Source organism: Clostridium sp. C8-1-8 (genome assembly GCF_009928445.1).
Classification (GTDB): domain Bacteria; phylum Bacillota; class Clostridia; order Clostridiales; family Clostridiaceae; genus Clostridium_AR.
In genome coordinates this window covers 1-57671 of sequence record NZ_JAABNO010000032.1, presented here as the reverse complement: position 1 = coordinate 57671, position 57671 = coordinate 1, and the positions used below count along the sequence as shown (strand labels likewise).

Sequence of the window (57671 nt, the reverse complement as noted above, 5' to 3'; positions counted from 1 at the left end):
ATAGAACTATTAGCTAATAATAGCGATTCACCGGTGTTTTTAAATAATGATATATTTGTTTTTAAAAATGGAGTTGAAAAATTTAAAAAACTAAAAGAAGAATTACTAAAAGCTAAGCATCATATACATCTTGAGTACTATATAGTAAAAAGTGATACTATCGGTAACGAAATAAAAGAAATACTAATAAGAAAATCTCTGGAAGGCGTTCGAGTTAGATTTATTATCGACAGAGTAGGTGCGGCTAAGATGAAAAGGAGTTACATTAGAGAGCTTAGATCAGCTGGAATTGATGTAGTTCTATATTCTTATTTTCTATCCCCTATACTAAAACTTATAAATACGCAAATAAATTATAGAAACCATAGAAAAATTGCTATAATAGATGGAAAGGTAGGCTTTTTAGGCGGAATAAACATAGGAGATGAATACCTTGGTAGAAGCAAGCTAGGTTACTGGAGAGATACTCACATCATGGTTAAAGGCGATTTTGTTATGGGCCTTCAGGCAGTATTTTTAGATGACTTTATGACTATCCAGCAAGCAAACAATTATTACAGCTTTTATGATCAAGAGTTCGATCAGTACTTTCCTACAACAACTATTGAAACCCCTATAGCAATGCAATTAGTAAAGAGTGGTCCAGACTCTACATTTCCAGCCATAATGCAAGGAATGCTTAAAATGATAACTATGGCTACTGATAGTATTTATATAACAACTCCTTATTTTGTTCCTACTGAAAGTATAATGGATGCATTAAGAATATCCGCCCTCGGTGGAGTAGATATAAAAATAATCTTTCCTGAGAGAGCAGATCACATAACCGTTAACAAAGCTTCAAGAACTTATCTAGGCGAACTAATGAGATGTGGTGTTAAGGTTTATTTTTATAACAAAGACTCCTTTGTTCATGCCAAGTCTATGGTTATAGACGGAAAAATCTGCACGTTAGGCACAGCAAATATGGATATAAGAAGCTTTGATTTGAATTATGAAATCAATACAGTTATATATAACTCAGACATATCTAAAAAACTAGAGGATTTATTCTTAGAAGATCTTAAAAATTGTAGGGAGTTTACATTAGAAGAATACGAAAACTCAGATAAGCTTAATAAAGTGATAGAAGGTGTGGCAAGAATATTTTCTTCACTTCTTTAAAAATTATACTTTTCTACACAGTTAAAAAATCGCTAAAGTTAACTTTAGCGATTTTTTGCGTATCTCCATTTCCCAATGCAGATACGGAAAACTTTGCAGACTAATAAGTTTTATTTTTATAATGTATATCATAAAAAACTATACTGCAGAATTGCTATATTTGAGTTTAAATATATTCCTGCAATAAAGCACTACACTTCCAAATAATGCTCCAGCTGTATCAATCAAAACATCTCTAAACTTAGCTGTTCTTCCTGGCACAAAAATTTGATGAAACTCATCAGTACAAGCGTACCCAAAGGTTAACATTACACCATAAATAATCGCCAGCTTTTTACTTGTATAATTCTTTAACAAATTATATGCAAAGCCAAATAGAATCAAATACTCTGTAAAATGCGCAGTCTTTCTTACTATAAATGTAGCTAAATCACCTAATAAACTATCTAGATTTAGTCCAAGTGCATTAAAAACATATATAACTAATTCACTTTGTTTGTCAGATTCAGTGCCATTCTTTGCAGAAAAAGCAAAAATAACAACCATCCAAAGTATTAATAAAGTCCAACTTATCCTTAATTTAGCTGTTCCTCTCTTCATTAGCTCCTCCATCATTTATAATTTCTATAAAAACATTATATATTGGTTAATTTCTTATTACAACTTATGTGAACTATTATACATACAATGTTTATAAATAATATAAAAACTAATTAATAAAAAAAGTATTTCAGCCAAGAATGGTATATCTCTATATTGCCACTTCCAATTAACAGTTCTAGATAGCAATTGCTCATAACTCCACAAATAGCTGTTTGATCTTGTCTCAACACTGTAATAGGGATAAGACATCACATTATTAAGCTTTAATTCATCTTTTACATACTTTGGATAATAATAAAAGGTCATTAATGAGTTAATTGAATATTTGTTTACTATAGTATTATCTTTTAACAAAAGTACCTTTGAGAGAAATGATTTTTCAGTTATATTTTTTCCCTTGAATATTATATTTACTTCCAACAATACGTCACCATCTATATTCCCAGCTGTATCAATGATATCTTTGGAACTTACATATTCTTTCCTCTTATCAATTATATTTATATCTATTCTAGAAAATTGATCTATACTTTTACTTACAATTGGTTCAAGTTCTTCATTAATGTACTTAGCCGCATCTGCATATGCATTTACTTGACTTGGATTCTCCTTGTATTCATCATTAATTATCTTAAATTCCGGAGCATCATCAATAGTTATATGAAACTTCTTGAACCTATTTAAGCTAGAATATATAATAATGTTATATTTGCCATAATTATATTCAACATCGCCAATTTCAAGTCTCTCACTTGGATAGCTTAACTTTAGATATTCTTTTGCTACTTCTTTAATCTTCTGCTGCTCAAAAAAGTTCGATTTCTCACTATAGCTATACAAACAAACACTAATAATAAAATATAGTAAAGCTGTAATAACTAATATTAAATAAAATCTTTTGTTATTCATATTTAACTCCTTATTAATTAGTCAAATAATAAAATTCCACCTAATAAGGAATATATTACAAATAACATCTAAAGGTTACATATTTATATTCTTATAATTATCTATCTACTAAATCCTTCATTTTAGGATATGTTTATAAAATTCCTAACTGAAATATTAAGTCATACATGCTCTACAATCACCATAAGCCGCTATTATGGAACAACTATAACTTAAAGAACCCTAAAAGTTAAGTGATTATGAAGGAGATTCTGTATGATCTAGCTAAAGCATAGGATGACTGAACTCTTAATTTCAAAACAATACTTTAACAGAGCCTTATTCTAGATTAGTTTTTCGTATAACCTTTTATATTTATAAGAAGATACCTTCCAGCTATTATCCTTACTCATTATTCTAATGCATAGCTTTTTCCATAAAACTTTGTCTCTATTAAATATATCTACTGCTCTTTTTATTACGTTATAAAATTCTAATGCGTCATACCCTTTAAATGTAAAACCATCACCTTCACCAGTATATTCACTATAATCAATAACTGTATCTTTAAGCCCACCTGTAGATCTTACAATAGGAACCGTACCATATCTCATAGCAATTAGCTGACTTAACCCACAAGGTTCAAATTTTGACGGCATCAAAAACATATCTGATGCAGAATATATCTTTTTAGACAAAGCCTCATTAAATTCTATTATAGCTTTAAACTTGTTATTATATTTCTTTGAAAAGTATCTTAAGTCTTGTTCGTAGTGATCCTCTCCAGTTCCAATTATTATAAGCTGAATATCCAACTCCATAAGTTGTCCCACAATACCTTCTAATAGTCCTACTCCTTTTTGATCTGTAAGTCTTGTTATCATAGATATAACCGGAATATCCTTATCAATATTAAGACCAAGGTCTTCTTGAACTTTTAGTTTATTCTTATACTTATTATCTAAGTTATATGAATCATAATTAAAGTATATATCCCTGTCAGTGGCTGGGTCGAAAACCTCATAATCTATACCATTTTGTATACCGCTCAATAATTGTTTTCTTTTCTCTAAAATATTATTAAGTCCATATCCTAATTCAGGTTCCCTTATTTCTTCTGAGTAAGTCTTACTAACAGTGGTTATCCTATCAGCAGTAAGTATGGCCCACTTCATAAAAGATATTCCTTCATAATATTTTAATGTTGAATCAGTAAAGTACTTGCTTTCATCCAATCCCAACATCCATAGTATATCTTTCCCGTAAACTCCTTGATATAAAATGTTATGAATTGTAAATATAGTCCTAATATTATCGTAAATTGTATTTCCTAGGTAATAAGTACTTTTTAGAGGTATTACTAAAGCTGAATGCCAGTCATTACAATGCAATATATCAGGCTTAAAATCACCCATATATTTGATACCTTCTAAGACTGCTTTTGAAAAGAATATAAACCTTTCATGATCATCATGGTAACCATAGGCATTAGTCCTATAAAAATAAAAGGGGTTATCAATAAAATAATATTGTACACCTTCTGATTTTATAGTAAACAGATTACAATCAACTGTCTTCCAGCCTATATAAGTTGTGAAATTAGCTACCTTCTTCATTTTTCTTTTTATTTTTTTAGGGAATCTATACTTAGGCATTATTACTCTTATATCCACACCCATTTCAATTAGGTTTTTTGGGAGAGCATAAGAAACGTCTCCCAATCCCCCAACCTTCATGAAAGGATATGATTCTGCAGTTACAAACAAAACTTCCATCTATCTACTCCTTATGCATTTATATATGCATATATTCCTCTTTAATTACATTGCTTTATGCGCAGGCGTATTTGTTAAAATAAATTATATATTAATAGTATAATTCTAAATAATTTCAATTAAAATACAATAAATCAAATTATTATCTAAAGGCTTTGTTACCCAAGAAATTACATAAAGCTTTTTAGATTAAAAATAGCTTAGATCGAAACTTGTGATCCAAGCTACTTTTATATTTTATATATATTTAATCTTTATAATATACTTTGTTTCTCTAATACCAATGGAAAGCTTTCAGGGCCTCTAAGATCTTGTCCCTTTGGTATATAAGCCCCTTTATCCGCAATGATATTCGTAAGTCTAGCATTAGGTCCTATTATACAATTTTGAAGTATAATACAATCTTTCACATAGGCTCCTTTATTGATATTCACTCTTCTTGAAATTATACAATTCTCAATGTGTCCTTCTATATAGCAACCATTAGCTATGATTGAGTTTGTTACTTGACTCTCCTTAGTATATTTTGTAGGGCTTTCATCCTTTGATTTTGTATATATAGGACCATTATCATAGAATAATTCAGTATTTACTCTCACATTCAGCAAGTCCATGTTAGCTTTATAATACGATTGAAGTGAATTAACGCAGCTTAAGTACCCAGTAAATTCATATGAATATACCTTTAATTTATCTAAACTCTTATATATACTCTTCTTTAACTTTGTGTTTCTTCCAGTTCGTATACTATCGTATATTAGCTCTATAAATAAATCTTTTCTTAAAAGAAACATTTCCATACATATATTAGCCTCTTTTGCACAGCCTATATTCTCTCCAACACTTTCAATTCTTCCATATTCATTAATATTCAATACATCACAGTCAATAAAACTCTTATCTGCAGTATTAACCTTTTTATATACAACTGTTATATCATTATTACTCTTCTCATGAAAATGCATAATTTCCCTAAAATTAATATTACATATCATATAGGATGGTGCCAATATGACATACTCTTGCTTGGAATACTTAAAAAATTCAAGATTGTCTGCAAAATTATGAACATCATCATAAATAGGATCATCATCTCCGAAATTGAATACCCTTAGACCATTTCTCTTTCTATGCAAATCCCATGGTCTACCATTACTTATATGATCTATTAATGATCTAGACTTATTTTTGGTAAATATACCTATATTCTCAATACCTGAATTAGTCATATTAGATAATATAAAATCAATTATTCTATATCTTCCTGCAAAAGGTATAGAAGCCAAAGGCCTTGTTCTGGTAAGCTCTGTTATTCTGCTATCATTTTCGTCTAAGTTAATTATACCTAAATAATTTTTCAAATTGTGCGCCTCCTCTATGCTACCCTTCTATAATAGTTCCGCTTTTTAAGTCTTCTTTTGCCGGTATTACTGTTATTGACTTGCCATTACCTATCTTACATTCTTTTCTTATTGCTACTCCGCCACCTACAATAGCTTTATTAACAAGAACATTTTCTCCGATTTTAGTATTTGGCATTATTACAGAATCCTTTATTACGGAATTTTTACCTACTACAACCCCTGGAAATAATACTGAGTTTTGCACTTCTCCATGAATTATGCATCCCTCAACAATTAAAGAAGATTTTACCGAAGCAGTTTGTCCTATATATTGAGCTGGTCTTCCTGGGTTTACGGAATAAATTCTCCACTCATCATCATAAAGATTAAGCTCATTATTATCTTTTAATAAATCCATATTAGCTTCCCAAAGGCTATCTATAGTACCAACATCCTTCCAATAGCCTTTAAATGGATATGCCACTAACCTTTTACCTTCACTAAGCATATTAGGAATTATATTTTTACCAAAATCATTAACTGAACTTTTATCAGCTTCGTCCTCTCTTAAAAACTTTTTAAGAGCTTTCCAGTTAAAAATATATATTCCCATAGATGCCTTTGTACTTTTAGGGTTAGCTGGCTTTTCTTCAAATTCATATATAGACAAATCCTCTCTAGTATTCATAATCCCAAATCTAGATGCTTCGCTTAATGAAACGTCAATAACAGCAATTGTTGCATCTGCCTCTTTCTGCTTATGAAAATCAAGCATCTTCTCATAATCCATTTTATATATGTGATCACCAGATAAGATCAACACATACTCTGGTTCATAACCATCTATAAAGGGTATATTCTGGTATATAGCGTTAGCAGTTCCTTTATACCAGTTCCCGCCTCTTTCTTCCTGATAAGGTGGAAGTATCGCTACTCCTCCATCTCTTCTATCTAGATCCCAAGGGCTGCCTATTCCTATATGCGAATTAAGTTCAAGAGGTTGATACTGTGTTAATACCCCAACTGTGTATATACCTGAATTTGCACAATTGCTTAAAGCAAAATCTATTATTCTATATTTTCCTCCAAATGGAACTGCTGGCTTTGCTAGTTTCTTAGTCAATACCCCTAATCTCGACCCTTGTCCACCAGCAAGTATTAAAGCTATAATCTCCTTTTTTACCATTTTAACCTCTCCCTTCGTTTTTCATGACCCGATACTACGCTTAAACTTTTGCCATATTCTGTAATTACTTATTTATTATACCAATTCCTCTTTACCCCTTCAATGTCGTTAGTCCTATATTTCAAGATGTAAACGTGTCCTAAATAAATTTTTATTTATACTCATATATAAAGCCTACACTATATATAAAATATCTATTACAAACATAAATGCCTGCTGCATTTAATACAGGCATTTATGAATAAATAACTTCTACTCTGACATAAACTTAGTTATATACGCAAGAGATTCTTCTAACAGCTCTTGGCTTCCCTGAAGTCCTTGTATCTTATCTTCTAGATTTGATGCTCTTTGGTCTAACCTATATATCATATCCTTAATATCATTTAATAATTTACCGTTATAAGAAACTTGATTTCCGTCAGTGTCTATATATACTTTCTCTGGAGGGTTTCCGCACTTAGTGCATTTAGCATATATACCTTCTTTTTCTGTATCCTTAAATATCTTAAAAGTATCGTTGTCACAGTAAGAACAGTTAGAAATCATGGTAAAGTCATAATAACTTATATCAAAACTATATATAGCTCCACATTCCTTGCATATTATATTTAAGTTGTTATCCTCTGCATTTATATAAAAACTATTCCCATTGCACCCTTCTTTCTCACATACAACAGTTCTAATCATAATAATCACCTCCCATAAAAATTAATATGCTCTTATATATAAAAAAATTCATATACTGAATAATAAATATTTTTTATTTACCTCAGAACATATGTTCTATATAATTGAAATATGGATATAATATGAATATATAAAAAATTACCGAATAAAGTTTTATATTCTTTAGGGAGATATGTATATGACAAAAAGAAGACTAATATTTCATATTGATGTAAATTCTGCTTACTTATCTTGGGATGCATGTTATAGGCTTCAACATGGTGAAAAACTAGACCTTAGAGAAGTTCCATCTGCAGTAGGAGGAAATCCTAAAAATAGACATGGTATAATACTTGCAAAGTCTATACCCGCTAAGAAATATAATATAACTACTGGAGAAACCTTATACTCTGCATTAAAGAAATGCCCCGATCTAGTAGTAGTTCCTCCAAGATACGACTTATATATGAGATGTAGTAATGCAATGGTAGATATACTAAAAGAGTATAGCTCTTCTGTTCAAAGATTTTCTGTAGATGAGTGCTTTGTTGACTTGACTTATAGCAACTCAAATATAAGTGATATTGAATTGGCGAAACAAATAAAAACTAGAATCAGAGATACTCTAGGCTTTACTGTCAACATCGGAATCTCTACCAATAAACTTTTAGCTAAAATGGCATCAGACTTCGAAAAACCAGATAAGGTTCATACTCTTTATCCAGAAGAAATACAAGTAAAGATGTGGCCATTACCAGTAGAAGACTTATTTATGGTAGGTCGCTCCACCGCTCCAAAGCTTAGAGCGCTAAACATAAATTCCATAGGAGATCTTGCAAACTATAATCTAGAAATACTAAGATATGAGTTTAAAAGTTTTGGTCAGACTCTTTGGAATTATGCTAATGGCATAGAAAACTCTTCTGTACTTTCTGAGAGTCATACAACAATGAAAAGTTTAGGAAACAGTACAACAATACCTTATGATATAAAGTGTAAAGAAGAGGCTTATAAGATAATACTTTCGTTGGTAGAAACTGTATCTCTAAGACTTAGAAATTCAGAAAATCTATGTTCTGTAGTATCTTTAAATATAAAAAATACTAGCTTTATGAGTTATTCTAAACAAATAAAGTTATTTACCCCTGTAGATTCTACAATGAAGATATTTGATACCTGCCGCCAGCTTCTAGATAGACTTTGGATTGGTGAACCAATAAGACACATAGGCGTTCATGTATCTGATCTAAGTTCCAATAGCGCGTACCAAATTTCCTTCTTTGATGAAGAACAAGTGGAAAAATCTAAAAATTTAGATAAAGCCATAGATGAAATTAGAGAGAAGTTTGGTGACTATTCTATAGTTAGAGGTGTCTTTATAAACTCCGGAGTTAAACCATTAAGCGGCGGTGTAGGTGAAGATGAGTATACCTTTATGTCTAGTATTTTATAGCTTCACAAACAGCGAAAAAGTCGCTGAAGCGACCTTCAGTGACTTTTGCTAAACTAATTATTATCTTCAAATAAAGCTTTAAATCAAAATAACTTTACCAATAGTTTAACCTCCATCGGTTTAAGCTCTATTGATATAGAACCATTAGCAGAGTAATTTGTATCTGTCTTATAATTACTAATTAAACTTTTGAAGTGACCTCTTATCTCTCCAAACTCTACCTTTATTGTCCTATCTATGTTTCTATTTATAGCAACTAAGATACAGCTGTTCTTATAGATTCTTTCAAAACATATTACATCATCATTAGTATGAAAGAACTTAAGTTCACCTCGTTTTAGTACAAGGCTATTTGATCTAATACTAGCGAGCCTTTTATACCAGCTCAATATTTCCTTATTTTCTCTTCCCCAAGGATAAGCCCTTCTATTATCGGGATCTCGTCCCCCTTTAAGACCTACTTCATCTCCATAATATATTACAGGCACTCCTGGAAAAGTCATTTGAAATGCTGCTGCTAGTTTAACCATGCTTGTAGCAATACTACCATTATTGTATCTATTGTTAAATACAGTATATATTCTTTCAGTATCATGGGTACCTAATATATTCATTGAAGCATAAAAGTTTTCCTTAGGATAATTCTCATATAAACTCATAAATCTTTTAACAAGCCATTGAGAACCTATATCTCTATTAAAAAAAGAAACTATATTATCTCTAAAAGGATATCCCATAACCGAATCGAGCTCTCTTCCATATAGGTACTCCCTTTTCTGACCATAGCTTACTTTATTGGATGCATCTTCCCATACTTCACCTATAAGTACACCATCTTCCTTGGTCTCCCTTATTTTTTTCTTAATAGCCTTTATAAACTCATCTGGAAGTTCATCAGCTACATCAAGCCTCCATCCTGATGCACCCAACTTCATCCACTTTACTATTACAGAATCATCCTTATTCACTATATAATCCATATATGAAGGGTTCAACTCATCTACATTGGGCATATTATCGAAACCCCACCAGCTATCGTATTCATCCGGGTAGTTCCTAAATCTATACCATTGGTAATATACAGATTGTCTAGATTGATAAGCTCCTATGGTTTCATAGTTTCCTTGCTTATTGAAATATATACTATCAGAACCTGTATGACTAAAAACACCATCTAATATTAGTCTTATCCCCAAACTTTTTGCTTCACCACAAAGTTCCTTAAATATATTGTCATCACCAAACATAGGATCGATATTCTTATAATTAGAAGTGTCATATTTATGAGAGCTAGGGGATTCAAATATAGGATTTAGATAAACAGTAGTAACTCCCAATGATTTTATATAGCTTAGTTTTTTTACTATTCCTTTTAAGTTCCCTCCAAAAAAATCCCATCTTAGTATCTTACCACTATTATCTCTTATATACATCGGCTCATCATACCAATTACCATATATAAACGAATTCTTCTTAGGATTACTTACTACCCCGTCATCATTACCATTAAAAAATCTATCAACAAATATTTGATAAATAATTCCTTCTTTATACCAACTAGGAACGGAACTATCTTCATAAACCGTTATCTGATATAATCTAGGATTTTCATAGTATACCTGTCCTATACCACCTAAGCCCTCGCTATTGTTGCCATAATATAAGGTTTGGTTACCTCTTTTAAGTACAAAATAATAGTTTATTATTCCTATTGTTTTAGCAGTAAATTTAGTTTTAAAGAAGCAGGTGTTATACTGACCTTCCTTATGAAACATCTCCATATTTATATTTTGTCTCTGTCCATCAAAATAAATGAGCTCAATAAACGCCTCTTGACATCCTTGTGTTTCAATTAATACGCTAATTTCAGTACCTATTTTAACTGCTCCAAATGGATTTCTATAGTAAGTATTTTGAGAATCATGCAATATATAAAAATTATCCATGCCACTATCCTTCCTAAAGTACAGCTGATAAACTAATCTTTTAATCTTTGAGGTGAAGTGGTACATCTTTAAAAGACTCCTCTTATAATCAGAGGAGTTTTTCAAGCTTATAAGATAAAAGCATTGAAGTCCTTTTAAAAATGCTGAAATCAACTACCAATACAACCTACAAATTCTTATATAGATATCCAGATCCCCATATTCCTGTAGCATACTCCTGTATAGTTCTATCAGAAGAAAATACGCCTGAATGAGCTATATTTACTGCAGCCATACTTTGCCATTTATTTTTATCTCTATAAATACTATCTACTTTATCCTGAGCTTTTACGTATGAGTCAAAGTCTTTTAGAACAAAAAATTCATCATTATAGGTTAACAGATGTTCAAAAACTGTTTTAAATCTATCTTTGTCAGAAGAATAATAACCATTTATTATATCTTGAGTGACTCTTCTTAGTCTTGGATCACTATTACAGGTCTCACATGCAGAATATCCGCCTTTTGAGTAATAATCTAAGACTTCTCTTTCAGTCAATCCAAATATTATTATATTATCATCTCCAACCTCATCTCTTATCTCTACATTTGCTCCATCCAAAGTAGCAACTGTTATAGCACCATTCATCATAAACTTCATGTTAGAAGTTCCCGATGCTTCTTTTGTGGTTGTAGATATCTGTTCACTTACATCTGTAGCTGGTATTATATCTTCAGCTTGTGATACTCTGTAGTTCTCCATATAAACCACTTTAATTTTATCTTTTACTCTTTTATCATTATTTACTTTTTCGCCTACTGCATTTATAAGCTCTATAGTTTTCTTAGCAAGATAATATCCTGGTGCTGCCTTTCCCGCAAAGATGAAGGTTCTAGGCACTATATCCAAATCTGGATTATCTAACAATCTATTATAAAGATCCATTATTCTTAGACAATTAAGCGTTTGTCTCTTGTACGCATGTAATCTCTTTACCTGAACATCAAATATAGAATTAGGATCTACTTTTATTCCATTAGAATCATATATGATCTTTGCTAATGCTTTTTTATTATTATTCTTTATATCAAAAAGCTTCTCAAGAACTGGTGTATCTTTTGAGAACTTTTCAAAGTTCTCAAGGTCTGTAGGATGTTTTATCCAACCTTCTCCTATAGTATCTATAAGCAAAGCTGTAAGTTCTGGGTTTGACTTAATTAACCATCTTCTATGGGTTATACCATTGGTTTTATTGTTAAACTTTCTTGGGAACAGATAATAGAACTCCTTCATCTCTTGTTTCTTCAATATTTCTGTGTGTAGCTTAGCTACACCATTTACACTATGACTTCCTACTATGGCTAAGTTTGCCATTCTAACATAGTTATCTCCTATTATAGACATCTTAGATATCTTATCCCATTGTCCAATATACTTATTCCATAATTCTTCACAAAATCTTCTATTTATTTCCTCAACAATCAGATATATTCTTGGCAGAAGCTTTTTGAACATATCAACGGGCCATTTTTCTAATGCTTCAGCAAGTATTGTGTGATTGGTATAAGAAATAGTATTAGTAGTTATTCTCCAAGCATCTTCCCAAGACATCCCCTCTTCATCCATAAGAATCCTCATTAGCTCAGGAATAGCTAAAGTTGGATGAGTGTCATTAATATGAATAGCAAGTAGATCATCAAGATTCAAAAGATTATGCCCATTATCCTTAAAGTATCTTATTATGCTTTGTATACCTGCAGATACAAAGAAGTACTGCTGCTTAAGTCTTAGAATCTTTCCTTCATAAAATGTATCATCAGGATAAAGTACATGAGATATAGCTTCTACAGAATTTTTATATTCTATTGCCTTTAAAAAGTCACCTCTGCTAAAAGATGAAAAATCAAATTCATTCGATACTGGCTCAGCACTCCAAAGTCTTAAAGTGTTTACCACATCATTCTTATAGCCTACTACAGGAGTATCATAAGGTATAGCCAAAACTGGTTCATAATTGACATGAGTAAAAGTTAATCTTCCATTAACTTCTTCTACTCTTACCTCCCCACCAAACTTAACTATCTCAGACTTATCCGGCTTCTTTATCTCCCATACGTTGCCTTCCCTAAGCCAGTAGTCTGGTGCCTCAACCTGAGCACCATTTATTATTTTTTGCTCAAAGAACCCATATTTATATCTAATTCCACAGCCATGTCCTGGAATATTAAGAGATGCCATAGAATCTAAAAAACAAGCTGCAAGTCTTCCTAACCCACCGTTTCCAAGTCCTTGATCATGCTCAAATTCCTCAAGCTCTCTAAGATCTATATTTAACTCACCCAATGCTTCCTTACATATATCTCTTATACCTAGATTTAAGAGCGCATCTCCCAAAAGTCTTCCTAGCAAAAATTCCATGGAGAAATAATAAACTTGTTTTTCGCCTGTTTCGTTGTATCTTTTATTTGTATCTATCCAAGCTTTAGCAACATAGTCTCTAACTAAACTTCCTAATGTTTCATACTTATTTTGCTGAGTTCCTTTCTCTAATTCCTTGCCGTGAAGTTCTAAAAACTTCTTAAGATAGTCTTTTTTAAAGGCGTCCTTGTCTATGTTAAACATATCTATTCCTCCCTGTTCTAATTTAATAGTATTTATTAAACTAGAAATTAATAAATCTTAAACTGCTACTACTGCCTCTTAAATCATTTCTATCACTATATATTTATATGATTTTATATTTATTTAGTTATAAAATTATATAAAGTTTTAATTTTTAATTTTTATTTTCTAAAGAGCATAGAGGAGTTTTTAAAAAATAGTTTTTGAATTGATATATTTTTAGTATAGTAAAGAATCATAAAGTCCTTTGTAGTCTACTGCAGCCTTTTCCCAGCTGTTATCAGAAATCATTGCATGTCTTATAAGCCCATCCCAAACTTGCTTATTATAATAAGATTGTATAGCGTATTCTATTGTAGAAAGCAACTCATGACTTACATAATTTCTAAAGCTAAAGCCATTTCCTTCTCCATTGAATTTATTATAAGGAATAACTGTATCCTTTAAGCCTCCAGTCTCCCTTACTATTGGAATAGTTCCATATCTTAAAGCTATCAATTGTCCAAGTCCGCAAGGCTCAAATAATGACGGCATAAGGAACATATCTGCTCCAGCGTATATCCTATGGGCTAATTCATCACTAAACATTAGATTAGTTGACACCTTATCAGGGTATCTATATTGTAAATTTCTAAAATGATCTTCGTACCAGCTATCTCCTGTACCTAAAACCACTAACTGAACATTATGCTGCAAAAGCCTATCTGCTATATTTACTACCAAGTCCATGCCTTTCTGATTAGTAAGTCTTGATACTATCCCTATCATAGGTGCATCTTCCCTTTGCGGTAACCCAAGCTGTTTTTGAAGCTCTATCTTGTTTATCTTCTTATCCTGTATTCTATCTAAATTATAATTTTTAAATATATATTCATCATTTTCAGGATTATACCTATCATAATCTATGCCGTTTACTATTCCTGAAAGTACATTGTTCCTCACTCTTAAAAGTCCATCTAGTTTTTCCCCATAATATTCGCTTTGAATTTCTGATGCATAGGTATAACTAACTGTAGATATTCTATCTGAATAGTTTATACCTCCCTTCATAAAACTTACTCCCCCATATAGCTCTAAACTACCGTTATCATATGGTTCCATGTCATATCCAAAAAGTTCTTGCAAAATCTCTGGATCGTAAGTACCTTGAAAAAGTAGGTTATGAATGGAATACACTGTTTTTATATTAGAGTAAAACATATCCTTACTGTATTCTAATTTTAAAAGCACAGGGATCATTCCAGTTTGCCAATCATTGCAATGTATTATGTCTGGTTTAAAATCTAATTCTTTAATAGCATTGAGTACTGCTCTATCAAAGAATGCAAATCTTTCTCCATCATCATAGTATCCGTATAATCCATCTCTGCAGAAGTATCTTTCATTGTCTATAAAATAAAAGGTTACATTATCATATTTATACTGAAAAACTCCACAGTAAGAGTTTCTCCATCCAACTGGAACCATAAACCATTTAGAAAAATAAAGTTCATCCTTAAATTTGCCTTTTATATTTTTATATTTAGGTATTATAACTCTCGCATCAACTCCCTGTTTTACCAAGGCTTTTGGTAGAGCTCCCATAACATCCCCCAGCCCACCTGTCTTTATAAACGGATCTGCTTCAGACGCTACGAAAAGTACTTTTAGCATCTCATTTACCTCCCTTGAATTTATGATAGATATAGATTATCCCTTAGACTCCAAGTTTTTCCTCGCCTATATCTATAGCTTTATCACATTTTAAAACCTCAGTAGAAACCTCCTCATAAGTCTCCTCTATATCATTTATTATATTTATCGGTTTTAATATTAATGTTGCCATTGGAGGTACTTTTATCTTTAATTTGTATTTTTGATTATGCCAAGAGGATTTTTCAGAGAATAAAACCTCATCTATTATTTGTCCTGATCCTCCGTATTCCTTACTATCAGTATTAAATACCTCTTTATAATCTCCTAGATAAGGAACCCCTATGTTAAAGTCGTAATAGACCACTGAAGTAAAATTACAAACATAAATTAATGTATCCAAAGGATTGTCTGTCTTTCTCATAAACACTATAATACTTTGAGTTGAATTATTGGCATCTATCCACTCAAATCCCTTTGGGTCATAATCGAATTTCCATAGTGCTTCATTATCTATATAAAATCTATTTATATCTTTAAAAAACTGCTCTGTATCTCTATGCATATCAAACTTTTCTGCAAGTTCAAACTCCAAGCCTTCATGATTTCTCCATTCAATAAACTGACCAAATTCACTTCCCATAAAGAGTAGTTTTTTACCCGGATGAGCTAGCATATAGGATATGAAAAGTCTAAGACCAGCAAACTTATTCCAATAATCTCCCCACATCTTATCTACCAAGGACTTCTTTCCATGGACTACTTCATCATGAGATATTGGTAAAATAAAGTTCTCGGAATAGTTATACATCATAGAAAAAGTTATTAAGTTATGATGATACTTTCTATATATTGGATCTATCTTAATATATCTAAGCATATCGTTCATCCAACCCATATTCCATTTAAAGTTGAATCCAAGCCCTCCTATTTCTCCTGGCTTAGTAACCATAGGCCAAGAAGTAGACTCCTCTGCAATAACTAATACATTATTTTCTTCCTTGAATATTGCTCTGTTTAGACACCTTAAAAATTCAATAGCTTCAAGGTTCTCATGACCTCCATATTTGTTAGGTCTCCACTCTCCATTTCTTCTGTCATAGTCAAGATATAACATATTAGCTACTGCATCCACTCTGAGACCATCCACATGGAATTCCTTTATCCAGTAGATTGCATTGGATATAAGAAAACTTCTAACCTCTGACTTGCCCAAGTCAAAGTTCGCTGCTCCCCATCCTTTATTTTCCTGCTTCCAATCTTCTTTATATTCATAAGTAGGACTTCCATCAAACATATATAATCCATGCAAATCTTTGCAAAAATGTCCTGGCACCCAATCTAGAATTACTCCTATGTTTGCCTTATGGAAAGCATCTACTAAAGCTCTAAAATCATCTGGCCTTCCATATCTGCTTGTTACTGAGTAATACCCGGTGATTTGGTATCCCCAAGAATCATCTAAAGGATGTTCCATCACTGGCATTAACTCTACATGGGTATATCCATGTTCGCTAACATAACCTGGAAGTATATCTGCAAGCTCAGTATAACTATAAAAACTTCCATCTTCTTTTCTCTTCCAAGAGCCAAGATGAACTTCATATATGTTTATTGGACTTTGATATACGTTAGTTTTACTACGACTTTCTAGCCAAGTACTATCCTTCCAAGAATACTCTGAATATGCTGTAACCATTGAAGCTGTGTTAGGCCTAAGTTCTGACCTAACAGCATATGGATCAGACTTTAATGTAACCTTCCCTGATTCTTTACTTTTAACAGCAAATTTGTAAACAGCAGCTTCGCCTATATTAGGAATAAATCCACTCCATAACCCAGCATCACTAACTCTTTCTAGTTCATTTTCACTCTTGATTTGCCACGAGCTAAAATCTCCAGTAACACTTACTGAAGCAGCATTTGGTGCCCAGGTAGTAAATCTTACACCATTAATGCCATCTTCTTTAACTAAATGAGCTCCCATAAACTTATAACTATCATAATGACTTCCTTCATGAAATAGATAGATATTGAAGTCTGAGATAAAATCATTTACTTTATTCTTATGATCTATTATTCCTTTTTGACTAATATCATCATTGTCCACATTTTGTATCTCTTCCACTAATCCAACGGCACTTTCAGCAATCTTTGATTTAGCTCTACTTCTAGTAGGCTTGACCACTTTTTCTGCAACAGTACCTTTAGCCTTTTCAGTTTTTTTTGTAGTTTTCTTAGCTTTCTTCTCATTGTCACCTTTTGATTTTTGTGCAGTAACTTCTAAATTGTCATCTTTCTTTTTTGTTGACCTCTTAGTTTTTGATACTTTCTTAGCAACTTTATCGTCATCACTAGCAACTTCAGTATTGGGATCTACATTCTTACTAACACCTTCTGTTTTTGATGTTCTAGCTCTACTAGTCTTCTTTCTCTCTCCGTTTTTCCTCTGGGCTAATTCTTTTGTTTCTCCTACCTCTTCAACAATAAGGTTCTCCGAATTATTTTCTAGCTTGCTCATAAATCCTGCCCCCAATATCAAATTATTTTCCATATTTTACTATATTCTACAAAAAGGCTCCAACCCCTTCATTGAAAGTTTAAATGAAAGGTTACAAAGTCAAATTTATAATACATTCAAATGAAACCGTTTATAAATTGTAAACTTTAAACATTCAAGCTAGGTTTACCTAGCAAAAAGTTTTATACTTTACTTAACAGTAAAAAAATTCACCACTGATTTATATTCTATGAAGGTTTTTTTCCACTTATTCTAAGATTATTTATAATTATATACAAAAATATAACAGCTATATTGGAAACATAATATCACATAATTTTGCCATATAACTGCCACAAAAAACTCGTATTATTTAATTAATCCCTTAATAATTAAATTATTAGACATCCACAATACAGAAATTAGACTAAAAAAATTTAACATTAATCTTTTCCCTAAGAAAAAAAATTACTAATGCATATGCATTAGTAATTTTTTTATTTCTAATTAACTGCTTCTTTTTTGCCTACAGCTTCTCCTAAATAAGCATTTTTTATTTCTTCATTCTTAAGAAGCTCTTCTCCTGTGCCTTCCATTATTATCTTTCCAGTTTCCATTACATACCCATAATCAGCCGCCTTTAAAGCAAGGTTTGCATTTTGTTCTATTAATAGTATTGTAACGCCCTGTCTTCTTATTTCTTGAATTATATTGAAGATATCTTTAACTATTATAGGTGCAAGCCCTAGAGATGGTTCATCCATCATAAGAAGCTTTGGTCTTGCCATTAAAGCTCGACCAACTGCAAGCATCTGCTGCTCTCCTCCTGATAAGGTCCCTGCAAGCTGCCACTTTCTTTCCTCCAGCCTTGGAAATAATTCGTAGACCCATTTAATATCTTTTTCTATTTCCTTTTTATCTTTTCTAAAATAAGCGCCTAATTTAATATTTTCTAGAACTGTGAGATTAGGAAAAACCCTTCTCCCTTCAGGAACTAAGTTAAGTCCTAACTTCGGTATATCTTCTGTCTTTTTATTAGTTATATCGATACCATCATAAATTATCTTCCCTGATTTAACCTTGGTAAGTCCAACTGTAGCCCTTAAGGTAGTACTTTTTCCAGCTCCGTTAGCTCCAACAAGAGTAACAATCTTCCCCTGTTCTACATTAATAGATATACCCTTTAAAGCTTCTATAGCTCCATAAGATACTACCAAATCTTCTATTTTAAGCATCTTCCTTCACCCCCAAGTAAGCCTCGATAACCTTTGAATTGTTTTGAATTTCATAAGGTGTTCCATGAGCTATTGTAACTCCGTGATCCAACACATATATTCTATCTGATATGCCCATAACTAGTGGCATATGATGTTCAATCATAAATATAGTTAGTCCAAATTCATTTCTTATTTCATTTATAAAACTAGTAAGCTCATCTGACTCTTTAGGATTCATCCCTGCCGCTGGTTCATCTAAGAGCATTATTTCAGGATTAGTCGCTAGACCTCTAGCTATCTCTAGTCTTCTTTGCTTTCCATAGGGTAGAGAACTAGCCTTCTCATCTTTTAGATCGTAAAGATCTACTCTTTTGAGCAGCTCTAATGATTTTTGAAGCATTTCTTTTTCTTCTCTTCTATATCTAGGAAGCTTAAACATTCCCTCTAAAAACATTGATTTTAAATGAAGATGGTTAGCTATAAGAACATTATCTAATACAGAAAGCTCTCCAAAAAGTCTTATATTTTGAAAAGTTCTAGCTATTCCTTTTTTAGTTATTGCATCTGGCTTTAACCCAGATATCTTTTCTTTATTTAAAAATATCTTTCCTTCTGTAGGAGTATAAACCCCAGTTATCATATTGAATGCGGTGGTTTTTCCTGCTCCATTAGGTCCAATCAGTGCAACAATTTCTCCCTTATTTAACTCTAGACTAAAGTCCTTAACGGCAGTGAGTCCACCAAATTTCATTGTTATTTTATCAGCACTAAGCAACTTCATCCTGGCTTCCTCCCTTTTTGTTTCTGAATAGTCCTAGTAGACCATTCCAAGAAAACTCTTTATTGCCCATTAAGCCTTTGCTAAAGAACAGAACTGCAATCATCAAAAGTGCTGAAAATACAACCATTCTTGTACCCGCCACACCTTTTATCCTATAACCACCTATAGTTATAGTCTCATCAAGGAACCTTAGCGCCTCTCCAGCTATTGTTATTATGAAAGATGATATTATAGTTCCAGTTATACTTCCCATTCCACCCAAAACTATTATTAGCAATATATTGAAGGTAAGCATAAACTTAAACATTGAAGGATCTATTGTTCCTAATGAATTCGATAGCAATCCTCCACCTACACCTGCAAAGAATGCTCCTATTGTAAAAGCTAAGGTCTTATTTCTAAAGAGATTTATCCCCATGCTTTCAGCAGCTATCTCATCTTCTCTTATTGCTTTAAGAGCTCTTCCAAAGCTACTATTAATAAATGAAACCATTAGTACTATAGTAATTATAAAAACTCCAAAGCTCCACCATATATTAGTAGTAACAGGAATTCCCTTTAATCCTAATGCACCGTTAGTTATAGACTGAGTATTATTTATTATAACTCTTATAATTTCTGCAAATCCAAGTGTTGCTATAGCCAAGTAATCTCCCTTTAATCTTAATGCCGGAGCACCTATAAGATATGCTATAAAAGCTGAGATTAAACCAGCCACTATAAGTGCTACTGGAAAAGGTAGCTGCAAACTTGCTAAAGGCTTAGCAATAGGTTGCATAAAAAAGTTCTGAGCTTTCATAGCTGGTGACATAGTCAATAATGCAGTGGTATATGCACCTATAGCTATAAACCCTGCATGGCCTAAAGAAAATAAACCTGTAAATCCATTAATCAAGTTCATACTTAAAGCTAAAATAGCATATATAGCACATAAATTTAGAATTCTTGTTTTATATGGATCAAAGTTTCTATCCGCATATACTAAGAATAATATAAGTAGAACAAATGAAATTGCTGTAAGTATTAAATTTCTCTTTTTCATCATCTACACCTTCTCTGAAATCCTTTCACCCATTATTCCTGTTGGCTTAAACAGTAATATAACTATTAAAAGTACAAAAGCGAAAGCATCTCTGTATCCTGTAAGACTAGGGAAAAGTGCAACTAACATTATCTCTCCTATTCCTAACACAAATCCACCTACAACTGCACCAGTTATATTTCCTATTCCTCCTATAACCGCAGCTATAAAACATTTAAGTCCAGGCATAACTCCCATAAGAGGATTTATATTAGGGAACTTAAGTCCCCACATTATACTTCCGATGGCTGCTAAGCCAGAACCAATTGCAAAAGTTAATGTTATTATTCTATTTATGTTTATAGTCATCAATGATGATATTTCATAATCCTTAGAAACAGCTCTCATGGCCATTCCAACTTTTGTGTGGTTTACAATATATAATAATAAAAATAATATGATTACGGTTGCTACTGGAATTATAATAGTAAGTCTTTGTATTGAAACCGATCCAAGTTTTATAACATCAGTAAATAATGGAACCTGAGGAAAAGCCTTAGGAACTCCACCAAATAAAACAGTTCCTAGGTTTTCTAAAAAGAAAGAAACACCTATGGCAGATATAAGTATAGATATCTTTGGAGCATTTCTTATAGGTTTATAAGCTACCTTTTCTATAACACCCCCAAGAATAATAGTAAGTAGTATAGATAGTAACACTGAAGCATACCAAGGCATTGCAAAAACCGCTATTCCATAAAAGGTAAAGTATGCAGCCATCATAAATATGTCACCGTGGGCAAAATTTATAAGTCTTAATATTCCATAAACCATAGTGTATCCTATAGCTATCAATGCATATAAGCTACCTAGTGATATTCCATTTGCTAAATGCTGCAAAAACGTCCCCATTCTTAATTTCATCTCCTTAAGGTATTGAGAACCTACATAAAGTTGGTCCTCAAAATTTTTATTTTGTTGGTTCTACTGTATCTAAGTAAGCAAACTTACCAGACTTAACAGTCTTTATAATTGCTGCTTTTATTGCATTTCTATCTTCATCAAAATTGATTACACCAGTTGCACCTTTGAAATCCTTAGTCTTAGCAAGCTCGTCTCTCAACTTAACAGAGTCATTTGAACCGGATCTCTTAAGCGCATCTACAAGTATTAGATATGAATCATAGCCAAGAGCAGACATTGCAGAAGCATCTTTTCCACTATATTCTTTCTTATATTCTTCTAAGAACTTTTCTGATTCCTTTGTAACTGGTTTTTCTGTTGCAAAGGCAGTTGAAAATACTGACCCTTCCACTGCTTGACCACCTATCTTTAAGAAATCTGGTGTTTCCCAAGTATCCCCACCTATTATAGGAGCCTTTATACCTAAATCTCTTGCTTGCTTAATTAAAAGGGCTGATTCTGTAAAGTTACCAGGCGCAAAGATTACATCTGGATTTTGTGACTTTATATTAGTTAACTGTGCACTAAAATCTTGATCTCCAGTATTATAGTTTGATGTTGAAACTATTGCTTTGCTATCACCACTAAGCTTTGTGAATGAATCAGTAAAATACTTTGCAAGCCCCACTGCATAGTCATTAGAAACTTCTTGTACAATTGCCACCTTCTTAGCATTAAGTTTTGAGTAAGCATAATTAGCCATTACAGTACCTTGGAAAGGATCTATAAAACAAACTCTAAAATAGTAGTCATTGCCCTTAGTAACTAATGGATTTGTTGCTGAAGTTGCAACTGTTGGTATCTTTGCATTCTTTATTATGTCTCCACCTGCCATAGAAAGAGAGCTTCCATAACTACCTATTATAGCTGTAACCTTTTCTTTCTCAACAAGCCTTGAAGCAGCATTAGATGCTTCTACTTTATCGGATTTATTATCAACTATTACTAGTTCAATCTTTTTACCGTTAACTTCCGGATAAAGCTTGTTTGCAAGTTTTATCCCTTCAACTTCTAGTTCTCCACCACCTGCATTTGCACCGGTAAGAGGTTCAAAAACCCCAATTTTTATAACATCGCTGCTATTTTCCTTTGAATCTGATACTTTTTCAACCTGGCAGCCTGTAAGGAAAGTTCCTACTGCCAATACTGCACTTATTAAAACTGCTAATTTCCTTTTCATTATTTAATCCCCCTTATAAACTTACGAATTATTACTTATTGCTTAACTTAAACACTATATCTTGGTGTTTATTTTATATCAGCGTTTTATTTTCTGTCAATTGAAAATTCCTCTTGCATCTTTATTCAACCCTTCATTTTTGTTTACATATTATACATCTTTATATATATTTGTCATTTTGTTATCATTGTTTTATTTTTGCTAACACTTTATCAATTATATTGCGTAATTATTATCATTCTGTCATAAAAGTACACATTTTATTATTTGTTCTCCACCGGAATACACATGCATTTTTTTAACCAATTATATTGCTTTGATTTTTTGTAAATAAATTATGCAATTTCTTTTTTTTAATTATTCAGATAAATTATTGTCAAATGTAAACGTATTACTCCAATATATGCCATATATTTCATTTAAAAATAACTATAATTATGTTAAAATATTCATTATAACATTCGGTTTTTTACTAAAAAGGGGGCTACTTTATGAAAAGGAAGACTAATTCCATAAAACTTACTACCAAAATTTCCTTCATCTTTTTAGTACTTCTTTCATTATTACTTGTAATAGGTTTAAGTGAAGTATTTAACTTAAGATCAGTTAATGATAATTTAAACCATATCTATTCAGTAAATATGAAGGCTATACAAGATGTAAGAACTCTGAGAGAAAATGTTCAAGAATCTCAACTTAATACTTTACTGGCAGCTGACCAAAGAAACAGTTACAATCTAACCAGATATAATGATGAAATTAACTCAATAAACATGGAAAACAGCAGTATAATGCAACAATATGAAAAATCAGTAAGTTCAAGCAAAGAAAAATCTTTGTTAAAAGATTTAAAAATGATGTTAGATGATTATATAAAAGCTAGAGATGAAGTCTTAGATGCTGTGAAATTTGGCGACTATTCAAAAGCTAAAGAACTAATAACTAATGTTACATTAAAGAGAGATTCAGTAGATAATACCATTAAAAGCATAGTTTTATTTAACCAAAACGAAGCGCGACAAGCTTATGAGGACTCAAAGAGTACATATAATCTATCTCTAAGCATAACTTACATAATACTAGGAGTATCTTTAACCTTAGCGGTTATTTGTTCAACTTATTTAAGATTTTACATATCTAAGAAGTTAAAATCTATAATAAGCTTTACAGAAAAATTAAAAAACGGGGATTTATCAACAACTGTAAAGCTTAAAAACATGGATGAATTCGGAATAATAGAAAATTCATTAAACGAAACTGTTTTATCACTAAGACAAGTTATATCAGAAATAAATAATAGCGCTGTAAATTTAAGTTCCTCAAGTGAAGAACTATCGGCAACCATAGAAGAAGTAACCTCAAAAGTAGACACTATTAATGAGAGCATACAGCATATAGGAAGCGGTGTTCAAGAGCTAACTTCAAGTATAGAAGAAGTAAATTACTCTACGGATAGAATAACTTCACAGGTAACAGATTTGGGCTACAATGCAGATGATAGTTATAACTCTGCAAAGGACATAGAAGTAAGAGCATCAAAGCTTAAGGCTAATTCTACTGAACTAGTAAAGAATTCAAAAGACTTGTATCTCTCCAATCAAGAAGCGGTCTTAAGCTCAATAGAGCAAGGCAAAGTAGTTTCAGAGATTAAAATAATGGCAACAACTATAACACAAATAGCTGACCAAACAAACCTTCTAGCACTCAATGCAATGATAGAGTCAGCAAGGGCTGGTGAAGCTGGAAGAGGGTTTGCGGTAGTTGCTGGAGAAATAATAAAACTAGCAGATAGTTCTATGGCTGCAGTTAAAAATATAACCAAAATAACAGATCAGATAGAGTCAGCATTTAAGAATCTATCTAGTAACGCTAACAATATACTCAAATATATCGAAGATACAGTTACACCTAACAATGAAGAAATGATAAATATAGGTTATCAATACGGTGATGACGCTAAACTGGTAGCTGATATCTCAAAAAAATTCCATCAATCTTCTTCATCTATAAAGGGAATTGTGAATAAAATTAACACAGAGATTGAGAATATAAGCGCAATGTCTCAACAAACAAACGCTTCTTCTCAAGAAATTATAGAAAGTATATCAGAGACAGCTTCAGCTATAGAAGAAGTAAGTAGAACCGCTACCTCTCAAGCTGAGCTAGCTCAAAAGCTAACTATCTTAACCAGCAAATTCACTCTTTAATACTTGCCTCTTTGCTTAAAGATATCGAAAAACTCCACTGAATGAGACTTATTCAGTGGAGTTTTTATTATTGTTTACCGAACCTAGTTTAGCATGAAATAAGATTAATAAATAATAATGTTAGTCTTTAATATCATAAATCAATTTAATACTTTCAACTACTTTTACAGGTAACTCTTGCTTCAGTGCCCTTTGTAATAACACAAAATTTTCAACACCATTTTTCTTTAAGTATCCTTCTATCATTTTAACCTTACTCTCTCTTCCTGGAATTAGCTGATATAAAACATACCAGTCCTCTAGGGAGCTCAACGGTAGTACTGTTTCATTTACTTTTTTGTTTTCTACTATAGCCTCTTTATCAAGAACGAACTTATATATACCATAATCATGTCTTAACGCGAAATTGCACATTACATCTACGTATGTATCTTTTACTAAATAAGTATAAAAATACTCTGTTAAAAACGGCTCCTTATTCTCTTTATTTTCTTCTATACCTATTTCATCAAAAATCTTTTTTACCTTAATTATATCTTCTTTATCGATTATTATATCTATATCATTGGGTCTATCTATAATTCCATGAAAATACAGCAATACAGATGATCCTATGACCCATCTTATATGATTTTCATTAAGCTTATCTGCAATATAGTATAAATCTTCAAATTTCAAATTAATCTTCTCCTTCTACAAACTTATTATTAATAGTAACGGCATAGTGTATTAAATATAAAATAAACATAAATCCACCGAAAAGTATTGTGAAATAAAAGCTTTTCCTATTTATGTTATTTAATAATATTATAAATATATTTTTAGGCCTAGTTATGATATCCCAACTATTCCATCGTATAAAACGACCTAGATATATAGCATACCCACTTATTATATTTATAAGAAATACAATAAGCCAAGACTTAGCAAAACCAAGCTTAAAAAGGAAAGATTTATGAGCCTTATTTAACGCAACAAAACCTACTATATACCCTAGCCAGACACCAATAGCAATATTAACAAAATCCAGCCAAATTTTAAAGTTGTCATTGAACATTATTCTATTTGTAATAGCATAATTGGGGTAAATAGGCCTACTTAAAACATACTTATTGCCTATAATATGAATAAAATCTGTAACCATATATGGAGAATTAGGATAAAACAAAAGCCATACTATCCATAAAATATAGTTTATTATAACTACTTTTTTTACTTTCCCCGATTTATTAATCTTTATTATCAGGTCAATAATCTCTAATGGAATCCATGCTAGGAAAAGATTCCAAACCATAAAATAAGGACTTTTGTATGGTGATATAAATATCCATAAAGAATATATAATACTGATAGCTCTTAGAATATTTTTTGTCGTAATCAAACTATTTGTATTAGATTTCAAAATATCACTCCATTTTATAGATGTATTTTATCGTGTATCTATATATTATACATCTTTAATTCTTATTATGTTTACATAAAGGTAAAAAATGTTAACTTATAAATAACAAAATTGCAGAGATTAACTAACCCCTGCAATTCTAAAACTTCAATATTCTATCTAATATAAATTATTATATAGATGTATCACTTAGCAACAAAACTTATATTTTTTAATAACTACTTTTTATACAAGGAACAACTATAAATATAATCCTTTACTTAAATATCTATCTCCTCTATCAGGAAAAACAGTGACTATATTGCCCTTGTCTACCTTTTCTGCAAGCTTAAGTGCTGCAGACAACGCTGCTCCTGACGAGCTACCAACTATTATTCCCTCTTTATGAGCAAGCTCTCTAACTAACTCAAAAGATTCTTCATCATTAACCTTTATTATCTCATCCACTAAATCCATATCCATAGTTTTCGGGATAAAATCATTGCCTATGCCCTCTATATTATAACATCCTGCTGTGCCGCCTCCCATGGTTGATCCCTCAGGATCAGCTAAAATGCCTTTTATCCTACTATCTTGCTCTTTAAGATATTTTGCTATACCAGTATAAGTGCCTCCGCTACCAGCTCCTGCAACAAAATAATCTATATCGCCTTCTAAGGCCTCATATATCTCTGGCCCTGTTGTTTCATAATGTGCTAAAGGATTATATATATTTTCAAACTGCTTTAAACTTATAGAATTCTCTATAGTAGCCAAAAGCTCTTCGGCCTTAGCTACAGCCCCAAGCATCCCTAGCTCTCTAGGAGTATTTATAACCTTAGCACCAAATGCCCTCATAAGCATTTGTTTTTCTTCTGAAAACTTTGTTGGAACTACGAATATTATATTATATCCTCTGTTTATTGCTGCTAGAGCAACGCCTAAGCCAGTATTGCCAGCTGTTGCTTCTATGATAGTATATCCTTCCTTCAATGTTCCTTCATCTTCAGCAGCTTTTATCATATATTCACCAATTCTATCTTTTACACTTCCACCAGGATTCCAATATTCTAGCTTAGCAAATATATTAACATCTTTCTTTAAGTTAAAGTGATTCAATTTAATAATAGGAGTATTTCCTATTAACTCCCTAATATCATCTATATATTTCATACCTCTCACCTTCTCAATTTCATCAATAAGTCTTAATAGTCCCATTAAAGCCTCAAATGACTAACCACTTAATTCCAACACTGTAATATAGCGTAAAATTGCTACTACTATATTCTTGATTTATCTAATGCATTTTGTATATCTTTAATTAGATCCTCTTCACTTTCTATTCCTATTGAAAGTCTAATTAGATTATCAACTATTCCAACATTTTGTCTTATCTCATAAGGTATAGATCCATGTGTCATAGATGCTGGGTGGCAAACTAGGGATTCTACTCCCCCAAGGCTTTCTCCAAAAGTTACTACCTCTAAAGACTCTACAAACTTCTTATAATCATAGCTATCTTTAAGGACAAAGGATATTACCCCTCCGAATCCACTGGCTTGTCTTTTATGAGTATCATGTCCAGTATGGCTTTCAAGTCCTGGATAGTACACCTTCTCTATTTCTTCTCTACCATTCAAATATCTAGCTATAACATCTGCATTTTTATTATGTCTATCCATTCTTACAGCTAAAGTCTTTATTCCTCTTATTAATAAGAATGAATCAAAAGGGGCTAAAACACCTCCTGTAGAATTTTGAATAAAGTGAAGTCTTTCACTTAGCTCAGAATTATTTACTACAACAAGTCCCGCTACTAGATCACTATGACCACCTAAATATTTAGTTGCACTATGAACTACTATATCTGCTCCTAACTCAATTGGTCTCTGAAGATAAGGTGTCATAAAAGTATTGTCTACAACTGTTAATATAGACTTTTCCTTAGCTATTTTTGAAACAGCTTGTATATCAGTTATATCCATAAGAGGATTAGTAGGTGTTTCGATGAATATAGCCTTAACTTTATCATCTATACTAGCCCTGACTTCTTCAAGATCTGTAGTATTAACTATTCCATAGGATATATCAAAATTCTTAAACACCTTATCTAATACTCTAAATGTTCCTCCATAAAGGTTATTTGATATCAATAGTTTATCCCCTGACTTAAATAGAGATACCACTGCTGTTATTGCTGCCATTCCTGAAGCAAAAGCATATCCTGCATAACCTCTTTCTAGTTCAGCAATTAACTTTTCTACCGCTTCTCTCGTAGGATTCCCTGTTCTCGAATATTCATATCCTTTATTTACCCCAAAACCTGGCTGCTTATATGTGGAAGTCTGAAATATAGGTACATTAACCGCTCCTGTTCTTTCATCTCCATCTATTCCTCCGTGTATAAGTAATGATTCAAAATTCATATGCTTTTCCTCCTAATATTTAAGTTTATATCTGTTACAATTCTCTTTATATATATAATTACTTCTCAGCTATAAAGTTCTATACGTTAAAATAATCTTTTATGAATCACCTCATAAAATTCTATAAGCACTAAAATCATTAATGAAGTGATTCATATTTAAATTTATCTTTTTACTGCTGTAGCCATAAATATTCCTGGATTAGTAAACTCACCTTTGCTTGAATATCCTTCACATCGTAATCCAGTATCTATGACACTTATATCTGTAAATCCAGCATTGCTCAACCACTGTTTTATCTGCTCTTCTGAGAAACCAAGCCATTCATCAAACATTTCTTCTTTGGCCCACTCACCATCATGTTGATATACATCCGATATTAAAACCGTTCCATTTATCTTTAATACTCTGTACATCTCTTTAATCGCTTTTTCAGCATCCACAATATGATGCAAAGCCATATTAATAAATACACCATCTATAGAATCATCAAACAAAGCTAAATCATCAAGAGATGATTTTATAGGATATATATTTTTTAGCCCTTTACCATTCGCAGAGCCCTTAAGTTCTTTTAGCATGTTGTAAGATCTATCTAACGAAAACACCATAGCTGATTTTTCCGCCAGTCCTAAAGATACGAATCCAGTTCCGCATCCTAAATCAGCCACTACCTTATCTTTTATATCAAACTTAGATACTATTCTATCTCTTACCTCATCTTTAAAATACTCACTTCTCATAGTATTCCACTTATTTGCTATACTATCAAAATACTGATTAGAATTCATAATATTCTCTCCTTTCAAAATAAAAGTATTATTTAGACAATTAAAATTGTAATATTATTCACTAATAGAATTACTCATAGGAAATTCAGAATAATAGAATGGTTCTAATATTAATATAAAATAAAAAACTCCTACCTCTAATATATAGAGGCAGAAGTTATATTCCGCGATTCCACTCTAATTAACCCTAATTATTCCAAAGGAAATAAGGTTATCTCATTATTTAGGTACATTTATAATCCTATACCCTAACGCTGTAACAGGCGTGCCTGCTGCCGTCTACTATAATTCGAGGCAGTGCTCAAAGATGCATTCACATAAGTTTTACTAAAAATCTCTTTCAGCCAATGGAGATTTATCTCTGATAGATATGCTTATGCTACTATTTCTTATCATAGCTTATTCCTATCTTTCCTATCAACTTTCTAGGTTATATTATAATAATATGCTGAACTTAAAAATTTGTCAACAAAAAATATACTTTTTTTACTATTAATTTTAGTACTTAACTTTAACAATATCTTAATTCTTACTAAGATATTGATCGCCAAACAGTAGATCATATTGTATTAATTTATAATCTTTCACAGCCTCTTCATTTTGAATATTTCTATTGTTTATATGATTTTGTAAATAAGGATGAGTCTTTCTTACTTCATCTAATATATTAAAATAAACGGGATATGAAACCTTGGATTCTTTTAGTATATGTAATGATAACTGAGCTGGAGATATTATTGGCTCTATATTGGATAAAGATTTATAGTTAGACCAAGCTGCTAAAGGAGTTGTATAACAATTAATATCCGCTTCTATTCTCTCCTTATCTTTAAAGTAATTTAGTGCATTATATACATCATAATTACCAGCTGGACTACCTAACCTTGGAAGGTGATCTCCAAAATAATATACTAGAGTTGGTCTTCCACATTCCTTCAAGCTACTAATTAATCTTCCAAAAGCCTTATCTGCATCATATATACCAGATGCATAATTGCTTATAACAGAAAGTTCAGTTTCATTTAATTTATCTGAATATGTGTTTACCTCTAGCTTATCATATTCCTTATAATAAGGGTCGTGATTTTGCATAGTTACCGCAAAGATAAACTTAGGTCCATCTCCATCATTAAGCTGTTTTAATATCTTATCCACTAATTTATCGTCAGAAACATTAGTGCCTTTGCAGTCATTATTTTTATCAAAACCCTTTATGTCTATAAATTTTTTAAACCCTAAATATTTATATACCTTATCTCTATTATAAAAGGTTCCGTCATTAGGATGAATTGCTATAGTTTCATAATCATTTCTATCAAAAACTGTAGCTATACTAGGAGTGATTCTCCTAAGATACACATTGTATGGCATCACACCTGGGCTTGTAAAGTAATTCGACAATCCAGTTAAAGCCTCAAACTCAACATTCGCAGTACCTCCCCCAAATACTGGAGATAATATATTTCCTTTTTCATTGGCTCTTATATTTCCGATTATATCTTTATCAAACTTAACGCCATTAAGCCTTGTAGGATCCCAAAAGCTTTCGCTCATTATAAGTACAACATTTGGCTTTGTATCAATATCTGATAAAACTTCCACTTCCTTGTGGTTATTAAGCTTATTAACTATATTATCTATCTTTTCCTTGGAGTATTCCTCAGGCTTATCTGCTAAGTAATTTTTATAGTCGCTCATCAAAAAATAATTTTCTAAAAAAAGCCCATTTTGTAAGGTATCTTGCTTTCCAATATACCAGGATTTACCTAGTCCTAAATTAACTAAACTTTTAGTGTAGCTTAAATAATAAATACTACATCCTGTCACAATAACAGAAAGAATTATCATAACAAAATCAGGCTTAGGCATAAAGAATAACATGATTTTCTTTCTAAACTTAATAATTATAAGTAAAGAGATAACTATAGCAATAGACATAAATATCATAATCCTATAATCAATGTACCTAGCTCCAATCATATAAGCATCTTTAATCAAATATATATCCCAGGGATAAAACGGCTCATCAAAATACTTCAATTTAATAAAATTAGCTATTAAAAATGCACATGAAAAGAAGTAAAACAATAATCCTCCAAGATTTGCTCCTATTAAAGAGATTAACAACATATATATGACAATTAGAACTAGCATATTTATTAACTGCCTTATATCAAAAAACTTTGTAAAATCATAGATTAATTGTTTCTTTAATATGCAATCTCCAGAAAAAGCTACAAGTGTTATTAGTATAAACGTAGTATTTAGATTTAAAACAATATTCTTCTTAAAAGTTTTATTCTGTAATGAATTGGTTTTTTTACCTATCTTTAAAGTTATACTTAATGCCCTGTATATTAAATACCCAACAGACACGGCTACAATTGCTGAATAGATATATACAAAAAGCGATACTAATGATGTCTTTACATCCTTATTTAGGATGTTAAGTACTAAAACTCCTTTACTTCCACTAAAAACATCTCCTAATCTCGAAATTTTATCTAATATAAAGGCATTTATGGGTATACTAATTCCTATTAATAAATCTTGTTTTAAGTTGCCATAGTTAGAGCTTTCCCTAGACATATAGCCAACTAGATAAATTGGATAAAACACTACTACAAATAAAGCTAAACTTATCCATACTTCATCTAATAAAAATATTGCTGATACTCCAATCACATACAAAATCAAAAAAACATATTTATTTTTCATGAATATCCTTGTTAATACATACCAAGCGACACATGATAAAAATAGTACATTTAACAAATACACATTAGATCTTATATTAAAATTAATAAACGCTAAGTTTATTATTGATATAATTAATGCTGATTTAAAATTTATCGATACCGTCAATATACCAAGACAAAATATAATCCCCATTTCAACCATTAATAAATATATTCCTGTTAAATAATTGCCACTCTTAGAAAAATTCATTAATGAAACTCCCACAAATAAAGATATTATTGCTATAGTATTTATGTTTTTTCTTATATATCTTAACATTGCAAAGTATCCCTCCTAGGAAATTCTCTGTAATTAAGATACCCAACAATGACATAAATATCCGTATACCAATAAAAAAAGGTTACTGAAGAGATTTTCTTCAGTAACCTTTTTTTCGAATCTGCCTTTCCAAATGTATATGAGGAAAATCTGGCAGGTGGATATGATTTATTTTCTTACTGTTTACTCTAAATAGTATCTCTAAACCCTTGATATTGCTAGATTTAGATATTAAAAAGTTATATACTTTCCTAGATAGTAAAAAAGGTAAGGTTTGAATTACTATTAAACCTTACCTTTACTATTAAGCATATTCTTTATAAAATCGTTGTACTGAGGTTGCGAAATCATATAGCTTTTTTCACCAGAGAATAATAAATATCCATCTCTACAAGGGCACATGCTAAAACAGTCTTTCGACTTTAAATACACATCTAGTGTATCCGTAACCCCTTTAGGATTAGGACCATCGTACTGCTGCACTTCATCTCCTGAAGTATTAATAATTTTAACTAAAGCTTGTACCTCATCCTTAGACAAAACTCTAGCACTTACACCAGTGTAAGACAATTCTACTTTATCTATTTTATCCATAGTAATATTCTTAATCTTAATAAAATCCATTTCTTTTTCTCTTGAATTACATCCTAGCAAATTGCACGAAATTACAATCAACATTAAAATAATAATAGCTTTGAATCTTCCATTTTTCAAATTTAATCACCACACAAAAAGCACTTCAATTATAGTACGGTTAATAATTCAAATAGTGACACAAGTTGTTAATTATTAAAGTATAATTTTGTACTACAGCAGTTACTAGTAAACTAATCCAAATATTATAACTAGCATCAATAGAGCAAGTATAAATATAGAAGAATTCTTTCCAGCTCTAGCCCATAAATGTTCCTCGTACTTGTCACCAACATAATAAGCTAATACAACCATTAATAAAGTATAGAACAGTGTGTAGTGTATTCCAGTATGTCCATCTGACCAAGCCTTTAGGCCTATGGAATCTAATATAAGATCACCTATTACAATATTATTACCAAAACTAAAAGATAGGATTATAGATAATATCAATATTAATGGAGAAAAGGTTCCTAATCCAACCTTTCTTTCTACCTTATCCAAGTTACTCACCCGCTTCTTTAGTGGTATTTAAATATGAACTTTATATATCGCGATGGATTAAAAATTTATAATACAAATGTAGGCTCTTGCAATTTTAACATTATTAGCCTTATATAATTATCACTACCTATACTATTATTACCCAAAACTAATTTAATATGCCTTCTTATAGTCTTAAGTTTACATCCTAAACTCTCTTATATATTATTATTATTTAGCCTAATAATATATATCTATATTTCATTCTACCTCTATAATGTATTTATCTAATCGTTAATCTAAAATTTAGTTATAAACCATAAATCTACTCCCAGATATCCCACACCTTTGGTTCATACCCAACCGTAGCCAGCTTACCATTTCTCACTATTGGAGTCCTGTATAGACTAGGATTCTTTAGTAGAATTTCTTCTTTAACGCTATTATTTATTATATGCTGAAGGTTTGACTTATCATACTCTTTAGAATCCTTATTTATTAAGTTATTAAGGCCAACAGAGTTTTTAACGCTTTCTAGCTCTCGTTTTCCTAATCCAACCACATTTAAGTCTATGAATTGATATTTTATCTTTCTTTCCTTAAAGTATCTTTCTGCTTTCTTTGTATCAAAGCACTTCTTAACTCCGTATATCTGAATATTCACTTAATCCCCCCACGAATTGATTTATATATATGTACCACCTCATACTAAAACTTACATTTATAAATTATGCTATCAGAAACTAGAGGCGCTTTAAATTCTAATAGGTTTCCACTATTCTTCCGCAAATTGCTTCTTGTATGCTATCATCTATTTTACTTATATTTCTTATCTTATAACCATTATTAATCCTTACATAGGTTATACCAACTACATATTCTTCCAATATTCCTTTTTTATTCACAATCAATCTAGCAATCCCTACAGGATACTCTGTATTGTCTATCTTAACTTTAGTGCAAGCCTCTATCCTTATACCATTAGCCCTCTGCTTCCTTAGCCTGCTAATCCATTTTATCTTCTTACTTCCCTTAACCTCAGCTAAGTCTTGCTTGCTACTTTCTTTATAATCCACAAATTTAAAAGCCTCATCATATTGTTCATTTATTATGTCATTAAAAAATTTTTCAGTTTTATATTGTAAAGTTTCCTTCTGACTCTTTTTTAAAATTGGACATATTAAAGCCATAACAGATGTTAACATTAATATACTAATTACTATACTTCTACTAATCTTGAGCCTTTCATAAAGGTTCACATTTATCTCCCCTAAAGTTATTTTATACCCTTTGCCATTTGTTTTAAGTTGTTCAAAAATTATATTTCAAAGATTAAAAGACTAATATATTTTTACCCTTTTAATTAATATTCCATATTAATTATTTTTTGTCAATATGTATAATTTTTTTATCAAATTTTATTATTTTATACAACTATTTTTTTTATAATCTAATATTCTTTTTATAATTTTCTTGCTGAAAAGCACTAACTTTACATTATATCTTGTGAGGACCTTACATTTCTACACAATAAAATACATTACTATAAATCAATAAAGCCACTTAGTAAATACTGTAATATACTAAGTGGCTTTATTGATATTATTACTTTAATCCAAGCTTTTCTATCCTTATGACATTCTCTACTTTTTTAATTATCTCTAAGTCATTTATCTTTTCTAAAGACTTATTTATTCTTCCTTCTAAAGTATCGTGAGTAACAATAACTATGGAAACAAGTCCTTTATCTTCTCTTCTAGCCTTTTGTATAAAGGAAGCTATACTAACCTGCTCCTCGCCAAAGGTAGTGGCTATCTCTCCCAAAACTCCAGGCATATCCTTTACAGTTATCCTTAAATAATATTTTGCGCTTACGTTATCCATAGGAGTTATTGCTTTATCTGCATATCTACTAGTAACTACACTAGCTCTTTCTCCGTCATTTCTTAGTACAGATATTATATCCCCTACTACAGCACTACCTGTTGGCAGCTCCCCTGCACCTCTTCCATAAAGCATAAGATCTCCAACTGCGTTACCTTTTATAAATATAGCATTAAAAGAATCATTGACATTTGCTAATGGGTGAATAGATGGAATCATAGTTGGATGAACTCTAAGCTCTAACTTTTCATCAACTTCTTTAACTATAGCAAGAAGTTTAATCACATATCCTAGTTCCTTCGCATACTCTATATCTTTTGAAGTTATTCTTGTTATTCCTTCCCTATAGATATTATTTACATCTACATTTGTCTCAAAGGCTAATGTTGTCAATATAGCTAGCTTATACGCAGCATCATAACTTTCAATATCTGAAGTTGGGTCAGCTTCTGCATAGCCCTTTTCTTGAGCTTCTTTAAGTGCATCTTCAAAATCCATTCCCTCTAAGGTCATCTTAGTTAAGATATAGTTTGTAGTTCCATTTATTATGCCAATAACTTCCTCAATTTTGTTGGCAGTCAAGCTCTCATTTATACCATGAATTACTGGTATTCCCCCAGCCACACTTGCTTCAAAGTTTACTATAACTTCATTTTTCTCTGCTGCTTCGAAAATCTCCTTACCATCAGTAGCAATTAATAATTTATTAGCTGTAACCACATGTTTTTTATTTTTTATAGCTCTTAGTATATACTCTTTGGCAGGTTCTACCCCCCCCATAACCTCTACAATTATTTTAATGCTGTCATCGTTGAATATATCCTCAGCATCTGCAGTTACAACTTCTTGAGGCACCTCTATATCTCTGTACTTATTTTTATCTCTTACCAATATCTTTGCGATTTCTATATCATATCCGGCCCTCTTCATAATCGCTTCTTTATTAGTATTCAATATCTTCCAAACGCCTTTACCTACATTACCTAAGCCTAATAAGGCTATTCTCACTTTCTCCATATCTATTTTCGCCCCTTTTTATATATTCTATTTTACAAATGCACTGTATATAGCCCTATACGCATTTTCAAAATCTTCATTTTCAACACCTATTATTACATTTATCTCACTAGAACCTTGATTAATCATCCTCACATTAACATCAGCTTCGGAAAGACTCTTAAATATCTTAGTAGCAACTCCTCTAGTCCTATTCATTCCTTTACCAACTGTAGCTATAAGAGCCATGTTAGGATGAACATCTATAGTATCTGGATTGCACTGTCTCTTAATCTCTTCTAAGATTATTTCAAGCTTATCTCCTACCTGACACTCTTCTATAACTAAGGAAACAGAATCTATTCCTGCAGGCATGTTTTCAAAGGACACTCCGTTGCTTTCAAGTATTGTTAAAAGCTTTCTGCAAAAACCTTGTTCAAGGTTCATAAGCATTTTTTGTATTGCAATTACAACAAAGTCTTTCTTTCCAGCTATACCAGTTATAGTATCCCCATAAGCTTGAACCCTCTGTTCATCTACTATAAATGTTCCTTTATCTTCAGGCCTATTTGTATTTCTTATATTTATAGGTATTCCAACATCTCTTACAGGGAAAATACTCTCCTCATGAAGCACTTTTGCCCCCATATAAGACAATTCTCTAAGCTCTTTATAAGTTACATTCTCTATAGACTTTGGATTTGCAACAATATTAGGGTCTGCCATCAGAAATCCCGAAACATCAGTCCAGTTCTCATACAACTCAGCATTTGTACATCTGGCAATAATAGCTCCTGTAATATCGGAACCTCCTCTAGAAAAAGTCTTTATTTTTCCATCAGGCATAGATCCATAAAATCCCGGTATAACAGCCTTATCTATATTCTTTAGTCTCTCTCTCACAGCTATTTCTGTTGCTGCCATGTCTAAAGTTCCAAAATGTTTGAACTTTATTATCTCAGCAGCATCTACAAATTCGTAATTCAAAAAGGCTGCTAGTATAAGACCATTTAAATATTCACCTCGACTTGCTGTATAGTCTGCTGAAGCTCCTTCTTCTATCTTTAACTTTATTTCTTCCAGGTGGCTTTGTATATCTACATCTACCTTAAGTTCTAAGGCTAAAGTCTTATATCTTTCTTCTATGTGCTTAAATACATCCTCAAAGGATATCTGATTTTTTGCATGTTCATAACAAAGATATAATAGATCAGTTATCTTATAATCCTTCTTAAATCTCTTTCCCGGTGCAGAAGGCACCACATATTTTCTCCTTGGATTTTCAAAAACTATATTCTTAACCTTTTGGAATTGCTCACTATCAGCAAGGGAACTTCCTCCAAACTTAGCTACAACTACATCACTCATCTCATTACTTTCCCCCTATTTCCTTTTTACACTATTTAAATAATATTGCTGAAATTATAATACTTTAACCTGAGCTCCTTCATTATCAATGTCTAACTCCAATACTTCCCATCTACTTCTTAATGTATCTAAATAATTCCTTATATTATTTAAAAAGCTACTATCATCTTTTCTAAGCATAACCATTATCGTTGGACCTGCACCACTTAAAAATACAGCTAGTGCATTAAATTCACTGCATTTATTTTTTATATCATAAAAATTTTCTATTAGTTCTGCTCTATAATCTTCATGGAGCTTATCCTTACAAGCGATCTTTAATAAATCTAAATTTCCACTAGACAAAGCTGATATCATAAGTGCTACCCTTCCTATATTGTAAACACCTTGCTTATAATCAATAGTTTTAGGTAAAACCGCTCTTGCCTTATCAGTAGAGAGCTTAAAATCAGGTATTAATGCACAAAGCTTTATTTCCTCCTTTATATTTATTTTGTTGTATATAGTTTTATTTTCTTCTGAAACTGAGACAGTCATTCCTCCAAATAAAGCTGGAGTAATATTGTCAGGATGTCCTTCCATTTCTGCCGCAAGATTTAAAACCTCTTCCTTACTGAGAGTACTCCCGGTTAATCCATTTGCAGCTAATACCCCCCCAACTACGCAGGCAGCGCTACTTCCAAGGCCTCTGGATACAGGTATATCTCCCTCAATCTTTATGCTTAAACCTGTAGGTGTATAGTTTAATTTATCAAAACACTTCTTCATAGAAACATATATAAGATTTTCTTCATTCTTAAATTCTTCTTCACAACCTTCAAAAACAAGTCCTTCTTCTATCTCTTCCACAACAAATCTGTTATACTTTTTTACTGCTAATCCAAGGCAATCAAAACCAGGTCCTATATTTGCACTTGTAGCAGGCACCTTAACTTCTACCATCTAATCACCTACAATTTCAAAAATTCTTCTATTACATTTTTCATACTTTCTTTATAACAGGTAGCTTTATGAATTATCGGTCTACTTTCTAGATTATCTATTCCTTTTGGAATTCTTATATTAAACTTTTTAGAAAGCTTTTCTACCATGTCAAAATCTGAGGCACTACTATTTTCAAAACTAAGTGCTTCATTCACACTTCTTGGAAACTTAAAAGGACTCGCTGTTGAAGCTATTACAGTTACTGCCTCATCCTTTGTAGCATTTATATATTTCTTAAATACATTATAAGCAACTGCAGTGTGAGTATCTAAAACATATTCTGAAGCATCATATACTTCTCTTATCGCTTCAACGGTTTCTTCTTCTGTAGCAAAACCTCCATACATACAATTAAGCCTTTCTTTCATAGCTGAGGTTATCTCATACCTGCCCTCATTCTTTAACTGCTGCATCAATTTATTTATAATCTCTGAGTCCTTTCCGCTTATCTCATATAAGAATCTCTCTAGATTACTAGAAATTAATATATCCATTGAAGGCGAATTAGTTATGACAAACTCTCTATTCCTATCATATATTCCTGTGCTTATAAAATCAGTAAGAACCTTATTCTCATTGGATGCACATATAAGTTTATCTATAGGAAGTCCCATATTCTTAGCATAGAAGGCAGCTAATATGTTACCAAAATTACCAGTAGGCACTACAACATTTATCTTCTCTCCAGCTTTAATTTTTTCATCCTTCAGTAAAGTCAGATAAGAATAGACATAATAAACTATTTGAGGTATAAGCCTTCCTATGTTTATAGAATTAGCAGATGATAACATGTATCCTTTTTCGTCTAAAAGCTTGTTGAAATCTGAATCCACAAATATAGTTTTTACTCCATTTTGCGCATCATCAAAGTTACCCTCAATACCTACTACAAAGGTGTTGTCTCCTTCTTGTGTAACCATCTGTCTTTTTTGAATCTCACTTACCCCTTCCTTAGGGTAAAATACCACTATCTTAGTTCCTTCAACCTTTGCAAAACCTTCTAAAGCTGCTTTTCCTGTATCACCAGAAGTAGCTGTAAGTATGACTATCTCCTTATTGATATCAAGTCTTTTCGCCGCAGTCTTAACTAAGTAAGGAAGTATGCTAAGCGCCATATCTTTAAAAGCTAAGGTTCTACCATGAAAAAGCTCTAAAAAATATGCTCCAGCAGAATACTTCAATGGTGCTATAGATGGAACCTCAAACTTTTCATCGTAAGCACCTTCGATACAAGCCTTAAGTTCTTCAGCTGAAAAGTCATCAAGATACTTACTCAATACATAAAAAGCTAGTTCCTTATAATTTAGGTTCTTAAGTTCATCAAAAGATTTATCTAGCTCTGGGAAAAATTCCGGTACAAATAACCCTCCATCTTCAGCTATTCCCCTAATTATAGCCTCTGAAGCAGTTACTAGATCTTCCTGTCCTCTTGTACTTTTATAAAACACATGTATGCCCCCTTTAATTTATTAGTTTTAAAACTCTTAAAAATATAAAAAAAGAGACTAGGTCTAAACTTAGTCTCTGGAAATACGGCTTTTGATATTCATGTAACCAAAATAAAGCTTAATAAGCTTAAAATATAGCTAAATGAATATATTATCAAAATCCCCTGTCCTTTTACCTGAGAGTTTCACTACATCTTTGTAGCTTTCCCCTTCGGTGCTCCTTTGAGTCTCTCCAGAGGTTCGTCCAATAACGGTTTTAATCCCGCTATCTTCATACGAATCTATAAAATTATTGTTATTATATATCAAAATATTCTAATAAGTCAATAAAATTATATTTATTTAGAATATTATCTTTTTAGAACATTTTCATATCTACATAAGATTCTAAAGATGTGCCGCTTCATAATAAAATTTATGTTTTTGTATTGAAGCAACATATCTTTAGAAAAGTGTTAATGATATTTGTAGAATAGATATGCAACATTATTAGATTATAGATATATAACTAGTAATCCAATCTTGAATCTATAAAATTGGCATATCTTATAGGTGGACAGCTTAAATGTATATTTCAGTATATGTGTTGTTCACTATTCTGTTACTAAGGCCCAAAAGTTTAACTTCAAATCATCTAGACTCAGCCAGAGCCGCTCTCATAGTTTCAATAGTATACTTTAACTTAGTACTCGGTACTATAAGTTTTATTAGTTTCTTTTTTATTCCATAGGTTTCAACTTCTATAAGCTTATCTAAAGTAGATTTGGAAGAATCTCCTTCCTTAACATCTATAATATTACGCCATTCAATAAGCTTACCATCTTCAGTGAGTATTCCCTCTTTTCCTACTATATTTGTTCTTAACTTAGCCTTAACCTCCATAAATAAAAATAAAGCCAGCATAATGGAAGCTACTGCAAACTGAATAGAGTAAAAGGATTGAGGAACTATAAAACTTTCAAATAACCCATATGGAGTACTGGTATCTTGATATGAAGTTTTATTCTTCAAAACTTCAAGTACAAACTTTACAAAAACAAAACTTCCAGCGATTGTGCCCCAAACTATGTCACCTACTCTATAACTTCTATACTCAAACCAATATTCTCTTATAAAAGACCTATTCAACGTCCTATTATTATATATTCTGATTTCTCTTATTAATATATATACATAAACCAATAGTACGATTAGTACAAAAATGCTCGTCATAATTCCCCCTAAATTTTACGAATATATTCTTTCTTAAAGTAGTTATAAAATTTATTAAAAACACATTTTATAAAGCTTTACTACTTGTCTAACATATTTATATAGATATTATACATATCTTAATGTAAAATAAATATTTCTCTTACAATAAAGATATCTCAATAAATATATTACAACCATTATACAATATATTTCCATTATTACAAATAAATTTCACAAGTTATTAAAATCATGTTCTCCATAGCGAGCTTAACATTATAAATGTTAAGGACATCAAGCATCTACGTAGGAGTAGATATATAGATATGCTATCATCCTCAATCAACTCTCAACAAAGAACTATGCTTTTCAAGCTCCATACTGCTTATTACGCTTAAAGATGAAACCACTACCACCAATATAGCCACAGCAAACATAGCTAAATCTATTTTGTAACTAGGCGAATATCTACTATCAAATCCATATGTCGTTATTATAAAGTTCAAAGCTTCAGCTGATAAAATTCCTATTACTGCTGCTAAACCACCAGTTATCAAGCTCTCTATAATACTTATTTTCTTTATATCTCTAATCTTTGCGCCTAATATATTAAGTACCAAAAACTCTTTTATCCTATCGAAATTCACCATGATTAAAATATTAGCTACAAGGCAAAAAGAAGAAAATATGCTTATGCAGCTTATACATATAAACGCGTAAGTCATCTGCTGCAAAAGTGCGGTTAAACTGTTATATTTATCTTTTTCACTTATAATAACAGATCCCTTTAGCTTCTTAGACAAAGAATAATTTACGTTTTTTTCATCCTTGTTATTACATTTTATTAAATAGTTAAGTTTACTATTAGTTTCATCTAAGGTGCTAACACCTTTTAATGAAGCTATGTCTACGTAAGCTCCCCAGTCATCTCCAAACTGGCTTTTATCCATTATTCCAAGTATAGTAAAGTCAAGTTTTTTACCTTGTATATCAACACTTATTTTATCTCCTACCATAAAGTTTTCACTGGCAAAATTATTTCCTAGAACTATATAGTTATTATTTATATCTTTACTATCAAGCCATCGTCCTATAAGAGGCTTGTGCTTTATTAAGTTTTTACTTATATCAATAGCATTAAGCTTGGTATTATTGTAATTTTCTAAAAGAGCTGTTTTTACTTCTGGATAACATCTGCTGTTTTCAACAATATCCTGCAAGTGCTTTCCATTGAGGTCAATTAGCTTAGCATTTGTAACAATCTCTTTTACATAGCCTAAAACTTCTTTTTCTTTATTTAGTGTTTTTTCAGTATAACCTATATTACTTTCATTAATACTTGTATTTAAAGTTAGATTATATCCGTTATCTTCAGAGAATTGAGTAATAGCTTTAGGTATGATGTAGTAAGATAAATTAATAATGGTTCCACACAACACCAAGGTCAAAATCAAAGCTGTAACACAGGCAGAAAACTTAAGCTTTTGTCTCCCTATACTTCTAAAAGCTAAAACAAAATTTTTATTTTTTATAAATTTAATCTTTTTTATTGTACCTATTATTCCAAAAGATATGATGTAAAAAACAGCTGTTATTATTAACAAACCAATAGTATACATTCCTCCTAAGTTTAGAGACCCTATATAGATAGATATACTAATTACAAGCATAAGCAACATAATTAGCCCGATGGTAGCAAGGTTTTCATCTAACTTAAGTTTTTCAACTTCCTGGCGTAGGATAGAATTTAGGTTAATTCTTTTGCTTATATATATAGGAAGTATAGTAAAAGTCAAAGTCTGAAGCATAGTAAATACAAAGGTCACCAAAATAGCTAGCAGCAAACCAGCCACTATCGAAACTACTCCCAGCTCCTTAAAAATATTTCTTTCAATAACTCCAGTTATCATAATACTTAATACTATACCAATAACATTGCCTATTGCGGCTATAATAAAAGTCTCATATAGAATTACACTTTTAAGCAGTTTATCATTCATGCCATATATAGCTAGTAGAACATAATCCTTTTTCCTTTTAAGTGTAAGAATACATATAGTAACCCCTATTCCTGCTCCAGTTATTAAGGTTACAATCATCTCAATTAGCCCTAAGGCTTTTTCCTCTCTATCTCTAAGTTCTTTAGTGGATTTTATAAGCTGCTCAGAGGTTGAGAACTTAGCTCCAGCTTTAAAGCTTTTCTCTAACTCACCTTTAATATCCGATATACTAAAATTCTTATTAACACTGATATTTACATTGGTGGCTAAGTTGTTCATGTCAAACCCTTTATGCACTGGAATATCAGCTTTATTAAATATCATAAGTCCAAATATATTTTCATCCACCATATTTGTTGTATTAATAACATCACTTATCTTAAACTCACATTCCTCTTGAGAAAAGTTTTTAAGTGTTATAGATATACTATCTCCCTTTTTCAAGCTAAATTTATCCGCAAGGGTCTTGTTGATTAATATGTTTTTGCTTCCAAGCTTATCTTTATATCTTCCAATTCTTTCGTCAACGGAATAATAATCAGAATCTATTATTTTCACATCAACAACACTATTCATATTATTATGATTAAAATTATTCTGCATCTTAAAGGTAGTAGCATAGTATAGCTTACCTTCAGCTTTCAGTTTATGTAAAAACTTATATTGCTCTTCACTTATGGTATTACTAGGTAGCGTTATATTTATATCGCCATCATTAAGACTTCTAGAATTAGAAATGGTATATTGTCCATTAAAGAAGATTATACTCCTAAGAGAAATCAGTATGGCTACAGCAATGGCTATGGCAAATATGCTTAAGAAAATTTGAAACTTATTTTGCCTCCAAGTCTTTAAGTTGTAAGTCTTAAAAAGGACTTTTGCAGTTATCATTCTGATATCTCTCCTTCATATATTTGCCCGTCCATAATATGGACTATTCTATCTGCTCTCCTAGCTACCTTAATATCATGTGTTATAACTACTATAGCCATATTATATTTCTTCCTAAACTCATCAAATATATCTAAAACCACCCCACTGCTCTTGCTATCCAAAGCACCAGTTGGCTCATCAGCAAGTAGTATTTTAGGTTCTCCCGCCAAAGCCCTTGCTATAGCTATTCTCTGCTGCTCGCCACCTGACAACTGCTTAGGAAATGATTTTCTTCTGTGAGCTAACCCAATAGCATCTATTAATTCATCAACTTTTGCTTTTATATCAATCTTCTTTTTAGAAAAGAATAATGGTGTCTCTATATTTTCTTCAGCATTTAACACCGGAATTAGATTAAAAGCTTGAAAAACTATCCCTATATTCTCATTTCTAAATTCAGTTAGTTCATTTCTTCTAAGAGTTCTTATATTAACACCATCTATCCTTACCTTGCCAGAACTCTGTTTATCTATGCAGGAAATAATACTAAGCAAAGTACTCTTACCACTTCCGCTAGGTCCCATTATGGCTACATACTCATTTTCTTTAATATAGAGATTTATATTTTTCAAAATATCTATTCTTTCCTCTCCACTACCTATAGACTTGCATATATTTTCAGCCTCTAATACATATTCCACCATATATCCCCCTAAAAAACTGTAAACCTTAGTTAATATTAATACAGCTATAATAAGCCTTTCAAACAATTTATTAATTCATAGAAACACTTATAATAGCTAGTTTTATTTGTATATTTAAGCTTATAGACCGCGAAATTAATCTTTAGTGGAATTATATATCCAGAGCTTTATATTGTAAAATATCTCATTTATTCATTATTTTGTTTACTATTTTCACCTATATTCATGTAATCGATTGTAATGCTGGTTATCCTGTTTTATTTTAAGGATTCGCCTTATATCACATTAAGTGTTTTACACTTTTCTTGCACATCTGCCTTTCTGAATTCATATAAGGAAAACTTAGCAAGCCACATAATTTTAGTTTTTTCTTTATCCTTCATTGGCTTTTAATCAATCCACGCATACTTATCCATAGATTTAACTAAAATATAATTTCCTAAAAATAAAGGCTATGTTTAATAATATTGTTGAAATTAAGTGGTCATGAAGGATATGCTATATGAGCGAGCAGTTAAAATTAAATGATTTTTTCAGATGGAATGGCGTTAATAAACTGTATGTTCGAACGTAGTGAGTTTACAGTTTTAGCCATGGAATATGACAAAATCATATTAATTCTTTGCGCAAGCTCATCTAAGCATCGGATGACTGACCACTTAATTTCAACACAGTACTTTAACATAGCCAAAATAAAAAACTAGCAACAATGCAACATTCCTATGCATCATTACTAGCCTCTATTTCTGTATTTTACTTATTCGAATTTATCTTCTCCGCAAGATCGTTAAGATAAACCCATCTATCCATTTTTTCTTCTAAAAGCTTTTCGGTTTCTTCCTTTTCAGCTATAAGTTCTTGAAGCAGAGAGTAATTAGTACTTGCTTCATTAATCTTAGACTCTAATTCACTAATCTTTTCTTCTATACCAGCTATAACATCATCAATTTCGTCATACTCTCTTTGTTCCTTAAAAGAGAACTTTAATGGTCTTTCCTTTTTCTTAGCTTGGTTATTATCCACAACCTCCGCTTTTTTATCAACAGTTTTCTTAGTTTTTTCTTCAGCAATGTTGATATCTTTTTGTCTGTTATCTTCCTTATAGTCTGTGTAGTTACCTGTATATTGAACTACCTTTCCGTCTCCTTCAAAGGAAAAAATCTTAGTTGCCATTCTATCTAAGAAATACCTATCATGGGACACTGATATAACAGCTCCTGGAAACTCGTCTAAGTAATCCTCAAGAATAGTTAGAGTCTCTATATCTAAGTCATTGGTAGGCTCATCAAGTATAAGTATATTAGGAGCTTCCATAAGCACTCTTAGAAGATATAGTCTTCTCTTTTCTCCTCCAGATAGTTTTGCAATAGGTGTCCACTGCTCTGCTGGCGGAAACTTAAATCTTTCAAGCATTTGAGATGCACTTAGCTTATAACCTTCTTCGTTTGATATAAACTCCGCACCCTCTTTGATATAATCAATAACTCTTAAACTATTATCCATATGATAAGTTTCTTGAGAGAATACGCCTATCTTAACAGTTTCTCCTACTTCAATATCACCACTATCTGGCTTTAACTCACCACTTATCATATTTATAAGCGTTGACTTTCCCATACCATTAGGTCCTATTACACCAACTCTGTCATCTCTAAGCACAATATAACTAAAGTCATCTATAAGCTTTCTTTCTCCAAAGGATTTACTTATATTATTTATCTCTATTACCTTTTTGCCTAAGCGAGTACTTGCTACTGATATTTCCACCTTTGAGTTGTCTATATCTAACTTTTGCTCACTTAATTCTTCAAATCTATCTATTCTAGCCTTTTGCTTAGTACTCCTTGCCTTAGCACCTCTTCTAATCCAAGCAAGTTCTTTTCTTAAAAGATTTTGCCTTTTTTTCTCGCTAGCAAACTCCATTTCTTCACGTTCTACCTTTTTCTCAAGGAAATCGCTGTAGTTACCTTTATAAGTATATAAATTCCCTTTATCCAATTCTATTATTTCATTCACAACTCTATCTAAGAAATATCTATCATGAGTGATCATAAGAAGGGCGCCTTTTCTTTTGTTTAAATACTGTTCCAACCAGTCTATAGTATCATTGTCTAAGTGGTTGGTGGGCTCATCAAGTATAAGCAGGTCGCAAGGGCTTATAAGTACAGCTGCTAATGCTATTCTCTTTCTCTGTCCTCCTGAAAGGTTACCTACCTTTGCATTGAAGTCGGAAACTCCAAGCTTATTAAGTATAGCCTTTGCGTCACTCTCTATACTCCAAGCATTCATACTATCCATTTGGCTTGTAAGTTTCATTATTTCTTCTGGTGTAGCATTGTGGCTTTCCATTGTTTTTTCATACTGCCTTATAAGCTTCATCAGAGGAGTTTCTCCTCTAAATACTTGCTCAAGCACTGTTGATTCAGGCTCAAAATCCGGACTTTGTGAAAGATATTCAACTCTTACCGAATTTCCTTTAACTATCTTTCCTTCATCAGGAACCTCTACCCCAGAGACTACTTTTAAAAATGTAGTCTTACCGGTACCATTGACACCAATGATACCGATCTTATCACCTTCGTTTATTCCAAAGCTTATATTATTAAAAAGTTTCTTTTCGCTATAACTTTTTGACACGTTCTCTATGGTTAAAAGATTCATCTATAAATTCCTTTCTTTTTGAATAAGCTTATAGCCTTACGGGAAAAAAGCTATAGTTGATATATCTTAATTACACTAAGCTTTTAAGCATTAAAGCCTTCATTATTCATATCCTCTGATTATAGCTTATGTGCTCTAGCTTTTCAAATGGTATTACCTTGAAAGGCGCATGAATACTATATATTTATATAATTATATGTTTTTATAAATATATATTTAAATAAAGTTATAAATCTATGTTTTAGAGGCTTTATACCTTATCACAAAAAAAATTATTTCTACTTAGTTATACTTTACTAAAATCTTTGTATTTCATGTAAAGTTCCTTATATAATAAAAAGTCTAGCATATCACTCTATTACAGACGATGCCAGACTTTAATTTAAACTAGTTTTCTGCAACCTTTTTTGAAGTTTTCTTATCAACATTAAAGTTATAGAGTAACCCTAAGATTATAAAAATAGACCCTATAAGCTTTCCTATAGAAAATTTATTAAAGCTGAAATAATCTATAACCATACCCATTATAAGTTGTCCAACAAACATTAATACCATGGAATATATAGCTGGTATCTTTGGGATAACTTTATTGGATAATACTATTACACAAACTCCTAACATCCCTCCAAAGAATGCATACGCTGGTATTCCAGCAATATTGATTTTATCTATACTCAATGCATTTCCTGTTAACTTTGCTGCTAGAAATAATACTACGGCAAAAGCTAGTCCAGTTATATAATTTATAAGAGTTCCCTTAAGTCCCCCTATCCTTTCTCCTAGATTGCCATTAATTATCATAGATAAAGTAACGAAAGCCCCTCCTATTACTGAAAGCAAAATATAAAACATCTTAATCCCCCTTTTAATATAAAGTCATAACAACTATTCCAATAATAATAAATGCAAATCCTATTATCTTCTTCTTCTCGAATCCATACTTTTTCATGCCAAGCAGCCCAAACTGATCTATAATCGTAGCAGCAGTAAGCTGACCTAACATGCCTAAAGATATAGACAGAGAAGCTCCTACTGTAGAAAAGGTCATGTTATTTATTAGTACCACAAAAACTCCAATGACACCTGCAGATAGAATATAGATAGGTATGCCCTTAAGCTCCATAGAAAAACTTTCTTTCTTTGCTAACATGACTACTATTACACTTATAAGTCCGATCATATGAATGATTACTAATGAAAGATTATTTCCCACATGTGACTGAAGCTCACTATTAAAACTAACCATTATGGTAATTATAAATCCTATAATAACTGTAAAAAACTTATACATATGCCCCTCCAAAATATTATTTTGTGGTTAAGTTAGAGTACTATGTTGAAATTAAGTGATCAACCATCCGATGCTTTAATAATCTTACGCAGCTCCTTCATGACCACTTAATTTGAACAATGTTCTTAAAGATAACCTACTATTTGTACCTCTATAGATAAGATATCAAATTAAGCTAATACCTTATATGACATATGTCACCTTTATGTATTTTTTAGTCTTAGATTTTACTACCTATAAATATAAAGATGAACTATTTAAATCCAAAAAGTATTTTTAAAGCTCTTGTGTCTTTTGATGGAATAGGCTTAAAATATGAATTTAATGATGAAGTAGGAACTCTATAACAATTAATAATAAAAATTTATCAGCTCAGCAAGCAGTAATTATGCTTGAAAAATTTATTTCATAACTAGGCTTTATATATTAATTCAGTTACAATTGAAAAAATAACACCTAAATTCTTATTAACGATTTTTTTCTTTATACTAATTGTCTATAATATATATGGATACTATAAATGCGGATTAGTAAAAAACAGCTTTTGTTACTATAACTTAACAAAAGACAGAGCTACATCAAGTTATCCGTTTCTTATGGAGGTGCTTTTTATAAATAAAATAAACGATAAATTACTGTTAGAAAGATTTATAACACTACATGACATAAACTCATACTTTAATAGTGATATAACTCCGTATATGGAGCTTCGATTATTTGCTAAGGGTGAGCTTATTTATAAATCCAATGAAGAAATTGACTACTTTTACTTTTTAGTTAAAGGAAAGTGTAAGGTTTATACCTTGCTTAAAAACGGTAAATCTCTTCTTTTACGATTCTATAATCCACTTATGGTAATGGGGGACCTTGAGTTTATAAGCGAATGTACCGCCAATTGCAACGTAGAAGCAGTACACAACTGTACCTTTATAGCTATACCTATAGATGTAATAAGAACTCAAGCTAAAGATGATGCCGTGTTCTTAGGTCACATCTGTAAGACTTTAGCTGAAAAGTTAGCAACCTCTGCAGTATCAAACTCTATAAACCTTCTTTACCCATTAGAAAATAGGCTTGCAAGTTATATACTAGCCTTATCTAGTGAAGAAGATATATCTACTAGCCTTAAAGGAATTGTAGCTGAGAAACTTACTGAGGTTGCAGAGCTATTAGGAACAAGCTATAGGCATCTACTTAGAGTTATAAACAAACTATGTGAACAAAGGATTATCTCTAAGGATGGTAATTCCTTAATTATATTAGACTATGCGAAATTAGAAGACCTTGCAGGAGACTTGTATGAATAATTTATTTATGAGCAAATAGGTCACATGAAAGCAACACACCTATTGCTAAGCAGAAAGGAATACATATAAATGGACTTTAAGCAACTGACATATTTTCTTGAAATAGTTAAGCAGGGAAATATAACTAAAGCCTCAAAGAAACTACATATTGCCCAACCTCACTTGAGCCAGCAGCTGAAGATGCTTGAGGATGAACTCGGTGTCAAGTTAATAGAAAGAAGTACTAGAAAGTTTCAAATTACTAGTGCGGGTCAAATACTAAAAAATCGTTGCGAGCAAATGATTGAACTTATGGATACTACTCTTAAGGAACTAAAAGATATAAAGGATGGACTTAATGGAACCTTATCTATTGGGACCATCTCATCTGAAGGTGATACCTTATTACTTAACAGGGTAATGAACTTTTATGATAAATATCCAGGCATAACCTTTGATATAAGAGAAGGGGATACAAAGGACATACTAAAGCTTCTGACAGATGGCGTTATAGAAATAGGAATAATTCGTACCCCTGTAGACTCCGAAGGCTTTGAATCTATATACTTAGAAAGTGCTCCAATGGTGGCAGCCACTCGCGAAAAGATATATTGGGATGAAAATATAAAAGAAATATCTATAAGTGAATTAGAAAACAAGCCTCTTCTAGTTACTAGGAGATTTGAACAAAACATAGTTGAAGCCTGTGAAAATGCTGGCTTTGAGCCAAATATATTCTGTAAGATAGAAGATACTAGATCTATTCTAACTTGGGCTAATAAAGGTATGGGAGTAGCTATTGTTCCAAAAGACTGGATTGGATTAGTGCCAAATGCCAATCTAATGTTTAAAGATATAAATGAGCCTTCTTTAGTTACAAAGACGGGGATAATATGGATAAAAGATAGATATTTATCTGCTCCTGCAAAAAGATTCTTAGAGATATTTAAATTAGGATATATTTAAGGCCATAGAATATCCTTTATTTCTTATCATTTGATTAAATTTATACTCATTTATGTATGAACTTATTAATTATTAAGTATTTTTCTTATACATTTTATTTTGCTATAATAACCGAAGGGATTTAATTATTTACTTTCGGGGGCGCATCATGGTTTTTTTTAATGCATTACAAAGCATTCTAAGCATAGTTATAATGATTTTTATTGGTTATTTATTGACATCCAAAGGCTGGTTAAACGAAGAAGCTTCTAAAATCTTTTCTAAGCTTGTTTGTAATATTGCTCTGCCTTGCCTTATGTTAGTTGATCTTATGAATAACTTTACTAAAGATAAACTTGTACATTTAGGAAGTGGACTTATTATACCTTTTGTTTCTATGGCCGCAGGGTATTTTATAGCAGTATTAACTTCTAAGAGCTTAAAGATAGATGAAAAAAGTGCTGGTACCTTCCGTTCCATGTTCTTTGTCTCAAGTTCTATCTTTGTTGGACTACCTGTAAACTTGGCACTATTCGGAGAATCTAGTGTGCCTTATGTACTACTTTACTACATAGCTAACACCACCTTCTTCTGGACCTTAGGTGTTTATGATATAAGCAAAGATGGAATAAGCAGTAAAAAAAGCAGTATCTTTTCCTTAGCAACGTTAAAGAGGATAGTATCTCCTCCATTGATGGGATTTATATTGGCTCTAATATTGATTATGATAAATGTTACACCACCAAAGTTTGTTATGGACACTTGTAAATATGTAGGTGGACTTACTACTCCACTATCCATGCTCTTTATAGGTATAACAATGCATTCCGTAGACTTTAAAGATATTAAGATAAATAAAGATATGATAGCTTTGTTCATTGGTAGATTCTTAATATCTCCATTGTTGGTATTTTTATTATGTTTATACTTCCCTATACCTACTCTAATGAAAAAAGTCTTTATAATACAAGCCGCAATGCCAGTTATGACCAATACAGCTATTGTAGCAAAAAGTTTTGGCGCCAATCATAAATATGCTAGCCTTATGACTGTTACAACAACTTTGATGAGTATAATATTTATACCGTTTTATATGATTTTGTTATAGATATATGGAAGCTTCTTATTCCATAATATAATTTTATATAAAGAATTATATTGAAAAATCACTAATGCTAATCTGCATTAGTGATTTTTCGTGCATCTTATTATAATATCAGCAATTCACAAATGTTATTGCCTAGTTTTTAACTAATTATCTTCAATAAAATTTTATATTATAATGAATGTACAGTATCAAGAGCAACTTCTATCATATTTGTGAAGGTTGTTTGTCTTTCTTCTGCTGAGGTTATTTCATCATAAATGAAGTGATCACTTACAGTAAGTAATGCTAAAGCATCCACATTGTGCTTAGCTGCTAAGGTATAAAGTGCAGCTGCTTCCATTTCTACTCCTAAGCAACCAAACTTAGCCCATATCTTCCACTCATCAGAAGTATCTCCATAGAAAGTGTCTGAGCTAAATACATTACCTACCTTTGGATCAAAACCTTTTTCTACAGCAAAATCATAAGCCTTCTTTAAAAGCTTAAAGCTAGCAGTTGGAGCAAAATCTCTTCCATTGAATCTTATCTTATTTATATTTGAGTCAGTTGATGCTGACATAGCAATTACGAGATCCCTAACCTTAACTGATTCTTGATAACCACCACAAGTACCAACTCTTATAAGATTTTTTACGCCATAGGTTTGTATAAGTTCACTTGCATAGATTGATATAGATGGTATTCCCATACCTGTTCCTTGAACAGATACTCTCTTTCCCTTATAAGTACCTGTAAATCCATACATTCCTCTTACTTCATTGTAGCATATGACATCTTGAAGAAAGTTTTCAGCAATAAACTTTGCTCTTAGAGGATCTCCTGGTAATAGTATACTTTCTGCTATTTGTCCTTCTTGCGCATTTATATGAATGCTCATTTCCCTACCTCCATTAAAGTGCCTTCTGCACTTATTTATTATATTAAATTTATTATTATCAAAAACACGACTTAATTTAAGGTTACTAACGTGTAAACTCTTACATTAAAAATTATAGCCTAAATTGCTATTATGTTCTATATTACTCTTGTGTATTAATGTTAAATCTTTAGTTTTTAGAACTCCATAGCTTATTATTTCTCTGTAACATAATTATTACTATTGATATTATAACCACTAAAATAACTATCCATATATACAACTTATCAAAGATTTGTACATAGCTATGGCCTGAAGCCTTAGAGCTATCTATATATATTCCCCACAGGAAAGATAAAAGGAATCCTCCCAAATATCTTACCGCAGTGTAAATAGACATTTTTTGTGAAACATTAGTTACTACTACTTTAGATACAAAAATACTTAGAGTTGAGAACCCTATCCCAACTACTAAAGCAATTACTGCTAAAGCTATTATAGCTACTGGCAATGCCATATGCTGAGATAACACCAAGGATCCTATTATAAATATTACAATCATAAAATTTCTTATGAACTTAAAGGAGAATCTCTTTAATAACAACATTGGGGACATGGCCCCTATGGCTATAAGTATCTGCTCTAAAGATATTATAAGACCAGTGTAACTAGATGCATTATAAGCCTCCATATAGTAAGACAAATATACTTGTGATGCCGCAAAGGTTATCTGAGTCATAAATATCATGAACAATAAACTTATATAATCCCACTTTCCCTCTTTTACTTTAGTAATTGTATCTTGCTCTATATTAACACCATTTTTAATCTCATTTATAGATAAAGCTATAAATACCCAAGTTAGTGCTCCTATAATCATAGGAATAATTAAAAATAACCTAGGAGAATTTATAAAATATCCAGCTACAATTGCCGCTATAAGCCCACCTATTGCAGAACCTATTTCAAGAAGACTAGAACCGACCTTTCCATCCTTCTCATCTTTCATAACCATTTTATTCATAGAAAGTAATATAGGGAAAAATGACGCTTCTGCCAATCCTTCTATTAGTCTTCCCACACAAAATAAAAAGTAATTCACAGTTGTTAAGGCCAATATTTCAACTGATATTCCTATTATCCATAATATAATAAATATCAAAAGTGATTTCTTAGCTCCAGTTTTATTCATTACGCTTCCTGCAACTGAAGGAAATAATATCATTGCAAGATATCCGATATTAGGAAGCCAAGAAATTTTTGATACACCTACACCAAATATTTGTTGGAAGCTTTGGAACATAGGAAGAAACATAACTACTCCAAAAACAACTATAAAAGAAACAAAAAAATCTATTATAAAAAAGTTTTTTCTACTATTTAAACTCATCATTTTCTCCTTAGGCTTATTGTTGTAAGAACTCTAATGCACTTTTACTTCCATATAATAAATAATTCAATTCACTCTTACACCTCTAAATAGATGATTGAATAAATTTAGGGAAGCGCTTACATATCTTTCTCATAAAAATCACTAATGCTTATTTCATTAGTGATTTTTACATTAATCTATATTTTTAACTTATGTGAAGAAATTTTAGTAGTTGATATATTATTATCTTATTACATCATATATCAAAGGAATATTATCTTCATAACTATCTGATATCTTGTAATTGCCTAATATACCATTAGCAGCTTTTTCTATCTTAGCTTCATCATCAGCATGAATATACGCTAGAACATCTCCTTTTGCTACCTTTTCTCCTCTTTTTTTGTTTAAAACTATACCTACAGCTAGATCAATACTGTCTTCTTTAGTTGCTCTTCCAGCTCCTAATTCCATAGCAACTAACCCTATGTTTTCTGAGTTTATTTTTGATATATATCCATCTTTATCGCACTTAACTTCATAAACAAATTTAGCTTTTGGAAGCAAATCAGAATTTGTAACTTGTTCAGCATTGCCACCTTGTGCAGCAACAAATTCTTTAAGCTTCATTATAGCTGAACCGTCTTCTATTGTCTTTAAAAGCATAACCTTAGCCTCTTCAGTTGTAGAAGCCTTACCTGCTAGCACAACCATATTGCTTCCTAAAGTTAAGCAAAGTTCAAGTAAATCCTTTGGTCCTTTTCCGCTTAAAGTATCTAAAGCTTCTTTTACCTCTAAAGCATTACCTATACCTAAACCTAAAGGTTGATCCATATCAGAAATTACAGCTACTGTGTTTCTTCCAACATTCTTACCTATGCTAACCATCGCCTCTGCTAATCTCTTCGCATCTTCATAAGACTTCATGAAGGCACCATCGCCTACCTTAACATCTAATACTATAGCATCGGCCCCTGCAGCAATTTTCTTACTCATTATACTAGAAGATATTAGAGATATATTATCCACAGTACCAGTAACGTCTCTAAGCGCATATAACTTCTTGTCTGCTGGAGCTAAGTCCGCAGTTTGTCCCATTATAGCAATCTTCTTAGTATTTACATTCTCTATAAACTGTTCTTCTGTTATTTCAACTGAAAAGCCTTCAAAAGATTCCAATTTATCTATAGTTCCTCCAGTATGTCCAAGGCCTCTTCCAGACATCTTTGCTACTGGAATACCTAGTGCAGCCACCATAGGAGTAAGAACTAAAGTTGTTGTATCACCAACTCCTCCAGTACTGTGCTTATCTACCTTAACTCCTTCAATCTTAGACAAATCAAGTATATCTCCAGAATGAACCATTGCCATAGTAAGATCTGTAGTTTCTCTCATATTCATCTTTTGAAAATATATAGCCATTAGAAGTGATGAAACCTGATAATCAGGAATTGTACCTTTTGTATACCCATCTACAAAGTAATTTATTTCTTCTGTTGTAAGTTCTTCACCATTTCTTTTCTTTATTATCAAATCATACATTCTCATATAAAAACCCTCCTCCAGCAAAATTAATCTTAATACACAATATCGCCTAAATATAAAGCCGAAACTTAAATGGGCATACCCGATCTAAAGCTTCTTCTCTGATCCCTTTATTATAATTGTAGGAGAAATAGTAACTCTTTTCTTCTCAGTTACATCCCTATTTTCTATTACCTCTTTAAGCATATTCATAGAAGACTTGCCCAATTCCTCTGGACAATCCTCCATATAAGTTATTTTTATGCCAACCATATCTAAAAACTCAAGTTTATCAAAGCCTACTATTGCTAGATCATCTGGTATTTTTTTATTTTCATCAAAAATTGCTTTAACAGCACCCATTGTCATCATATTGCTGCATACAACAAGAGCAGTAGGACCATCATCCATGCTTAGTACACCCTTTGTTATGTCATAACCGGTGCTAAGCTTAAAGTCACCTTTAAATATATATTCTTCCTTAATAGGAATATTGCTCATAGCCAATGCCTTTTTATATCCCATAAGTCTATCCATAGCAGGCTCTGAGCTTAGCAATCCTGTTATTATTCCAATCTTTTTATGGCCTTCTTTTATAAGAAGATTGGTGGCATCAAAACCACCCTTTATATTATCAACGAATACTCCACTAAAGCTAGTATACTTAACATCTGCTACTACAAATATTATTGGTATATCTAAGTTTTCCAGTGTATTTACGTAATTACTGTTAAACTCATTTTCTCCAAACATTGGAGACATGATTACCCCTTTAAGTCTATGCTCCTTTATTACAGTTAAAGCCTTAAGCTCTTTTTCTAAATTATCATCTGTATTAAAAAGTACTATATTCAAATCTGAGGCTTCTGCCACTTCACTTATGCCTTTTATAAGCTCTCCAAAGTAAGAATTAGTTATATCTGGCACTATGACTCCAATAGTGTTAGTTTCATTTTTAGATAAACTTCTTGCTATTGCACTTGGAGTATAATTCATCTCTTTAATAGTCTCTAAGACCTTATTTCTAGTTTCATCCTTAACATACCCGGAATTATTTAACACTCTAGAAACTGTAGCTAGAGAAACTCCTGATTTTTTTGCAATATCACTAATTGTAGTGCCCATATAATATCCCCCTCACTTCTAACTGAAAAGACTGCATGGTTATTATACTACAAAGCGACATGATTTTATATGAGTTTAAGCAGTTTATTACGTAAATTTTACAAAAAACCCGTACATTTTTTAAATTATCTTTGTCCTTTTTCGTAAGGAACACCATCTGCTGCTGGTGCTTGAGTCTTACCAACAAAGCCTG

At 31.6% G+C, this 57671-nt stretch carries 45 protein-coding genes, 1 riboswitch and 1 other annotated feature (1 of these 47 running past the window's edge); of the genes, 6 read left to right on the top strand and 39 right to left on the bottom strand.

Going from position 1 to position 57671, the window contains the following annotated elements; all coding sequences use genetic code 11:
• Positions 1 to 1164, top strand: the 3' portion of a protein-coding gene (gene cls, locus GXK57_RS22395; protein WP_243156492.1) for a cardiolipin synthase. It extends 273 nt beyond the left edge of the window; 1164 of the gene's 1437 nt are visible here — the last part of the coding sequence; its start codon lies beyond the left edge, outside the window; the stop codon is at positions 1162 to 1164.
• A 138-nt stretch (positions 1165 to 1302) separates the two neighbouring features.
• Here cls and GXK57_RS22390 read toward each other — a convergent pair whose 3' ends face one another.
• The 6 genes from GXK57_RS22390 to GXK57_RS22365 form a co-directional block, all read right to left on the bottom strand.
• Positions 1303 to 1764 (bottom strand): VanZ family protein, encoded by a 462-nt coding sequence (locus GXK57_RS22390; protein WP_160680241.1) that lies wholly within the window; start codon positions 1762 to 1764, stop codon positions 1303 to 1305.
• A gap of 57 nt (positions 1765 to 1821) precedes the next feature.
• The gene (locus GXK57_RS22385; protein WP_160680240.1) at positions 1822 to 2676 is read right to left on the bottom strand and encodes a hypothetical protein; all 855 of its coding nucleotides are present in this window, start codon (positions 2674 to 2676) and stop codon (positions 1822 to 1824) included.
• Positions 2677 to 2999: 323 nt separating this feature from the next.
• Positions 3000 to 4430: a glycogen synthase GlgA gene (gene glgA / locus GXK57_RS22380; protein ID WP_160680239.1), complete on the bottom strand. Its 1431-nt coding sequence runs from the start codon at positions 4428 to 4430 to the stop codon at positions 3000 to 3002.
• 254 nt (positions 4431 to 4684) lie between these two features.
• Positions 4685 to 5791, bottom strand: coding sequence for a glucose-1-phosphate adenylyltransferase subunit GlgD (gene glgD / locus GXK57_RS22375; RefSeq protein ID WP_160680238.1), 1107 nt, complete (start codon positions 5789 to 5791; stop codon positions 4685 to 4687).
• Between the two features lie 19 nt (positions 5792 to 5810).
• Complete coding sequence (locus tag GXK57_RS22370) at positions 5811 to 6959, bottom strand: glucose-1-phosphate adenylyltransferase (protein ID WP_160680237.1); 1149 nt, start codon at positions 6957 to 6959, stop codon at positions 5811 to 5813.
• Positions 6960 to 7211: 252 nt separating this feature from the next.
• Positions 7212 to 7649, bottom strand: coding sequence for a hypothetical protein (locus GXK57_RS22365; RefSeq protein WP_160680236.1), 438 nt, complete (start codon positions 7647 to 7649; stop codon positions 7212 to 7214).
• Between the two features lie 178 nt (positions 7650 to 7827).
• Between GXK57_RS22365 and GXK57_RS22360 the strand changes: the two genes are divergently transcribed.
• On the top strand, positions 7828 to 9081 hold the full coding sequence (locus GXK57_RS22360; RefSeq protein ID WP_347709109.1) for a DNA polymerase IV: 1254 nt from the start codon (positions 7828 to 7830) through the stop codon (positions 9079 to 9081).
• A gap of 83 nt (positions 9082 to 9164) precedes the next feature.
• Here GXK57_RS22360 and GXK57_RS22355 read toward each other — a convergent pair whose 3' ends face one another.
• The 9 genes from GXK57_RS22355 to GXK57_RS22315 all read right to left on the bottom strand — a co-directional run bounded on the left by GXK57_RS22355 (position 9165) and on the right by GXK57_RS22315 (position 22923).
• Positions 9165 to 11027 carry a glycoside hydrolase family 13 protein gene (locus GXK57_RS22355; protein WP_160680234.1) on the bottom strand — a complete coding sequence of 621 codons (1863 nt, stop codon included), beginning with the start codon at positions 11025 to 11027 and terminating at the stop codon, positions 9165 to 9167.
• A 166-nt stretch (positions 11028 to 11193) separates the two neighbouring features.
• Positions 11194 to 13629, bottom strand: a complete 2436-nt coding sequence (locus GXK57_RS22350) for a glycogen/starch/alpha-glucan phosphorylase (protein WP_160680233.1) — start codon at positions 13627 to 13629, stop codon at positions 11194 to 11196.
• A gap of 219 nt (positions 13630 to 13848) precedes the next feature.
• Positions 13849 to 15282, bottom strand: a complete 1434-nt coding sequence (gene glgA, locus GXK57_RS22345) for a glycogen synthase GlgA (protein WP_160680232.1) — start codon at positions 15280 to 15282, stop codon at positions 13849 to 13851.
• A gap of 43 nt (positions 15283 to 15325) precedes the next feature.
• Positions 15326 to 17782, bottom strand: coding sequence for a 1,4-alpha-glucan branching protein GlgB (gene glgB / locus GXK57_RS22340; RefSeq protein ID WP_160680231.1), 2457 nt, complete (start codon positions 17780 to 17782; stop codon positions 15326 to 15328).
• 482 nt (positions 17783 to 18264) lie between these two features.
• Positions 18265 to 18996, bottom strand: coding sequence for an ABC transporter ATP-binding protein (locus tag GXK57_RS22335; RefSeq protein ID WP_160680230.1), 732 nt, complete (start codon positions 18994 to 18996; stop codon positions 18265 to 18267).
• Complete coding sequence (locus GXK57_RS22330; RefSeq protein WP_160680229.1) at positions 18989 to 19759, bottom strand: ABC transporter ATP-binding protein; 771 nt, start codon at positions 19757 to 19759, stop codon at positions 18989 to 18991. The genes GXK57_RS22335 and GXK57_RS22330 overlap by 8 nt, the downstream gene beginning before the upstream one ends.
• On the bottom strand, positions 19746 to 20801 hold the full coding sequence (locus tag GXK57_RS22325; protein WP_160680243.1) for a branched-chain amino acid ABC transporter permease: 1056 nt from the start codon (positions 20799 to 20801) through the stop codon (positions 19746 to 19748). The genes GXK57_RS22330 and GXK57_RS22325 overlap by 14 nt, the downstream gene beginning before the upstream one ends.
• 3 nt (positions 20802 to 20804) lie before the next feature.
• Complete coding sequence (locus GXK57_RS22320) at positions 20805 to 21692, bottom strand: branched-chain amino acid ABC transporter permease (RefSeq protein ID WP_243156491.1); 888 nt, start codon at positions 21690 to 21692, stop codon at positions 20805 to 20807.
• A gap of 58 nt (positions 21693 to 21750) precedes the next feature.
• Positions 21751 to 22923, bottom strand: coding sequence for an ABC transporter substrate-binding protein (locus GXK57_RS22315; protein WP_160680227.1), 1173 nt, complete (start codon positions 22921 to 22923; stop codon positions 21751 to 21753).
• Positions 22924 to 23414: 491 nt separating this feature from the next.
• On the opposite strand from GXK57_RS22315, the gene GXK57_RS22310 reads away from it, so the two are divergent.
• Complete coding sequence (locus tag GXK57_RS22310) at positions 23415 to 25130, top strand: methyl-accepting chemotaxis protein (RefSeq protein WP_160680226.1); 1716 nt, start codon at positions 23415 to 23417, stop codon at positions 25128 to 25130.
• Positions 25131 to 25250: 120 nt separating this feature from the next.
• Here GXK57_RS22310 and GXK57_RS26705 read toward each other — a convergent pair whose 3' ends face one another.
• The 20 genes from GXK57_RS26705 to GXK57_RS22210 all read right to left on the bottom strand — a co-directional run bounded on the left by GXK57_RS26705 (position 25251) and on the right by GXK57_RS22210 (position 49262).
• Positions 25251 to 25808, bottom strand: a complete 558-nt coding sequence (locus GXK57_RS26705) for a hypothetical protein (protein WP_160680225.1) — start codon at positions 25806 to 25808, stop codon at positions 25251 to 25253.
• Between the two features lies 1 nt (position 25809).
• Positions 25810 to 26532, bottom strand: a complete 723-nt coding sequence (locus GXK57_RS22300; protein WP_160680224.1) for a DUF1361 domain-containing protein — start codon at positions 26530 to 26532, stop codon at positions 25810 to 25812.
• Between the two features lie 240 nt (positions 26533 to 26772).
• The gene (locus tag GXK57_RS22295) at positions 26773 to 27684 is read right to left on the bottom strand and encodes a cysteine synthase family protein (RefSeq protein ID WP_160680242.1); all 912 of its coding nucleotides are present in this window, start codon (positions 27682 to 27684) and stop codon (positions 26773 to 26775) included.
• A gap of 107 nt (positions 27685 to 27791) precedes the next feature.
• Entirely contained in the window at positions 27792 to 28937 is a 1146-nt protein-coding gene (locus GXK57_RS22290; protein WP_160680223.1) for a PLP-dependent aspartate aminotransferase family protein, read from the bottom strand.
• Between the two features lie 164 nt (positions 28938 to 29101).
• The gene (locus tag GXK57_RS22285; RefSeq protein ID WP_160680222.1) at positions 29102 to 29728 is read right to left on the bottom strand and encodes a class I SAM-dependent methyltransferase; all 627 of its coding nucleotides are present in this window, start codon (positions 29726 to 29728) and stop codon (positions 29102 to 29104) included.
• A 143-nt stretch (positions 29729 to 29871) separates the two neighbouring features.
• Positions 29872 to 30133 (bottom strand) — a binding site (T-box leader).
• Positions 30134 to 30250: 117 nt separating this feature from the next.
• Positions 30251 to 32746: an alkaline phosphatase family protein gene (locus GXK57_RS22280; protein WP_160680221.1), complete on the bottom strand. Its 2496-nt coding sequence runs from the start codon at positions 32744 to 32746 to the stop codon at positions 30251 to 30253.
• 285 nt (positions 32747 to 33031) lie between these two features.
• Positions 33032 to 33370: a hypothetical protein gene (locus GXK57_RS22275; RefSeq protein WP_160680220.1), complete on the bottom strand. Its 339-nt coding sequence runs from the start codon at positions 33368 to 33370 to the stop codon at positions 33032 to 33034.
• 195 nt (positions 33371 to 33565) lie between these two features.
• Positions 33566 to 33883, bottom strand: coding sequence for a hypothetical protein (locus GXK57_RS22270; RefSeq protein ID WP_160680219.1), 318 nt, complete (start codon positions 33881 to 33883; stop codon positions 33566 to 33568).
• A gap of 304 nt (positions 33884 to 34187) precedes the next feature.
• Positions 34188 to 34526, bottom strand: a complete 339-nt coding sequence (locus GXK57_RS22265; protein ID WP_160680218.1) for an ArsC/Spx/MgsR family protein — start codon at positions 34524 to 34526, stop codon at positions 34188 to 34190.
• A gap of 97 nt (positions 34527 to 34623) precedes the next feature.
• Positions 34624 to 35121, bottom strand: a complete 498-nt coding sequence (locus GXK57_RS22260; protein ID WP_160680217.1) for a hypothetical protein — start codon at positions 35119 to 35121, stop codon at positions 34624 to 34626.
• A 346-nt stretch (positions 35122 to 35467) separates the two neighbouring features.
• Positions 35468 to 36763: a homoserine dehydrogenase gene (locus tag GXK57_RS22255; RefSeq protein WP_160680216.1), complete on the bottom strand. Its 1296-nt coding sequence runs from the start codon at positions 36761 to 36763 to the stop codon at positions 35468 to 35470.
• 27 nt (positions 36764 to 36790) lie between these two features.
• Positions 36791 to 38110, bottom strand: coding sequence for an aspartate kinase (locus GXK57_RS22250; protein ID WP_160680215.1), 1320 nt, complete (start codon positions 38108 to 38110; stop codon positions 36791 to 36793).
• A gap of 54 nt (positions 38111 to 38164) precedes the next feature.
• A complete protein-coding gene (thrB, locus tag GXK57_RS22245; protein ID WP_160680214.1) occupies positions 38165 to 39052 on the bottom strand; it encodes a homoserine kinase in 888 nt (295 codons plus the stop codon).
• Between the two features lie 8 nt (positions 39053 to 39060).
• Positions 39061 to 40542, bottom strand: coding sequence for a threonine synthase (thrC, locus tag GXK57_RS22240; RefSeq protein WP_160680213.1), 1482 nt, complete (start codon positions 40540 to 40542; stop codon positions 39061 to 39063).
• A gap of 154 nt (positions 40543 to 40696) precedes the next feature.
• Positions 40697 to 40788: riboswitch (glycine riboswitch) on the bottom strand.
• A gap of 384 nt (positions 40789 to 41172) precedes the next feature.
• Complete coding sequence (locus GXK57_RS22235) at positions 41173 to 41754, bottom strand: hypothetical protein (RefSeq protein ID WP_160680212.1); 582 nt, start codon at positions 41752 to 41754, stop codon at positions 41173 to 41175.
• Positions 41755 to 42071: 317 nt separating this feature from the next.
• A complete protein-coding gene (locus GXK57_RS22230; RefSeq protein ID WP_160680211.1) occupies positions 42072 to 44624 on the bottom strand; it encodes an FtsX-like permease family protein in 2553 nt (850 codons plus the stop codon).
• Positions 44621 to 45310, bottom strand: a complete 690-nt coding sequence (locus GXK57_RS22225) for an ABC transporter ATP-binding protein (RefSeq protein ID WP_160680210.1) — start codon at positions 45308 to 45310, stop codon at positions 44621 to 44623. Before GXK57_RS22225 ends, GXK57_RS22230 begins: the two co-directional genes overlap by 4 nt.
• 753 nt (positions 45311 to 46063) lie before the next feature.
• Entirely contained in the window at positions 46064 to 47971 is a 1908-nt protein-coding gene (locus GXK57_RS22220; RefSeq protein ID WP_160680209.1) for an ABC-F family ATP-binding cassette domain-containing protein, read from the bottom strand.
• 387 nt (positions 47972 to 48358) lie between these two features.
• Positions 48359 to 48823, bottom strand: a complete 465-nt coding sequence (locus tag GXK57_RS22215) for a DMT family transporter (RefSeq protein WP_160680208.1) — start codon at positions 48821 to 48823, stop codon at positions 48359 to 48361.
• Positions 48824 to 48836: 13 nt separating this feature from the next.
• Positions 48837 to 49262 (bottom strand): DMT family transporter, encoded by a 426-nt coding sequence (locus GXK57_RS22210; protein WP_160680207.1) that lies wholly within the window; start codon positions 49260 to 49262, stop codon positions 48837 to 48839.
• Between the two features lie 596 nt (positions 49263 to 49858).
• Between GXK57_RS22210 and GXK57_RS22205 the strand changes: the two genes are divergently transcribed.
• The 3 genes from GXK57_RS22205 to GXK57_RS22195 all read left to right on the top strand — a co-directional run bounded on the left by GXK57_RS22205 (position 49859) and on the right by GXK57_RS22195 (position 52601).
• On the top strand, positions 49859 to 50569 hold the full coding sequence (locus GXK57_RS22205) for a cyclic nucleotide-binding domain-containing protein (RefSeq protein ID WP_160680206.1): 711 nt from the start codon (positions 49859 to 49861) through the stop codon (positions 50567 to 50569).
• A 69-nt stretch (positions 50570 to 50638) separates the two neighbouring features.
• Positions 50639 to 51514 (top strand): LysR family transcriptional regulator, encoded by an 876-nt coding sequence (locus GXK57_RS22200; RefSeq protein ID WP_160680205.1) that lies wholly within the window; start codon positions 50639 to 50641, stop codon positions 51512 to 51514.
• Positions 51515 to 51662: 148 nt separating this feature from the next.
• Positions 51663 to 52601, top strand: a complete 939-nt coding sequence (locus tag GXK57_RS22195; protein ID WP_160680204.1) for an AEC family transporter — start codon at positions 51663 to 51665, stop codon at positions 52599 to 52601.
• 169 nt (positions 52602 to 52770) lie between these two features.
• Here the strand turns inward: GXK57_RS22195 and deoD are convergent, their stop codons facing one another.
• The 4 genes from deoD to GXK57_RS22175 all read right to left on the bottom strand — a co-directional run bounded on the left by deoD (position 52771) and on the right by GXK57_RS22175 (position 57478).
• Positions 52771 to 53478 (bottom strand): purine-nucleoside phosphorylase, encoded by a 708-nt coding sequence (gene deoD / locus GXK57_RS22190; RefSeq protein ID WP_160680203.1) that lies wholly within the window; start codon positions 53476 to 53478, stop codon positions 52771 to 52773.
• Between the two features lie 169 nt (positions 53479 to 53647).
• The gene (locus tag GXK57_RS22185; protein WP_160680202.1) at positions 53648 to 54847 is read right to left on the bottom strand and encodes an MFS transporter; all 1200 of its coding nucleotides are present in this window, start codon (positions 54845 to 54847) and stop codon (positions 53648 to 53650) included.
• Positions 54848 to 55072: 225 nt separating this feature from the next.
• Positions 55073 to 56377 (bottom strand): pyrimidine-nucleoside phosphorylase, encoded by a 1305-nt coding sequence (locus GXK57_RS22180; protein WP_160680201.1) that lies wholly within the window; start codon positions 56375 to 56377, stop codon positions 55073 to 55075.
• Between the two features lie 84 nt (positions 56378 to 56461).
• Positions 56462 to 57478 carry a LacI family DNA-binding transcriptional regulator gene (locus GXK57_RS22175; protein ID WP_160680200.1) on the bottom strand — a complete coding sequence of 339 codons (1017 nt, stop codon included), beginning with the start codon at positions 57476 to 57478 and terminating at the stop codon, positions 56462 to 56464.
• Positions 57479 to 57671: the final 193 nt, after the last annotated feature.

Bases quoted from the DNA above. Each gene is read 5' to 3' on its own strand.
- GXK57_RS22390 (WP_160680241.1), bottom strand. From the start codon at position 1,764: ATGAAGAGAGGAACAGCTAAATTAAGGATAAGTTGGACTTTATTAATA.
- GXK57_RS22385 (WP_160680240.1), bottom strand. From the start codon at position 2,676: ATGAATAACAAAAGATTTTATTTAATATTAGTTATTACAGCTTTACTA.
- glgA (WP_160680239.1), bottom strand. From the start codon at position 4,430: ATGGAAGTTTTGTTTGTAACTGCAGAATCATATCCTTTCATGAAGGTT.
- GXK57_RS22370 (WP_160680237.1), bottom strand. From the start codon at position 6,959: ATGGTAAAAAAGGAGATTATAGCTTTAATACTTGCTGGTGGACAAGGG.
- GXK57_RS22365 (WP_160680236.1), bottom strand. From the start codon at position 7,649: ATGATTAGAACTGTTGTATGTGAGAAAGAAGGGTGCAATGGGAATAGT.
- GXK57_RS22360 (WP_347709109.1), top strand. From the start codon at position 7,828: ATGACAAAAAGAAGACTAATATTTCATATTGATGTAAATTCTGCTTAC.
- GXK57_RS22355 (WP_160680234.1), bottom strand. From the start codon at position 11,027: ATGGATAATTTTTATATATTGCATGATTCTCAAAATACTTACTATAGA.
- GXK57_RS22350 (WP_160680233.1), bottom strand. From the start codon at position 13,629: ATGTTTAACATAGACAAGGACGCCTTTAAAAAAGACTATCTTAAGAAG.
- glgA (WP_160680232.1), bottom strand. From the start codon at position 15,282: ATGCTAAAAGTACTTTTCGTAGCGTCTGAAGCAGATCCGTTTATAAAG.
- glgB (WP_160680231.1), bottom strand. From the start codon at position 17,782: ATGAGCAAGCTAGAAAATAATTCGGAGAACCTTATTGTTGAAGAGGTA.
- GXK57_RS22335 (WP_160680230.1), bottom strand. From the start codon at position 18,996: ATGCTTAAAATAGAAGATTTGGTAGTATCTTATGGAGCTATAGAAGCT.
- GXK57_RS22330 (WP_160680229.1), bottom strand. From the start codon at position 19,759: ATGAAGTTGCTTAGTGCTGATAAAATAACAATGAAATTTGGTGGACTC.
- GXK57_RS22325 (WP_160680243.1), bottom strand. From the start codon at position 20,801: ATGAAAAAGAGAAATTTAATACTTACAGCAATTTCATTTGTTCTACTT.
- GXK57_RS22320 (WP_243156491.1), bottom strand. From the start codon at position 21,692: ATGGGGACGTTTTTGCAGCATTTAGCAAATGGAATATCACTAGGTAGC.
- GXK57_RS22315 (WP_160680227.1), bottom strand. From the start codon at position 22,923: ATGAAAAGGAAATTAGCAGTTTTAATAAGTGCAGTATTGGCAGTAGGA.
- GXK57_RS22310 (WP_160680226.1), top strand. From the start codon at position 23,415: ATGAAAAGGAAGACTAATTCCATAAAACTTACTACCAAAATTTCCTTC.
- GXK57_RS22295 (WP_160680242.1), bottom strand. From the start codon at position 27,684: ATGAAATATATAGATGATATTAGGGAGTTAATAGGAAATACTCCTATT.
- GXK57_RS22290 (WP_160680223.1), bottom strand. From the start codon at position 28,937: ATGAATTTTGAATCATTACTTATACACGGAGGAATAGATGGAGATGAA.
- GXK57_RS22285 (WP_160680222.1), bottom strand. From the start codon at position 29,728: ATGAATTCTAATCAGTATTTTGATAGTATAGCAAATAAGTGGAATACT.
- GXK57_RS22280 (WP_160680221.1), bottom strand. From the start codon at position 32,746: ATGTTAAGATATATAAGAAAAAACATAAATACTATAGCAATAATATCT.
- GXK57_RS22275 (WP_160680220.1), bottom strand. From the start codon at position 33,370: ATGGATTTTATTAAGATTAAGAATATTACTATGGATAAAATAGATAAA.
- GXK57_RS22255 (WP_160680216.1), bottom strand. From the start codon at position 36,763: ATGGAGAAAGTGAGAATAGCCTTATTAGGCTTAGGTAATGTAGGTAAA.
- GXK57_RS22250 (WP_160680215.1), bottom strand. From the start codon at position 38,110: ATGAGTGATGTAGTTGTAGCTAAGTTTGGAGGAAGTTCCCTTGCTGAT.
- thrB (WP_160680214.1), bottom strand. From the start codon at position 39,052: ATGGTAGAAGTTAAGGTGCCTGCTACAAGTGCAAATATAGGACCTGGT.
- GXK57_RS22235 (WP_160680212.1), bottom strand. From the start codon at position 41,754: ATGACGAGCATTTTTGTACTAATCGTACTATTGGTTTATGTATATATA.
- GXK57_RS22230 (WP_160680211.1), bottom strand. From the start codon at position 44,624: ATGATAACTGCAAAAGTCCTTTTTAAGACTTACAACTTAAAGACTTGG.
- GXK57_RS22225 (WP_160680210.1), bottom strand. From the start codon at position 45,310: ATGGTGGAATATGTATTAGAGGCTGAAAATATATGCAAGTCTATAGGT.
- GXK57_RS22220 (WP_160680209.1), bottom strand. From the start codon at position 47,971: ATGAATCTTTTAACCATAGAGAACGTGTCAAAAAGTTATAGCGAAAAG.
- GXK57_RS22215 (WP_160680208.1), bottom strand. From the start codon at position 48,823: ATGTTTTATATTTTGCTTTCAGTAATAGGAGGGGCTTTCGTTACTTTA.
- GXK57_RS22210 (WP_160680207.1), bottom strand. From the start codon at position 49,262: ATGTATAAGTTTTTTACAGTTATTATAGGATTTATAATTACCATAATG.
- GXK57_RS22205 (WP_160680206.1), top strand. From the start codon at position 49,859: ATGGAGGTGCTTTTTATAAATAAAATAAACGATAAATTACTGTTAGAA.
- GXK57_RS22200 (WP_160680205.1), top strand. From the start codon at position 50,639: ATGGACTTTAAGCAACTGACATATTTTCTTGAAATAGTTAAGCAGGGA.
- GXK57_RS22195 (WP_160680204.1), top strand. From the start codon at position 51,663: ATGGTTTTTTTTAATGCATTACAAAGCATTCTAAGCATAGTTATAATG.
- deoD (WP_160680203.1), bottom strand. From the start codon at position 53,478: ATGAGCATTCATATAAATGCGCAAGAAGGACAAATAGCAGAAAGTATA.
- GXK57_RS22185 (WP_160680202.1), bottom strand. From the start codon at position 54,847: ATGAGTTTAAATAGTAGAAAAAACTTTTTTATAATAGATTTTTTTGTT.
- GXK57_RS22180 (WP_160680201.1), bottom strand. From the start codon at position 56,377: ATGAGAATGTATGATTTGATAATAAAGAAAAGAAATGGTGAAGAACTT.
- GXK57_RS22175 (WP_160680200.1), bottom strand. From the start codon at position 57,478: ATGGGCACTACAATTAGTGATATTGCAAAAAAATCAGGAGTTTCTCTA.